The sequence below is a fragment of the Clostridium nigeriense genome (genome assembly GCF_050585245.1).
GTDB classification, from domain to species: Bacteria; Bacillota; Clostridia; order Clostridiales; family Clostridiaceae; genus Clostridium; species Clostridium nigeriense_A.
Window position 1 is genome coordinate 346,029 of record NZ_JBNOOF010000002.1, and the last position, 57,671, is coordinate 403,699.

Annotated in this window: 49 protein-coding genes (2 of these 49 cut by a window edge); 46 read left to right on the forward strand and 3 right to left on the reverse strand. The window is 28.9% G+C overall.

Going from position 1 to position 57,671, the window contains the following annotated elements:
* The 9 genes from ACQPUY_RS04970 to ACQPUY_RS05010 all read left to right on the forward strand — a co-directional run.
* Positions 1-961, forward strand: the end of a protein-coding gene (locus tag ACQPUY_RS04970) for an AAA family ATPase (RefSeq protein WP_430839866.1). Its footprint begins 2,171 nt before the window's first position; only the last 961 of its 3,132 coding nucleotides appear in the window; its start codon lies beyond the left edge, outside the window; the stop codon is at positions 959-961.
* Positions 962-1,069: 108 nt separating this feature from the next.
* Positions 1,070-2,707, forward strand: coding sequence for a hydroxylamine reductase (gene hcp / locus ACQPUY_RS04975; RefSeq protein ID WP_430839868.1), 1,638 nt, complete (start codon positions 1,070-1,072; stop codon positions 2,705-2,707).
* 158 nt (positions 2,708-2,865) lie between these two features.
* Entirely contained in the window at positions 2,866-3,534 is a 669-nt protein-coding gene (locus tag ACQPUY_RS04980; protein ID WP_430839870.1) for a Crp/Fnr family transcriptional regulator, read from the forward strand.
* A gap of 380 nt (positions 3,535-3,914) precedes the next feature.
* The gene (locus ACQPUY_RS04985) at positions 3,915-5,342 is read left to right on the forward strand and encodes an NAD(P)/FAD-dependent oxidoreductase (protein WP_430839872.1); all 1,428 of its coding nucleotides are present in this window, start codon (positions 3,915-3,917) and stop codon (positions 5,340-5,342) included.
* Positions 5,343-5,352: 10 nt separating this feature from the next.
* The gene (locus ACQPUY_RS04990; RefSeq protein WP_430839874.1) at positions 5,353-6,606 is read left to right on the forward strand and encodes an NAD(P)/FAD-dependent oxidoreductase; all 1,254 of its coding nucleotides are present in this window, start codon (positions 5,353-5,355) and stop codon (positions 6,604-6,606) included.
* A 12-nt stretch (positions 6,607-6,618) separates the two neighbouring features.
* Positions 6,619-6,990: a DUF1667 domain-containing protein gene (locus ACQPUY_RS04995; protein WP_430839876.1), complete on the forward strand. Its 372-nt coding sequence runs from the start codon at positions 6,619-6,621 to the stop codon at positions 6,988-6,990.
* A gap of 259 nt (positions 6,991-7,249) precedes the next feature.
* On the forward strand, positions 7,250-7,519 hold the full coding sequence (locus tag ACQPUY_RS05000; protein WP_430839878.1) for an ACT domain-containing protein: 270 nt from the start codon (positions 7,250-7,252) through the stop codon (positions 7,517-7,519).
* 23 nt (positions 7,520-7,542) lie between these two features.
* The gene (locus ACQPUY_RS05005) at positions 7,543-8,898 is read left to right on the forward strand and encodes a PFL family protein (protein WP_430839879.1); all 1,356 of its coding nucleotides are present in this window, start codon (positions 7,543-7,545) and stop codon (positions 8,896-8,898) included.
* A gap of 1 nt (position 8,899) precedes the next feature.
* Positions 8,900-9,745 (forward strand): protein phosphatase 2C domain-containing protein, encoded by an 846-nt coding sequence (locus ACQPUY_RS05010; RefSeq protein WP_430839881.1) that lies wholly within the window; start codon positions 8,900-8,902, stop codon positions 9,743-9,745.
* 114 nt (positions 9,746-9,859) lie between these two features.
* On the opposite strand, the gene ACQPUY_RS05015 is transcribed toward ACQPUY_RS05010, so the two are convergent.
* Entirely contained in the window at positions 9,860-10,495 is a 636-nt protein-coding gene (locus ACQPUY_RS05015) for a TrkA C-terminal domain-containing protein (protein WP_430839883.1), read from the reverse strand.
* Positions 10,496-10,754: 259 nt separating this feature from the next.
* Between ACQPUY_RS05015 and helD the strand changes: the two genes are divergently transcribed.
* The 11 genes from helD to holA all read left to right on the forward strand — a co-directional run bounded on the left by helD (position 10,755) and on the right by holA (position 23,689).
* A complete protein-coding gene (helD, locus tag ACQPUY_RS05020) occupies positions 10,755-13,040 on the forward strand; it encodes an RNA polymerase recycling motor HelD (protein WP_430839885.1) in 2,286 nt (761 codons plus the stop codon).
* 140 nt (positions 13,041-13,180) lie between these two features.
* On the forward strand, positions 13,181-14,353 hold the full coding sequence (locus ACQPUY_RS05025) for an FprA family A-type flavoprotein (protein WP_430839887.1): 1,173 nt from the start codon (positions 13,181-13,183) through the stop codon (positions 14,351-14,353).
* Positions 14,354-14,730: 377 nt separating this feature from the next.
* A complete protein-coding gene (locus tag ACQPUY_RS05030; RefSeq protein ID WP_430839889.1) occupies positions 14,731-17,034 on the forward strand; it encodes an AAA family ATPase in 2,304 nt (767 codons plus the stop codon).
* Positions 17,035-17,220: 186 nt separating this feature from the next.
* Positions 17,221-17,556: an anti-sigma F factor antagonist gene (gene spoIIAA, locus ACQPUY_RS05035; protein ID WP_430839891.1), complete on the forward strand. Its 336-nt coding sequence runs from the start codon at positions 17,221-17,223 to the stop codon at positions 17,554-17,556.
* Positions 17,557-17,569: 13 nt separating this feature from the next.
* Entirely contained in the window at positions 17,570-18,001 is a 432-nt protein-coding gene (spoIIAB, locus tag ACQPUY_RS05040; RefSeq protein ID WP_430839893.1) for an anti-sigma F factor, read from the forward strand.
* 9 nt (positions 18,002-18,010) lie between these two features.
* A complete protein-coding gene (gene sigF / locus ACQPUY_RS05045; protein WP_430839895.1) occupies positions 18,011-18,766 on the forward strand; it encodes an RNA polymerase sporulation sigma factor SigF in 756 nt (251 codons plus the stop codon).
* A gap of 116 nt (positions 18,767-18,882) precedes the next feature.
* The gene (spoVAC, locus tag ACQPUY_RS05050; RefSeq protein WP_430839897.1) at positions 18,883-19,353 is read left to right on the forward strand and encodes a stage V sporulation protein AC; all 471 of its coding nucleotides are present in this window, start codon (positions 18,883-18,885) and stop codon (positions 19,351-19,353) included.
* Positions 19,354-19,368: 15 nt separating this feature from the next.
* A complete protein-coding gene (gene spoVAD, locus ACQPUY_RS05055; protein WP_430839899.1) occupies positions 19,369-20,397 on the forward strand; it encodes a stage V sporulation protein AD in 1,029 nt (342 codons plus the stop codon).
* A gap of 16 nt (positions 20,398-20,413) precedes the next feature.
* On the forward strand, positions 20,414-20,770 hold the full coding sequence (gene spoVAE, locus ACQPUY_RS05060; RefSeq protein ID WP_430839901.1) for a stage V sporulation protein AE: 357 nt from the start codon (positions 20,414-20,416) through the stop codon (positions 20,768-20,770).
* A gap of 186 nt (positions 20,771-20,956) precedes the next feature.
* Positions 20,957-22,642 (forward strand): ComEC/Rec2 family competence protein, encoded by a 1,686-nt coding sequence (locus tag ACQPUY_RS05065; protein ID WP_430839902.1) that lies wholly within the window; start codon positions 20,957-20,959, stop codon positions 22,640-22,642.
* A 15-nt stretch (positions 22,643-22,657) separates the two neighbouring features.
* Positions 22,658-23,689: a DNA polymerase III subunit delta gene (holA, locus tag ACQPUY_RS05070; RefSeq protein ID WP_430839904.1), complete on the forward strand. Its 1,032-nt coding sequence runs from the start codon at positions 22,658-22,660 to the stop codon at positions 23,687-23,689.
* 129 nt (positions 23,690-23,818) lie between these two features.
* Here holA and rpsT read toward each other — a convergent pair whose 3' ends face one another.
* The gene (rpsT, locus tag ACQPUY_RS05075) at positions 23,819-24,082 is read right to left on the reverse strand and encodes a 30S ribosomal protein S20 (RefSeq protein WP_430839906.1); all 264 of its coding nucleotides are present in this window, start codon (positions 24,080-24,082) and stop codon (positions 23,819-23,821) included.
* A gap of 176 nt (positions 24,083-24,258) precedes the next feature.
* On the opposite strand from rpsT, the gene gpr reads away from it, so the two are divergent.
* The 4 genes from gpr (at position 24,259) to lepA (ending at position 28,848) form a co-directional block, all read left to right on the forward strand.
* Positions 24,259-25,233, forward strand: a complete 975-nt coding sequence (gpr, locus tag ACQPUY_RS05080) for a GPR endopeptidase (protein ID WP_430839907.1) — start codon at positions 24,259-24,261, stop codon at positions 25,231-25,233.
* A 71-nt stretch (positions 25,234-25,304) separates the two neighbouring features.
* Entirely contained in the window at positions 25,305-26,417 is a 1,113-nt protein-coding gene (locus tag ACQPUY_RS05085; RefSeq protein ID WP_430839909.1) for a stage II sporulation protein P, read from the forward strand.
* 64 nt (positions 26,418-26,481) lie between these two features.
* On the forward strand, positions 26,482-26,919 hold the full coding sequence (locus ACQPUY_RS05090) for a hypothetical protein (RefSeq protein ID WP_430839911.1): 438 nt from the start codon (positions 26,482-26,484) through the stop codon (positions 26,917-26,919).
* 120 nt (positions 26,920-27,039) lie between these two features.
* On the forward strand, positions 27,040-28,848 hold the full coding sequence (lepA, locus tag ACQPUY_RS05095) for a translation elongation factor 4 (protein WP_430839913.1): 1,809 nt from the start codon (positions 27,040-27,042) through the stop codon (positions 28,846-28,848).
* A gap of 151 nt (positions 28,849-28,999) precedes the next feature.
* Here the strand turns inward: lepA and ACQPUY_RS05100 are convergent, their stop codons facing one another.
* Positions 29,000-29,908, reverse strand: a complete 909-nt coding sequence (locus ACQPUY_RS05100; protein WP_430839914.1) for a patatin-like phospholipase family protein — start codon at positions 29,906-29,908, stop codon at positions 29,000-29,002.
* Positions 29,909-30,038: 130 nt separating this feature from the next.
* Here ACQPUY_RS05100 and hemW point away from each other — a divergent pair, with 130 nt between their 5' ends.
* The 22 genes from hemW to ACQPUY_RS05210 all read left to right on the forward strand — a co-directional run.
* Entirely contained in the window at positions 30,039-31,175 is a 1,137-nt protein-coding gene (gene hemW, locus ACQPUY_RS05105) for a radical SAM family heme chaperone HemW (RefSeq protein WP_430839916.1), read from the forward strand.
* 184 nt (positions 31,176-31,359) lie between these two features.
* The gene (gene hrcA, locus ACQPUY_RS05110) at positions 31,360-32,391 is read left to right on the forward strand and encodes a heat-inducible transcriptional repressor HrcA (protein WP_430839918.1); all 1,032 of its coding nucleotides are present in this window, start codon (positions 31,360-31,362) and stop codon (positions 32,389-32,391) included.
* A gap of 26 nt (positions 32,392-32,417) precedes the next feature.
* Complete coding sequence (gene grpE / locus ACQPUY_RS05115; RefSeq protein ID WP_430840254.1) at positions 32,418-33,056, forward strand: nucleotide exchange factor GrpE; 639 nt, start codon at positions 32,418-32,420, stop codon at positions 33,054-33,056.
* A gap of 61 nt (positions 33,057-33,117) precedes the next feature.
* The gene (gene dnaK / locus ACQPUY_RS05120) at positions 33,118-34,986 is read left to right on the forward strand and encodes a molecular chaperone DnaK (protein WP_430839920.1); all 1,869 of its coding nucleotides are present in this window, start codon (positions 33,118-33,120) and stop codon (positions 34,984-34,986) included.
* A 90-nt stretch (positions 34,987-35,076) separates the two neighbouring features.
* Complete coding sequence (gene dnaJ / locus ACQPUY_RS05125; protein WP_430839922.1) at positions 35,077-36,207, forward strand: molecular chaperone DnaJ; 1,131 nt, start codon at positions 35,077-35,079, stop codon at positions 36,205-36,207.
* 185 nt (positions 36,208-36,392) lie between these two features.
* Positions 36,393-37,943, forward strand: coding sequence for a nitrite/sulfite reductase (locus ACQPUY_RS05130; protein WP_430839924.1), 1,551 nt, complete (start codon positions 36,393-36,395; stop codon positions 37,941-37,943).
* Positions 37,944-38,094: 151 nt separating this feature from the next.
* The gene (tpx, locus tag ACQPUY_RS05135) at positions 38,095-38,592 is read left to right on the forward strand and encodes a thiol peroxidase (protein ID WP_430839926.1); all 498 of its coding nucleotides are present in this window, start codon (positions 38,095-38,097) and stop codon (positions 38,590-38,592) included.
* A 404-nt stretch (positions 38,593-38,996) separates the two neighbouring features.
* A complete protein-coding gene (locus ACQPUY_RS05140; RefSeq protein WP_430839928.1) occupies positions 38,997-45,572 on the forward strand; it encodes a glycoside hydrolase family 2 TIM barrel-domain containing protein in 6,576 nt (2,191 codons plus the stop codon).
* A gap of 151 nt (positions 45,573-45,723) precedes the next feature.
* Positions 45,724-46,665 (forward strand): 50S ribosomal protein L11 methyltransferase, encoded by a 942-nt coding sequence (gene prmA / locus ACQPUY_RS05145; RefSeq protein WP_430839930.1) that lies wholly within the window; start codon positions 45,724-45,726, stop codon positions 46,663-46,665.
* A gap of 18 nt (positions 46,666-46,683) precedes the next feature.
* On the forward strand, positions 46,684-47,439 hold the full coding sequence (locus tag ACQPUY_RS05150) for an RsmE family RNA methyltransferase (protein ID WP_430839932.1): 756 nt from the start codon (positions 46,684-46,686) through the stop codon (positions 47,437-47,439).
* Positions 47,439-48,743 (forward strand): tRNA (N(6)-L-threonylcarbamoyladenosine(37)-C(2))-methylthiotransferase MtaB, encoded by a 1,305-nt coding sequence (gene mtaB, locus ACQPUY_RS05155; protein ID WP_430839934.1) that lies wholly within the window; start codon positions 47,439-47,441, stop codon positions 48,741-48,743. The genes ACQPUY_RS05150 and mtaB overlap by 1 nt, the downstream gene beginning before the upstream one ends.
* A gap of 158 nt (positions 48,744-48,901) precedes the next feature.
* Positions 48,902-49,246, forward strand: coding sequence for a histidine triad nucleotide-binding protein (locus ACQPUY_RS05160; RefSeq protein WP_430840255.1), 345 nt, complete (start codon positions 48,902-48,904; stop codon positions 49,244-49,246).
* A gap of 119 nt (positions 49,247-49,365) precedes the next feature.
* Positions 49,366-49,542: a 30S ribosomal protein S21 gene (gene rpsU, locus ACQPUY_RS05165; protein ID WP_003441547.1), complete on the forward strand. Its 177-nt coding sequence runs from the start codon at positions 49,366-49,368 to the stop codon at positions 49,540-49,542.
* A gap of 445 nt (positions 49,543-49,987) precedes the next feature.
* Positions 49,988-50,266, forward strand: a complete 279-nt coding sequence (gene yqfC / locus ACQPUY_RS05170; protein ID WP_430839936.1) for a sporulation protein YqfC — start codon at positions 49,988-49,990, stop codon at positions 50,264-50,266.
* Position 50,267: 1 nt separating this feature from the next.
* The gene (gene yqfD, locus ACQPUY_RS05175; RefSeq protein WP_430839938.1) at positions 50,268-51,407 is read left to right on the forward strand and encodes a sporulation protein YqfD; all 1,140 of its coding nucleotides are present in this window, start codon (positions 50,268-50,270) and stop codon (positions 51,405-51,407) included.
* Positions 51,408-51,433: 26 nt separating this feature from the next.
* Entirely contained in the window at positions 51,434-53,491 is a 2,058-nt protein-coding gene (locus ACQPUY_RS05180) for an HD family phosphohydrolase (RefSeq protein WP_430839940.1), read from the forward strand.
* 78 nt (positions 53,492-53,569) lie between these two features.
* Entirely contained in the window at positions 53,570-54,070 is a 501-nt protein-coding gene (ybeY, locus tag ACQPUY_RS05185; RefSeq protein ID WP_430839942.1) for an rRNA maturation RNase YbeY, read from the forward strand.
* A gap of 21 nt (positions 54,071-54,091) precedes the next feature.
* Positions 54,092-54,793 (forward strand): diacylglycerol kinase, encoded by a 702-nt coding sequence (locus ACQPUY_RS05190; protein ID WP_430839944.1) that lies wholly within the window; start codon positions 54,092-54,094, stop codon positions 54,791-54,793.
* Between the two features lie 127 nt (positions 54,794-54,920).
* Positions 54,921-55,811, forward strand: coding sequence for a GTPase Era (gene era, locus ACQPUY_RS05195; RefSeq protein WP_430839946.1), 891 nt, complete (start codon positions 54,921-54,923; stop codon positions 55,809-55,811).
* Between the two features lie 8 nt (positions 55,812-55,819).
* Positions 55,820-56,569 (forward strand): DNA repair protein RecO, encoded by a 750-nt coding sequence (gene recO, locus ACQPUY_RS05200; RefSeq protein ID WP_430839948.1) that lies wholly within the window; start codon positions 55,820-55,822, stop codon positions 56,567-56,569.
* A gap of 6 nt (positions 56,570-56,575) precedes the next feature.
* The gene (locus tag ACQPUY_RS05205) at positions 56,576-57,184 is read left to right on the forward strand and encodes a DUF4342 domain-containing protein (RefSeq protein WP_430839950.1); all 609 of its coding nucleotides are present in this window, start codon (positions 56,576-56,578) and stop codon (positions 57,182-57,184) included.
* Between the two features lie 195 nt (positions 57,185-57,379).
* Positions 57,380-57,671, forward strand: the start of a protein-coding gene (locus ACQPUY_RS05210; protein ID WP_430839951.1) for a helix-turn-helix transcriptional regulator. Its footprint extends 347 nt past the window's final position; the window shows 292 of its 639 coding nt (coding positions 1-292); the start codon lies at positions 57,380-57,382; its stop codon lies off the right edge, out of view.

Below are 57,671 nucleotides of genomic sequence, written 5' to 3' on the forward strand. Positions count from 1 at the left end.
TGATAAAGAAAATGGTAATAAGGTTTCTTTAGAATCTATGTTAAAAACTTCAGAAGAAGAATTAAATATATCAGTAGAAGAATTTAAAAATAAGGTAATTGAATTAGGCTTCGATGGATATAAAGATTATTCGGAAAGTAAACTTACAGGAGAAGCACTTGAGATACTTGAGAATAATATAAATCAATATAACATTAAGTTATCTAATGCAGAAAAAATTTATAATATTTCAAGAGAAGGATGTAAAGATTTAAAAATTGTAGATATTAATTCTATTGAAGAATTATTAAGATTAAAAAATAATGAGAAGAATAAAGAGGAACTAATAGAAAAAGATATTTATTTAAGATTAAATCAAAATAGCAAAATCTTTGAAGATTGTAAAAAGTTCAATGAATCAATAGAAGCTGATGAAGAAAAATACATGACTGTTGGGAAATTAGCTAAGATAATTAATGGTGATAATCCAAGAAAAATTAGCTTTGAAAGATATGTCTTAGCTGCTTATTTTGAAGATATTATTGATGCAGCTAATATAAGATTTTCTCAAATGACTTGTAATAGATTTGAACTTTTAAGGAAAGAAGAACTAGGAGATAAAAGAAAAGGGCAAGGTTTAGATCTTGAAGTATTTGATAATTACACAGGAAAATCTAGAGATGTAAAAACTCTATCAGGGGGAGAATCCTTTAAGGCATCATTATCAATGGCATTAGGATTATCTGACGTTGTACAAAGATACTCTGGTGGAATACAGTTAGATACTATGTTTATAGATGAGGGCTTTGGTACCTTAGACCCAGAATCTTTAGATGCAGCCATTGAATGTTTAGTTGGACTTCAAGATGATGGAAGGGTAGTTGGCGTAATTTCTCACGTTCAAGAATTAAAAGATAGAATAGATGTTAAGTTAGAAGTAGTCTCAACAAATAAAGGAAGTAAAGCTATTTTTAAAGTTTAAATAAAAAAATATTTAGATTGTAACGAATGTTACCGAGTTAATTAATTAATATCACTATAATATAGCCATAAGATAAATAATTAGATAGAAACAAGGGGGATTTGTTTTATGGAAAATAAGATGTTTTGTTTCCAATGTCAAGAAACAGCAGGATGTACTGGATGTACACAATTTGGAGTTTGTGGTAAGTCACCAGATTTAGCAAGAATGCAAGATCTATTAGTATATACAACCAAGGGATTATCTGAGGTTACAACAAGACTTAGAAAAGAAGGAAAAGAGATTTCAACTGAAATAAATCACTTTATTACATTAAATCTATTTACAACTATAACTAATGCTAACTTTGATGATGAAATATTCTATGAAAGAGTTAAAAGAGTTTTAGAAATAAAGGAAGACTTATTAAATAAGTTATCAAATAAAGAAGGATTATCAGAAGCTGCATTATGGACAGCAACTACAAGAGAAGAATATGATACAAAATCAAGAGAAGTTGGTGTATTAGCAACTAAGGATGAAGATATAAGAAGCTTAAGAGAGCTTATAACTTATGGATTAAAAGGTTTATCAGCATACATGAAGCATGCTAATGAATTAAGTTATGATAATGAAGAAATAAATGCTTATATGCAAGAAACTTTAGCTAAATTATTAAATGATAATTTAACAGTAGATGAATTAGTTGCTTTAACTTTAGAAACAGGTAAAGTTGGGGTAGACGGTATGGCTTTACTTGATAGTGCTAACACTGGAACCTATGGACACCCAGAAATGACAAAGGTTAATATAGGTGTTAGAAATAACCCAGGAATATTAGTTTCAGGTCATGACTTAAAGGATTTAGAACAGTTATTAGAGCAAACAAAAGGAACAGGAGTAGATGTTTATACTCACTCAGAAATGTTACCAGCTCATTACTATCCAGCATTTAAGAAATATGATCACTTCGTAGGAAACTATGGAAATGCATGGTGGAAGCAAAAAGAAGAATTCGAAAGCTTCAATGGACCGATTTTAATGACTACTAACTGTATAGTACCACCAAAGGATAGCTATAAGGATAGAGTTTTCACAACTGGAGCAGCAGGATTCCCAGGATGTAAGCATATACCTGGTATAGATGGACAAGTTAAAGATTTCTCAGAAATAATTGAGCTGGCTAAAGAATGTAAGGCTCCAACAGAAATAGAAAGAGGAGAAATCCTTGGAGGATTTGCTCATAATCAAGTAATGCAACTTGCAGACAAAGTTGTAGATGCTGTAAAATCAGGAGCTATTAAGAAATTCTTTGTAATGGCAGGATGTGATGGAAGAGCTAAGTCAAGAAATTACTATACTGATTTTGCAAAGGCTTTACCAGCAGATACTGTAATATTAACAGCAGGTTGTGCAAAATATAAATATAATAAATTAGATTTAGGTGATATTGGTGGAATCCCAAGAGTATTAGATGCAGGACAATGTAATGATTCATATTCATTAGCATTAATAGCTTTAAAGCTTAAAGAAGTATTTGAATTACAAGATATAAATGATTTACCAATAGCATTTAATATAGCTTGGTATGAACAAAAAGCTGTTATAGTATTATTATCATTACTATATCTTGGCGTTAAGAACATACACTTAGGACCAACATTACCAGCTTTCCTTTCACCAAATGTTGCAAAAGTATTAGTTGAAAACTTTGGAATTGGTGGAATAACTAATGTTGAAGATGATTTAAAAATGTTTTTAGCATAAAATCTTAAAGCCATTGTAAAACTAAAGTGCTTAGTTTTACAATGGCTTTTTTTTATACAATTTGTTAAACTTAAAAATAGAAAGAAAATGGTGGGTAATATACAGTTTTAAGCTTAGAAAATTATTGATGCTAACTAAATATAAGAAAGGAATAAGTTATGATAGAAGTTTTAAAAAATACCTGTTTTTTTAAGGGAATTTCAGAAAGTGAGATAGAGGATATCTTAAAAAGTGAGCTTTATTTAACAAGAGAATATAAGAAAAATGATGTAATAGCTAACCAAGGTGAGAAGTGTAATAGTTTATCTGTAATCCTTGAAGGAAAGGCTGTTATACAAACTATATATGAAAATGGCAAGGTACTAACTCTATCTAATTTTAATGTTAGTGATGTATTTGCAGAGGCTCTTTTATTCTCTAAAGATAGGGAATATCCTGCAACCGTTATGGCAGTTGAAGACTGTAAGGTATTATCCTTTCCTAAGAAAAGTGTTTTAGGAATAATGCAGAAGAATACTAAATTTGCAGAAAATATGTTAGAACTATTATCTCAGAAGATAGTTATATTAAATAGAAAAATTAATTTAATAGAATTAGACTCTATTAGAAGAAAAATATGCAAAATATTACTGGATAATTATAAAAAGTATAATAGTTATATTTATAAACTAGGATCTAAGAAAGAATTAGCAGAAGAACTTGGAATCCCGAGGCCATCACTTTCAAGGGAACTTATTAAGATGAAAGAGATGGGACTAATTGATTTTAACTTGAAAGAAATTAAAATTGTAGACCTTGAAGGTTTAGAGGATGAGTTTTTCATATAAATTTTTGAATAATAAAAAATGATTAGTCAAGCTCTAATATTTAGAACTTACTAATAATTTTTGGTATATATAAATTGTAAAGGGATAACCAGTTTATTTAATTATAATTATAGTTAAAAATTTAAACAAATAAACAGAATAAAAGTATAAAATTAATACAAAAAATATTAAACAAAACGATATACTTTTTATTTAATTTATGGTAGAATTATACTATAATATATTTAATGTGCTGAGAGATATAGAGATAAGCATGAAAATAAGATTTGCTCTTATTTTTATGCTTTTTTTGTTTTTTAGGAAATTATATAGTTGCACTTTTTTGTTGTTTAAAAGCTGAATATAAGGGTAATATAAATATAATTTAGGGAGGTATTTGTATGTATGATGTAGTAATTATTGGAGCTGGGGTTATAGGTGCTTCAATATTTAGAGAACTAACTAAATTTAATTTAAAAGTTGCAATATTAGAAAAAGAAAATGATGTAGCAATGGGAACTACAAAAGCAAACTCAGCAATAATCCATGCTGGATATGATCCGGAAAATGGAACATTAATGGCTAAGTACAATGTCATAGGAAATGAGATGTTTGAGGATTTAAGCAAGGAACTGTGTGTACCTTTTAAGAGAAACGGATCATTAGTTATTGCTTTTAATGAGGATGACATGAAAGTAATTAAGCATTTATATGAAAATGGAATTAAGAATAATGTAAAAGGATTGAAGATAATAAGCAAAGAAGAGGTTTTAGAGCTTGAAGCTAGTATTAGTGATAATATTGTTGGAGCCTTATATGCACCAACTGGTGGTATAGTTGGACCTTTTGAATATACAATAGCCTTAGTCGAAAATGGTGTTGAAAACGGAGGAGAAGTTAAGTTAAATGCTGAAGTAGCATCAATAACTAAGGATGAAGTATTTACAATTAAATTAAAGGATGATGAAGAAATAAAATCTAAGTATATAATAAACGCAGCAGGTGTATTTGCAGATAAAATTCACAATATGATTTGTGAGGAAAGTTTTAAGATTACTCCAATTAGAGGAGAATATTATGTTTTAGATAAAGATGAAGGAAAGAGTTTTAAGCATACTATTTTCCAATGTCCATCAAAGGTTGGTAAGGGAGTTTTAGTTACTCCAACAGTACATGGAAACTTAATTGTTGGACCTAATGCACAAGAAATAGATGATAAAGATTCACTTAAAAATACAGCAGAAGCATTAGAGTTTATAAGAGAAACTGCAACTAGAACTACAGACAAAATTAATTTTAGAAGTTCTATAAGAAATTTTGCGGGATTAAGAGCAGATGCAGATATAGGTGATTTTATTATAGAAGAAAACAATAAAGTGAAGGGTTTTATAGATGCTTCTGGTATGAAATCTCCAGGATTATCAGCAGCACCAGCTATTGCAAATGAAGTAGTTGAAATATTAAAAAACTCAGGACTTAACTTAGTTAAAAATGAAAGCTTTAATCCATATAGAAAACAAATTAGATTTATGGAGTTATCTATAGAAGAAAAAAGAGAGCTTATCAAAAAGAATAAAAATTATGGAAGAATAATTTGTAGATGTGAAGAAATAACAGAAGGAGAAATTATTGATGCCATAAAACGTTCCTTTGGTACTATTTCCTTAGATGGGGTAAAGAGAAGATGTAGACCAGGTATGGGAAGATGTCAAGGAGGTTTTTGTGGACCTCGTGTACAAGAAATAATTGCTAGAGAATTAAATATTCCGCTTGAGAGTATAGTTTTAGAAAAAGATGAATCTTATATTTTATCTGAAAAATCAAGATAGGAGGGGTATTATGATATATGATTTAATTGTAGTTGGGGGAGGCCCAGCGGGGTTAGCAGCTGCTTATGAGGCTTACCTTAATGGAGTTAATAATATTTTAATTATAGAAAGAGATAAGGAACTTGGAGGTATATTAAATCAATGTATTCATAATGGGTTTGGCCTTCATACATTTAAGGAAGAACTAACTGGCCCTGAATATGCAGATAGATTTATAAAACTTGTGAAATGTACAAATATAGAAGTTAAGCTAGATACTATGGTTTTAGAAATAGAAGAGGATAAAAAAATTCATGCTATAAATACTGAAGATGGATATATGATTTTAGAATCAAAATCAATTATATTAGCTATGGGATGTAGAGAAAGAACTAGAGGAGCCATTGGTATTCCAGGAGATAGGACATCAGGAATATTTACAGCTGGTGCGGCTCAAAGGTATATAAATATTGAAGGCTATATGCCAGGAAAAGAAGTTGTTATTTTAGGCTCTGGTGATATTGGATTAATTATGGCTAGAAGAATGACTTTAGAAGGAGCAAAAGTTAAGGCAGTAGTTGAACTCATGCCTTATTCGAATGGATTAAATAGAAATATTGTCCAATGTTTAAATGATTATGATATACCTCTTTATTTATCTCATACAGTTACAGAAATAATTGGAGATAAAAGATTAGAAAAGGTTATTATTTCAAAAGTAGATGAAAATAAGAAGCCTATTAAAGGTAGTGAGATAGAATTTACCTGTGATACATTACTTTTATCAGTAGGATTAATACCGGAAAATGAGTTATCTAAAAATGTGGGAGTTAGTTTAGATTATAGAACTAGCGGATTAGTAGTAACAGAAAGTATGGAAACTAATATTGATGGAATTTTTGCTTGTGGAAATGTAGTTCATGTTCATGATTTAGTTGACTTTGTAACCGAAGAAGCTAAGCATGCAGGAAAGGCAGTAGCTAAATATTTAAATAATAACTTAGAAAAGAAAAATTATATTAATATTAAAAATGGAAATGGGATTAATTATACTGTTCCTCAAAAAATATCTATTGATGATATAGAGGATAAATTAACTATTTTTATGAGAGTTAATAATGTTTATAAAGATAAGGTTTTAAAGATTACATCAGGAGAAAAGATAGTTCAAATATTAAAGAAAAAACACCTCGCTCCAGCAGAAATGGAAAGAGTTATATTAAAAAAGGATTTATTAAAGGATTTAAAAGATGATATAGTAATATCTTTAGAAGAAGGTAATTAGGGGGGGAGAAAAATGGAAAAAGAATTAATTTGTATATGTTGCCCCATGGGATGTCACTTAAAAGTAAATATAGAAGAAAATAAAGTTACAGGTAATGGCTGCAAAAGAGGAATAAATTATGGTTTAAGTGAATTAACAAATCCAGTTAGAGTTATAACGACAACAGTTAAAGTGAAAGATGGAGAGAATATTCTTCTGCCTGTTAAAACAAAGGGTGAGATTCAAAAGGGATTAATATTTAAGTGTATGGAAGAATTAAGGAATATAGAAGTAACTGCACCAATTAAAATAGGAGATATTATTGTATCAAATATTCTAAATACAGGAATAGATATTGTAAGCTGTAGAGATTGTTTAATTTTGCGAAGCAAAATTAAAAATTGATAATGCATAATTGCTAATGGATAATTAAGGATGTTTTGCACAGCAAAACTTAAATTCAATTGGTGCGAAGCACTTTTTATTAAAAATACTTTAGAATTTTTTCCTTAATTATGCATAATGCATCATCAATTATCCATTATAAAAATGCTCGCATTTTCATCTATATTGTAAAATTGACAAAAAACATTAGTAAGGATAAAATTATATTAACTTTTTTTGGATATAAAAAATAATTAGATGAAAGTAGGAGTTGAAGATTATGAAGGGTATTTTAACAGTAATTGGAAGAGATAAAGTTGGTATTATAGCTGGTGTTAGCAATGAATTATTAAGATTAAATATTAATATTTTAGATGTTAATCAAACCATAATGGACAAGTATTTTACAATGATAATGATGTTAGATTTAAAGGATTCAAATTCAAACTTTGATGAAATTAAGAGTTCATTAGTTTCTAAGGGAGAAGAATTAGGAGTTGAAGTTAAAATACAAAGAGAAGAAATATTTAATTCAATGCATACGCTATAATTGTAGGATGGGGAGGTTAAGATATGAATAGTAATAACATATTAGAAACAATAAAGATGATAGAAGAAGAAAAACTAGATATAAGAACTATAACTATGGGAATATCTTTATTAGATTGTATAGATTCAGATGGCGATAAGGCTAGAGAAAAAATATATAATAAAATCGTAAATAGTGCTAAAGATTTAGTTAAAGTTGGAAAAGAAATTGAAAATGAATTTGGAATACCAATAGTAAATAAGAGGGTTTCAGTTACACCAATTTCTATAATTGCTGGAGCCACTGATGAAAAAGATTATGTTAAGTTTGCAGAAACTCTAGATAAGGCTGCTGAAGCTTTAGGTGTAGATTTTATAGGTGGATTTTCTGCCTTAGTTCAAAAAGGATATACTAAGGGTGATAAGATACTTATTAACTCTATACCAGAGGCATTAGCAAAAACTAGTAAAGTATGTTCATCTGTAAATGTGGGTTCATCTAGATGTGGAATAAATATGGATGCAGTTAAAGAAATGGGTGAAATAATCAAAAAAACTGCTGAATATACAAAAGATACTAAAGGTTTTGGATGTGCTAAGCTTGTAGTATTTTGTAATGCGGTAGAAGATAATCCATTTATGGCTGGAGCTTTCCATGGTGTTGGTGAAGCTGATAAAGTAATTAGTGTAGGAGTAAGTGGACCTGGAGTTGTTCAAAGGGCTTTAGAAAAAGTTAAAGGTGAGTCTTTCGATGTAGTAGCGGAAACTATAAAGAAGACGGCATTTAAAATAACAAGAATGGGCCAATTAGTAGCAAAGGAAGCATCTGAAAGATTAGGAGTACCATTTGGAATAGTAGATTTATCATTAGCACCAACTCCAGCAGTAGGAGATTCTGTTGCTCATATATTAGAAGAAATGGGACTTGAAGTAGTAGGAACCCATGGAACTACAGCAGCATTAGCTTTATTAAATGATGCTGTTAAAAAAGGTGGAGTTATGGCATGTAGTCATGTTGGAGGATTAAGTGGAGCATTTATTCCAGTATCAGAAGATTCAGGAATGATAGATGCTGTATTGAATGGATCTTTAAATTTAGAAAAATTAGAAGCTATGACTGCAATTTGTTCAGTAGGATTAGATATGATAGCTGTACCGGGAGATACCCCAGCAGAAACTATAGCAGCTATGATTGCAGACGAGTCAGCAATAGGTATGATTAATAATAAGACAACTGCAGTAAGAGTTATTCCAGCTCCAGGATGTAAAGTAGGAGACTTAGTTGAATTTGGAGGATTGTTAGGAACTGCTCCAGTAATGCCTGTTAATAAATATTCATCATCTTTATTTATTGCTAGAGGTGGTAGAATACCTGCTCCGATTCATTCATTTAAAAATTAATATGAGAAATTTAAAATACGTATCAAAGCAAGGCTCAAATATTAAACCTAATGAAGATAAGATAACTATATTAGATGGAGCAGCTTGGGTATTAGATGGAGCTACAGGTATTACAGGAAAAAGAGTTACAGATAAGGAAACAGATGCACTCTGGTATGTAGAATTTATAAATAATTATTTAAAAGAAAATATAAAATCTTCTAAAAGTCTTAAAGAGATAATGAAATGTGCAATTAAAGAAGTAAAGAAAAGTTATAGTAAGTTTAATGGATATAAGAACTTAGAAAAAGTAGATTATCCATGTGCTGCTATAGCTCTAGTAAGATTTACTGAGAGAGAGCTTGAATACTTTGTTCTTGGAGATTGTACACTTATATTAAAGGAAAAAGGAAAAAATCCAGTAGAAATAGTTAATAAAAAGTTAATAGAGTTAGAAGAGTATATTTTAAATAGAATGGTAAAAGTAGCAAAGGAAAATAAAATCTCAATTTTAGAAGCTAGGAAGCATTGTGATGATGAGGTACTTAAGGTTAGAAAAAAGAAAAATACATCAGATGGATATTGGATATTAGAACTAAATGAAGAAGCTATAGATAAAGCTTTATATGGTAAAATTTTAATATCTGAAGAATTAGATATTTGTTTAACATCCGATGGATTTTCTCAGTACTATGATACTTTTAATCTAGCTAAAGGATATGATGAATTTATAAACATAGTAAAAAGTATAAATATAAATGATGTATATAATAACTTATATGATAGTCAAGAAAAAGATAATGAATGCAATTTATTTCCAAGACTTAAGAAGAGGGATGATTCTAGTATAATATTCTTTACCATTTAGAGAATAATCTTAAATAGAGATGAAATAAAAATAGTAATATAGAAATTTGAAGTATGTATAATTTATTAAATAATAAAAAGCCTAGATAAGGAATTTCCTTAAACTAGGCTTTTTTTACTTATTAGCTAGTGGTAGAGAAATATAATTTTTTACTGTTTCTAAAACAGAGTCATCTCCAACATATACAATTATATCTCTTTCATTTATTATAAAATATGGTCCTGGTGATAAGAACATATCTCCATTTCTTTTAACGGCAATAATAGTAGCTTTTGTATTGTGCCAAAAGTCTAACGCACCTATGCTTTTCCCTACAGCAATACTATCTTTTTCAACTATGCTTTCAAAAGGAATAATAGAACCAACGTTTCTAAGCTGAGTTGCAAATTCAATTATTGAATTAATATTTTTTTCTAATTTATCATCTATTTCTTTTCTCTTTTTTATTAGCTCAAAAGTTTCATTATTTAAATATGTAAAATCTGATTTAGTCTTGAATTTATTTAAAAACTCTTTTGCTGAGATTTTGTCATTAATTATAATTCCACTTTTTTCGTTAATAGTAACAACATTCATATCTTTAAGTAGAGCTAATGACCTTCTAATAGTCTCAGGAGATACATTATATATACTAACTAAAGTTGTTCTACCTGTTATTTTTTCACCTTCAATAAATTCATTATTTATAATTCTATAAGCTATATCTATAGCTATTTTTATGTAGTTAGGTGTTTTGGTTTGTTTAGACAAGATTATCCACTCCTTTACATACAAATTCTAGCACATAAAGGTATAAAGTAAAACATTAATTAGTTTATATATGTAAAATAAAGAAAATATAATAAATAAAGAGAATAATTATTATTTTTAAGTAGATAATTTTAATATATAAACAGTTATTTAATGTAAATTTATATATTTAACTTATTACTTTAAATGGCTATTTCATTGAATTTGAATTTTACTTAGCCTATAATTGAAAGAGAAAATTAAGATAGAGGTAATTTGTATGGAGAAAGAAGGTTTAAGATTAGAAAGAGAGATTCTTAAGGATAAAAGAAAAAAGATAAATGAAGAACTTATAGAAAAGAAAAGAAGTTATGAATTTATCGATGAAAAACTTAAAACTTTAAGAAAAGAAGCAAAAGGAAGCTATAGCGAAGAAAAAGAAACTACAGAAAAAATATATTCTGTATTAAGAAAAGATATTCAAAATTATGAAGAAGCAATTAAGGTCCCTTACTTTGGAAGAGTAGATTTTAGGGAAGTAAAGGGAGAAAATGAAAATATCTATATTGGTAAACAGTCAGTAAGTTCAAGTCTAGATGGAGAAGAAATAGTAGTAGATTGGAGAACTCCAGTAGCAGATCTTTATTATAGTGGTACTGGTGGATATGCATATTATAAATCACCAAATGGAATAATAGAAGGTAACTTGTCTTTAAAAAGAAAATTTTTATTTAAAGAAGACTCACTACAAGAAATATTTGATGAAGGAATTAACGAAATAATAGTAAAAAGTGGATTAGAAGAAAATGATTTAGTAGATGAATTTTTAAAGATTAATCTAGAAGAAAGTAGAGGGAAAAAGTTAAAGGAAGTAGTAGCAACTATTCAAAAAGAACAAAATGATATTATAAGATGGCCTAAGAATTTACCTATTATAGTACAAGGATCAGCAGGTTCAGGTAAGACAACAGTTGCTTTACATAGACTAGCTTATTTAATTTATAGATACTCAGAAACTATAAGAGGGAAAGATATATTAGTTTTAGCACCTAATAAATTATTTTTAGATTATATTTCAGATATACTTCCAAACTTAGGAGTAGATGAAGTAAATCAAACTACATTTCAAGATTTATCTCTAAAACATTTGAAATCTAGATATAAAATTAAGGGTAAGGATGATAAAATAAGAGAAATAATTGAATGTAATGATTTTGAGAAATGTAGGTTTATTGTAAATTCATCTAAGATTAAAGGAACATTAGCCTTTAAGTCTATAATAGATAGATATATTTCTTTATTAGAAAGTGCTTCTGTAGAGATAGATGATATTACTATAGATAATTATGTTTTATTTGGTAAGAGAGAGATAATGAGGCTTTATTTAAAGGATCTAAAGTCATATCCAATTAATAAAAGAAAAGATGAAATAAAGAGGTATTTAAATTTAAAGCTTAAAGAAAAAATTGAGATTCTTTGTCTTCAAGTAGATTTAGATTGGGATATAAAAATTAAGGAAGTTAAAAGAGAAATTGAAGATGGTGACAAAAGAAGAGAAAAGCTTATTAAAGTTTATTCAGAAAGAGACAGTATCAAGGATAATATAAAAAATAACTCTAAAAAAATTATGAATGAGTATTTTAAGAACTGGAGAGGAATAACCTCAAAAGATATATATTTTGATCTATTTAGAAATGAAGAATTTTTTGAAATTGCTTCATTAGGTAATATCCCTGAAGAACTTTCTGAATTTATGAGGGAAGAAATAGAAATTAACAATAGTAAAGGAATAATAGACGAAGATGATTTAGCCCCATTGTTATATATAAATATGCTTTTAGAGGGAGTTGAAGAAAAAGAAAAATATTCACATATTGTAGTAGATGAAGCTCAAGATTATAATCCATTTCAAGTATATCTAATAAATAAATTAACTAAGGGAAATTCTTTAACATTAGTTGGTGATATTGCTCAAGGAATTTATTACTATAAAGGTTTAAAGAATTGGGAAGATATAGTGGATAAAGTATTTGAAGGGAAAGCTACATATATTCAACTAACACAAAGTTATAGATCTACTGTAGAAATAATAGATTTTGCAAATGGTGCTTTAGAAGCACAAAAGTTGAATTTAAAAAATGCAAAACCTGTTTTAAGACATGGAGAAAAGCCTGAAATTATTAAATGTAATGAGTCAAAGGAAGCTGCTAAAAAAATAGAAGAAATAGTTTATGAAGTTAATAATAAAGGTAAAAAAAGTATAGCTATTATTACTAAGACTTTAGAAGAAGGGAAAGGCTTGGAAAAACTTATTAAAAAGGTAACCAATCTAAAAATTTCCTTAGTAAAAGGCAATGAAAAAGAAAATAATGAAGATATAATAATAATTCCATCTTATTTAACTAAGGGATTAGAATTTGATGCAACTATAATATATAATCCAAGTGAATTTCTTTATAAAGACAATATACTAGATCAAAGGCTTCTATATGTTTCACTAACAAGAGCTTTACATTATGAATATTTAATTGAAATTGATAATTTAACTAAATTGATAAAACCTTAGATTTTAAAAACTAACTTAAAGTGCATTATAAAGTAGGAATATACAATAAATAGTCGAATTTTATATTTGTTTGACTAGTAATTTCATGGTAAAATATTACTGAGGAAATGAACTACTAGATTAAAATTGGAGGCAGGGAAATGTTACAGGAAAAATTAAAGGAAAATATCTATTGGGTTGGAGTTAAAGACCCTAAATTAAAAGTGTTTGATATAATAATGGAAACAAAAAAAGGAACAACCTATAACTCCTATGTAATTAATGATGAGAAGGTTGCAGTAGTTGATACTGTAAAAACTGGATTTTATGATGAATTTAAAAAAAATTTAGAATCTGTTATTGGAGATAAAAAAGTCGATTATATTATAGTTCAGCATACTGAATTAGATCATAGTGGCTCTCTAATTAAATTAATTTCAGATTATCCAGAAGCAAAGATAGTTGGAACAAAAGCAGCTATAACTTATTTAAAAAACATTTTAAATAGAGAGTTTGAATATGTTGAAGCTAGAGAAGAAATAAATCTTGGAGAAACTACTCTTAAATTCATTACAGCACCAAATTTACATTGGCCTGATACAATGTTCACTTATGTAAAAGAAAGAAAATTATTATTTACATGTGATTTTACTGGATCACACTATTGTCCTGAAGGTGGTATTACCTCAAGTTTAAACGAAGATTACTTTGTTGAAATGAAGTATTATTTTGATTGTATTATGGGACCATTTAAGAGATTTGTATTAATGGGACTAGATAAAATCAAAGACTTAGACATTGAATGTATTGCCACAAGTCATGGCCCTGTACACGTTGAAAATATTGATAAGATACTAAATCTTTATAGAGAATGGGCAACAGAAGAAAAAATAGATGATAAAAAGGTAGAAATCTTCTATATTTCAGCTTATGGAAATACAGAAGATATGGCTAAATTCCTTAAAGAAAAAGTTGAAGCTAAAGGATATAAGGCTGATATTACAGAAATAACTTCAATTCCATTAGAGGAGAGTATAGCAAAAATAGAAAAAGCTAAGGGATTTATGATTGGATCTCCTACAATAAATCAAGATGCAGTTAAGCCATCTTGGGATTTATTATCTCTAGTTAGCCCTATCGTTAATAGAGGAAAAGCAGCGTTAGCTTTTGGTTCATTTGGCTGGAGCGGAGAAGGTGTAAAGATGCTTACAGCTAGACTTAAGGATTTAAAACTTAAAACTGTAGAGCCAGGTTTATCTTTCTGTTTTGTCCCTTCAGAAGAAGATTATAAAAATGCAGAGGAAGCAGTAAATAAATTTATAGAATTAATGTAATAAAAAAGTGTAACTATTAATTTTGCTTATTCCGTCGCTATTCTCCAAGTCATCACAAAATTAATAGTTACACTTCAAAGCTGAAGGAAGGAAATTATAAAATGTTATTCATAGGGTAACATATTTATAATTTCCTAAAGAATAAGAAGGTTGTTAAGAAGCTATTTTTATATGGTTTCTCAACAACCTTTTACTTTTTTTAGACTGTCATTAGTTAATTATAATACTCATATAATAAAATGTATTTATATAAAATAATTTATTTTCAAATTTTATTCCCTAAACAGCTATTAAAAGAATATCTATATAATAAATAACTATCAAAGGGGGGGAACTGCTTCTAAAATTTGCAAAAGCAATTTGAGGGTAGGAAGATTATGAAAAAAGAGTTGACTTCACAAGAAGTAAAATTTAATTTTAACTTTAAAGAAAGTAGACTAGAAGGTAGTGTAACAATGATACCTGAAATAGATGGAGAGTATGAAAAAATAGGAAGAGCTCTTGATATTAAAAAAGAGGGCTATAATATTTATTTAATAGATTCATTTTCTAAAGAAAAACTAATGAAACTTCAAGCTTATATAAGGGAGCAGTACAAGTATTTAGAACCTCCAAAAGATATTTGCTATATAGTATTAGAAGATTATAAAAAACCAGAAGTTTTATTTGTGTCTAATGGTAATGGCAAAAAGTTAAAAGATGCAGTTCAAGAAGTAAGAAATAATTATATAGACTTAGTAGAAGAATTTTATAATTCTTCTACAGAAGATGAAAAAGATGAATTAATTGAAGAAATACAAAATAAGAGGAACTCTTATGTAAGCGAATTGATGGAAATGGCTAAAAAAGAAAATTTTGAAGTAAAAGTTACTAATAAAGGCTTTGCATTTATACCTCTAATAAATGGAAAAGTAATTAGTGAAAGAGAATATGACAATTTAGAAAGAGAGAAGAAAGAAGTAATAGTAGCAAAGGCTACGGTATTAAAGAAAAAGGCAGAAGTAATATTAGGAAAGATTAAAGAAATTGAAGTAAAATCCATAACAAAGTTAAAAGAAATATATAGTGATTTTTTAACAAAGGAAATGGAAGATTTAAAAGATGAAATATTATTTCAGTTTATAGATGATGATAATTCCTATGAATATTTAGAAAGGTTATTTATTTTGCTGGAAAAAGAGATTATAGAATGTTATAGCATGGATATAGATGAGGATGAAGAAAAATTATATGAGGTTATTAATAAGTTTGAGATACATTTATTAGTGGATAATAGTATGCTTCATAATCCACCAATAATATATGAAGAAGATCCAAGTGTTAATAATTTACTTGGCTTTTTAGAATATGAGAATCATAATGGTGTTTATACTACAGATATAGATTTAATCAATTCAGGTTCTTTATTAAAGGCTAATGGAGGTTGCTTAATAATACGGATGAATGCATTAATAAGTAATGGATACTCTTATTATCATTTGAAAAAGGCTTTAATGACAAATAAGATAACTTACGATGCTTCAAAGTCATATTTAGATATAATATCTATTAACCCCCTTAAGCCACAACCAATACCTATAAATGTTAAGGTAATATTAATAGGTGATATGGAAACTTATGATACATTATATAATTTTGATGAAGATTTTGGAAGACTATTTTCATTAAGAGCTGAATTCTATCCTATAGTTGAGGCTAATGCAAATGTCACTAACTATGTTAATAAGTCTATTGATAGTAAGATAAAAGATAATAATTTAATGCCAATTACAAAAGAAGGAAGAAATGAAGTTATAAAATATCTATCAAGAAGCGCTAGTAGAAAGACAAAGATAAATGTAGATACAGTAGAGATAGATAAAATAATTATTTTAGCAAATGATAATGCTAAAAAAAGAAGAGCTTTGCTTATTGATGGTGAAGATATAAGAAAAATTGCTTATTCTAAGGAGAGAATTGAGGAAGAATATGATAAGCTGTATGAAGAGAATAAAATACTGATTTCTGTAAAAGGGAGTAGGGTTGGTGTAGTTAACGGTTTATCTGTTTTAGATACTGGATATCATTCCTTTGGTAAGCCAGTTAGGATAACTTGTGTTACTCAGAAAGGAAATGGAAAAATAGTTGATATCCATAAAGAAAGTAGATTAAGTGGGAAAATTCATGAAAAATCTATAAATATTTTAAGGGGGTTATTAGGTAATATATTAGGACCTTATGAAGATATTCCAGTAGATTTTTATTTAAGCTTTGAGCAATCTTATGGAATGATTGATGGGGATAGTGCGTCTGTTGCAGAAACAATATGTATGTTATCAGCTTTAACCAAGAGGCCTATAAATCAAAATATCTCTGTAACTGGATCTATAAATCAATTAGGGGAAGTTCAAGCGATTGGTGGAGTAAATGAAAAAATAGAGGGATTTTTTAGAGTTTGTGAATTTTTAGAAAGCTATAAGGATAAGGGAGTATTAATACCTTCTTCAAATAAAGATGAATTAATATTAATGCCGGAAGTAGAGAAAGCAATTGAAGATGGAGACTTTCATATATATGTTATGGATACTTTAGAAGATGCAATAGAAACTTTAATTTTAAAAGATAATGAAAGTATAGAGGATTTCTATATATCATTAAATGAAGAATTAAAAAAGTATAAAAATAAAAAAGAAAATAAATAGTTAATTATCAAAGAATTAGTATGATGTTCCATATTAATTCTTTTTTATTTATTATTTTAATTTAAAATTCATAAATATGTTTGACTATGAATAAACTAATATGTTAAAATTATGGAAAAAGAAGGAAATTATTAAGGCTGTGGAGGAGGTGGCGACTCTAAGGCAAATAGCGTTAGAGTAGATTGTATGTATCTAAAGTTTGATAAAAAAGGTGATAAGCTAATTATAAATTTAATGGGAGAGCTTGATCATCATAGTGCCGAAGAGGTTAGAGTTAAGATCGATGATAGGATTGATAGAGATAACATAAAAAAAGTTATATTAAATTTTAGTGGTGTAACTTTTATGGACAGTTCAGGAATTGGAGTTGTAATTGGAAGATATAAAAAAATGCAAAATAGAAGTGGAAAGTTATGTGTGGCTGAAATAAATAGAACAGTAAATAAAGTTTTTGAAATCTCTGGTATGTATAAGATAATAGATGTTTATAGAGATATAGATGAAGCCATAGTGAATATTTAGTGGAGGGTTTAAAATGGTAGATAATAAAATTAGTATTGAATTAATGAGTAAATCCCAAAATGAGGGTTTTGCAAGAGTTGCAGTAGCTGCTTTTGTATCTCAATTAGACCCAACGGTTGAAGAGTTAACAGATGTAAAAACTGCTGTATCAGAAGCTGTAACAAATTCTATAATTCATGGTTATGAAAATAAAAAAGAGGGCATAATCAAAATAGAGGCAAGTATCAGTGGAGATGAAATAACTATAATTATTGAAGATAATGGTAAAGGAATTAAAGATATTAAACAAGCGATGGAACCATTATATACTTCTAAGCCTGAACTTGAGAGGTCTGGAATGGGATTTACTGTTATGGAAACCTTTATGGATAGTTTAGAAGTTAGTAGTGAATGTGGAAAAGGTACAAAAGTTGTTATGAAGAAGAAATTTAATACAGTAAGTTAGGTGAAGTAGATGGAAAATGGAAGTGTAAGAAAAGAGGTGTACAATTACGAAGAAAATTCACAATTAATACCTCTAGCCAAAGCAGGTAATCAAGATGCCATGAACAAAGTTATTGAAATGAATTTACCTCTTGTATCATCCATTAGTAAAAAATTTCTAAATAGAGGGTATGATTATGAAGATATATTTCAAATAGGATCTATTGGCTTAGTCAAGGCTATAAATAACTTTGATGAAAAATTTAATGTAAAGTTCTCTACTTATGCAGTTCCTATGATAATAGGAGAAATAAAAAGATTCATTAGAGATGATGGGATGATAAAGGTTAGTAGAAATGTTAAAAGTTTAGCGAGAAAGCTTCATTTTGATAGAGAAGAACTAACTAAAAAATTAAATAGAGATCCAACAATTGAAGAATTATCTGAATATTCAGGTATAGAGAAAGAAGAAATTTTATTTGCTATAGAATCTTCAGTAAATATGCAATATCTCTATGATACTATTCACCAAGATGATGGGGCTCCAGTTTTGCTAATTGATAAATTAAGTGAAAAGGGAGAAGATGACAGTGATATGATAAACAAAATTGCACTTAAGGAAGCATTACGCAGCTTAGATAGTAAATCAAGGCAAATAATAATGCTTAGATATTTTAAAGATCAGACTCAGGTGCAAGTTGCAAAGATGCTTGGAATTAGCCAAGTTCAGGTTTCTAGAATAGAGAAAAAGGTATTAGGATTAATGAGAGAAAAGCTGCAGGAATAAATGTTTATTTAAAAAGCCTTTAAATTTGAGGCTTTTTTTTCGTATAAAAAATTCCAGTGTTATATTTAAAGTAAGTGGAATAATAAAACTATACAATTATAGAAAGGAGTAATATTATGCCTAATAAGAAATTACCTAGTGAGCAACAATTATTTCAAAAGTTTAAAACCATCACAGATCAGACAAATCCAAAGCCGAAAATTGTTAGAAACTGTTCAAGGGCTTTTTTGGTTGGAGGAGCCATTTGCACTATAGGGCAAATATTTCAAGAGCTATTATTGAAATATGGATTTCCTGAGGAAGATGTTAAGATGTTACTTCCTATAATTATGGTGTTTTTAGGAGCGTTATTAACTGGAGTTGGAATATATGATAAAATTGCATCTTATGCTGGGGCAGGTACAGTGGTTCCAATAACAGGATTCTCTAATGCTATAGTTGCTCCAGCTATAGAGTTTAAAAAAGAAGGTTTTATATTTGGAGTAGCAGCCAAAATGTTTACTATAGCAGGACCGGTATTAGTATATGGAATAGGAAGTTCAGTAATTGTAGGAATTATTTATTATATAATACAACTATTAACTTAAGAAAGGTGAGTAGTTATGAGTAACAATACAAAAATAAAAAAGATAGGAAAACAAACTGTAAAGCTTGTTCATCCTCCTAAAATTGTAGCAACTTATTCAATTGTTGGACCAAAAGAAGGCGAAGGACCATTAGGAAATTATTTTGATGAAATTTTAAATGATGATTTATTTGGAAAAGAAAGTTTTGAAAAAGCTGAAAGTGAAATGTTATATACAGCAATTACATCAGCAATAAATCGTGCTAATTTAACAGAAGATGATATAGATTATTTATTTGCAGGAGATCTTTTAAATCAATTAGGATCATCTTCTTTTGCAGCAAGAAAATTAAACATACCTTTCTTTGGATTATATGGCGCTTGTTCTACTATGTCTGAATCATTGAGTGTTGCATCTATGATGTTAGATGGAGGATTTGCAAATTATGTAGTTGCAGCAACTTCATCACACTTTAGTTCTGCAGAAAGACAGTTTAGATTTCCATTAGAATATGGAGCTCAAAGAAGTCCTTTAGCCCAATGGACAGTTACTGGAGCGGGTGCTATGGTACTTGCAAAAGAAGGGGATTTTCCAGAAGTTACTCATATAACAACTGGTGTAGTTAAAGATTATGGAATAAAAGATCCAAATAATATGGGAGCTGCTATGGCTCCAGCAGCTGTAGATACAATATCAATACATTTTAAAGATACAGGAAGAGATCCAAGTTATTATGATGCTATAGTAACTGGAGATTTGGGAAAAGTGGGAAAAGAAATAATAAGTAAATTACTTTTAGAATATGGTTATGACATTAGAGAAAATTATTTTGACTGTGGAGACATGATATACGATGATACAATTCAAAAAACAGATTCAGGTGGAAGTGGATGTGGATGTTCTGCAGTTGTATCATCAGGATATTTCTATAAAAAGATGATCAGAAAAGAAGTTAAAAATATGTTGCTAGTTTCAACAGGAGCACTAATGAGTACTACGTCATCTTTACAAGGAGAAAGTATTCCAGGAATTGCACATGCAGTTGCAATTGAATTTAAGCAATAGGAAGGAGAAGGTCGTTATGCAATATGTTAACGCTTTTATAGTAGGTGGTTTTATATGTGTTATAGGTCAAGTGCTTATGGATACAACTAAGTTAACTCCTGCTAGAATATTGGTGATTTTTGTGACTGCGGGAGTTGCATTAGGTGCTTTTGGAATATATGATAAATTAGTAGCTATAGGAGGTGCAGGAGCAAGTGTTCCTTTACCTGGTTTCGGAAATTCATTAGCTAAAGGAGCTATAAAAGCAGTGGAAGAAAAGGGATTAATAGGAGCTTTTACAGGTGGAATAACAGGAACAGCTGCAGGAATAACAGCAGCAATATTCTTTGGATATATTATGGCATTAATATTTAATCCAAAGACAAAATCCTAAGTTAAGTGAAGCTCTAAATCTTTGATTTAGTTAGCTGAACTTACTCCTACGAACGAAGTGAGTAGTGAGTTTCCTTTATAATAAAGTGGATATTAAGTATATATTAGGTCCTATGATATCTTTTTTATTTCATAAGACTTAATTATATAAAAATGGTAATACTTTAAGGTGAGGTGTTACCATTTTATGATTAAAGAAAAAACAAACATATTACTTTATATATTTATAGTTTTTATATTATCGAGTTGTATATTTTTACTTTATTATAAAGATAAATGGCTATCAATAATCCTTGTTATCTGTTTTTTTATTTTCTTTATTTTATATAAGAAAATAGATTTATTTATTATATTATCAATTTTCTTTTTAATACCTATAATAAATAATATTTACTATTATAATATAGGCCTAAAAAATGTTGAAGAAATAAGGATAATATCACTTAATAGTTACGGGGGAGTCGGAGAGATAAAAGGTAGGAAGGCTTACTTATCTGGAAATTTAAATGATTTAAGTTTAGGTGATAGAATAATAGCTAGTGTTGAATTAAATAAAGATATAAATATAGAAAAAGGCATTATTGGAGAGATAGAAATAAATGATTTTGACAAATTAAATTTAGATATTAAAGGGAAAATTTATAGGATTAGAGAAAATATTTTTAATGCAGTTAGTGAAAAGCTAGGAAGTAGAAGAGCTGCACTAATTACATCTATGTCCTTTGGCTATACTGAATTTTTAGATAGAGAAGATGAGACCACCATGAAAAATTTAGGGGTATTGCATGCTGTTTCTGTATCTGGACTTCATATGGTTTTAGTCTACACCATATTAAAAAAGATTTTTGGACGAAACATAGCTCCAATAGTAGCAGTTATATATGTAATTTTTACAGGTGCTGCAATATCAACAATTAGATCTTATATTATGCTTTTAAGTTTAAGCTTAGCAGTGCCATTAAGAAGAAATTATAATCCTTTGGCTGGGTTATCTTTAGCAGGAATAATACTTATTTTATATAAACCCTATAGTATCTTCGAAGTAGGATTTCAATTAAGTTTTTTATCTACTCTTGGAATTATTTTATTTAATAAGAAATTTAATAAAGTTTTCTATAAGCTTCCTAAAGCAATTAGGGAAGGAGTAGCAATAAGCTTAGCATCTCAAGTATTTACATTTCCATTTTTAGTTTTATATTTTAGAGAATTTTCATTAGGTTTTCTTGCAGGTAATCTAATTTTAATGCCTTTAATGAATGGAGTTGTAATCTTAGGTAATCTTTTAGCATTAACATTTAAAATAAAATTTATATTTAATTATTTATCATTTATTGCTTACTATGCTACCTTATCTTTAGATATACTTTCAGAAAAATTACTGAGTGTTTTGCCGAGTATTTTATATTTAAATGAGATAATTGCAATAAGTTATATTGTTGTTATATTTACAATTTATTTTTATAAAAAAGGGTATAAAAATATTGTGTATTTTCCTATTGTAATTTTAATGTATATTTATATTAATATTTATAGTCCTCTACCAAAATTAGAATATTATAAAGATGGAATAATATCAGTTAGTTATAAAGGTGATAGAAATATATTTGCATTAAAAGAAGGAGTAGATCTAGAAAAATATAAGGTTATTACATTATCAAATAATGAATATAAAGATTTTAATAAAATAAAGATAAAATATGGCGTAGAAATAGAAAAAAGCAACAAGGATATATTAATAAAAAATAAGGATAAGAATCATTTAATAAAGCTTTCTAGAGGGAAAATAGATTATAATTATGATATAATAGACTGCAAATATAGTAATTATATAAAAATTATTTTATATAAAGATCAGGTTTTAGTATTTAATTAAGAAAGGTAGATTGCTTTGATAGATTTTGATGTACTAGAAGGTGAAGTGAAAAAAGGTAAGATTGATAATTCTTATATTTTTTGCGGATTAGATGAAGAACTAATTAAAGAAGGTATAAGTTTAGTAGTTAATAGCACTGTTGATAAATCTTTATTAGACTTAAATTATATAAGATTAGATGGATTAACTACAACTTTTGATGATATTATGAATGCTTGTGAAACAATGCCTTTTATGGGAGATAAAAAAGTAGTAGTAGTTTATAGAGCAAGCTTTTTAAAGGATAAAACAGATTCAGCTGGAACTAAAACATATAATGAAATTTTAAAATATCTAAAAGATTTGCCTCCATATACTGTCCTTATTATGTATTATTTATTTAATGATAAAAGAGATACTCCAAAGAAAAGCAATAAAGTAAGAGCTTTAGATAAGGTTTCTAAAGTTGTACATTTTGATAAATTAAAAAAAGATAGATATTATAAAAAAGTAGAAGAAGTATTTAAAGAAAAGGGAAAAGAAATAGGAAAAATTGAATTAAGATATTTTGCTGAAAAAGTACAAAATAATTTTGATATTATTAGAAGAGAAGCTGATAAGCTTATTTCTTACACGGGTAATAGGGGAGTAACTAAGAATGATATAGATAAATTAATAGCAAATTCTAGTGAAGATGATATTTTTGATTTGGTTGATTTTATATCACAAAAAAAAGCTGAAAAAGCATTAGATTTGCTTTATGAATTATTATCAAAAAGCGATCAACATATGCTTATTATTTCTAATATAGAAAATAATTTTAAGAGACTTTATGAAATTAAAATTTCTGTTCAAAATGGAGCAAGGGTAAATGATATTTCTAATAAGTTTAAGCTTCCAACCTTTGTTTGTGAAAAGCTTATTAATCAGTGTAGCAAATTTTCTGTTAAACAACTTCAAAGACTAATGGAAATTTGTTTAGAAACCGAAAATAAGATAAAAACCACTGGTGTAGACAAAAATATGGAGATGGAACTTATGATATTTAACATATTTATGGTTAAGTAAAAGAGATATCATAACAAAAAATTGAGAATTTAAAAGGAAAAATTAATGAAAAAAAAACTCCTTTAGGAGTTTTCATAGTGACTAAATAGCAAAATAATAGCCGATCCAATGGATCGGCTTCTTATTTGATTACGCCATAGCGTTTAACTTTGCAGCTAATCTTGATTTCTTTCTAGCTACCATGTTCTTGTGACATACTCCTTTTTGAGCAGCCATGTCTAAAGCTTTAACAGCCTTAGGAAAAAGAACTTTAGCTTCTTCTACGTTGTTTGCAGCAACAGCTACTTCAAACTTCTTTACAACAGTTTTTAAAGCTGATTTGATCATTCTGTTTTGAGCAGTTTTAGTTTCAGTAACCTTTATTCTCTTTTTTGCTGATTTAATATTTGCCATTCTAAATTCACCCCCTTAATAATTTTATTAGGGTCTCTTTGCAGTTTTGGGGAAATCTGCGTTCGAGTTCGTTTTTAACATACTAGATTATATCATTGAAAGTTTATAAGTTCAAGTATTAAATTACGACATTAAGGAAAAATAGAATAGATAATAGTTTTTTTGGAGGTATTTTTATGATTAATGTAAGAACGGATTTGGCAATTGAAGCAAGAGATATGTATACAAAAGAAAATAAAAGAGAGCTTGATGGAGTTATTGTAGATGAAGAGAAAGAGGGAGATATAAAGATAACTACAGTAACTATTGAAAGCGATGAGGCTGGTAGGGAACTTGGAAAACCAAAAGGAAATTATATCACTATAGATTTCCCAGAATTTACTCATTACGATGGAGAATCTATGGATAAAGTTTCAAAGGTTGTTGATAATGTTTTAAGTAGATTGGTAAATATGCCAGAAGAAAAAACTGCATTAGTTGTAGGACTTGGAAACTGGAATGTTACCCCTGATTCTCTTGGACCAAAGGTAACAGAAAAAATTATGGTAACAAGACATTTAAAACAAGTTATGCCCGATGCAATTGATGATTCTGTAAGACCTGTTTGCTGTATATCCCCTGGAGTTTTAGGAATAACAGGAATAGAAACTGGGGAAATTATAAAATCTCTTGTAGATAGAATTAAGCCAGATTTAGTTATTTGTATTGATGCCCTAGGCTCTAGAAAGTTAGAAAGGGTGAATAGCACTATACAAATAAGTGATACTGGTATTTCACCAGGAGCAGGTGTTGGTAATCATAGAATGAAAATAAATGAAGAATCTCTAGGAGTTAAGGTAGTTGCAATTGGAGTTCCAACAGTAGTTCATGCTGCCACTATAGCAAATGATACTATAGATTTAGTTCTAGATGGACTTATAAGCAAAGCTGAAAAGGGAAAAGAATTTTATAATATGCTAAAATCAGTAGATAGAGCTGAAAAAAATCAGCTAATTAAAGAAGTATTAGATCCCTTTGTAGGAGATTTAATGGTTACTCCAAAAGATGTAGATGCTGTAATTGAGTCATTAGCTAAAATTATAGCAAACGGAATTAATATGGCAATACAACCTAACCTTGATATGGAAGATATAAATAAATTTATGAATTAAAAAATATTTTTTAAATTTATTAATAATTATGTAACTCTCTCAATATATTTATTAGAGGAAGGGGGAGTTTCATGTATTCATTGAGACAAGGTTTACCTAGTAAGCAAAGAATAAATAAAAGTGGAAAGGTAGGGCCTAGTAATACTAATTTTAGTGTTGGCTATTTAATTATTATAGTAGCTTTTATCTTATTTATAATAAGATCAATAAATGTAATAAATAGTTACAATGAAAGAGGAGGTTATGCATATGTTCAAATGCTTAACTTTTCTATGCCGGTAGTTAAAACACAAGTATATGATGAAGGAGCCTATGCAGATAATAATCTTTCTTTAAAAAATGTAGTTTTTGAGGCATTGGGAGTTAATGGAATAAATGCTTATAACATAGTAGGTAAAGAGATAGGATTATTTAGTAATATTCTTGGAAACTCATCAATAACTTCATCTATAAAGAAATTAACACCTTTTTCACTAAAAAATGAAAGTATAGCTAAAATGACTGATGAAGAAATTGCAGAATTGAATAAAGTTAGTGAAGCATACGATCCAAGTTTAAAAAAGACAATAGATAATACAAAGCCTGAAGTACTTATATTCCATACACACACTACAGAAAACTATGCTGAAGCAGGTCAAGATACTATGGAAAGTGATTTTAATGTAGTTGGAGTTGGGGATGTATTATCTAAAGAACTTGAAGAAGGATATGGAATATCTGTTATTCATGATAAAACAAATCATAGTGTATCTTATAATGATAGCTATGCAAGATCAAATGAGACTTTAAAAAAATATTTAAATGAGTATGGTGATTTTAAGATAATAATAGATCTACATAGAGATGGTGTAGATAGTGCTAGAGCTGATCAGTTAAAGAGTATTTATACTGTTAATATAAATGATCAAAACTTAGCCAAAATGATGTTCGTTACTGGACAAAATAGTACGAGATATGCTGCAAATAAGGCTTTAGTAGATGAGTTATATAATACTGCTAATACATTATTCCCTGGAATAATAAGAGATACTTATGAATATGAGATAGCAGCAACATCTATTAATTATAGCTTAAGTGATAACTTTATACTAATTGAAGTAGGCGCAAATGTTAATACAGCTCAAGAGGCTAAATTAACAGCAAAGTATATTGCAAGAATACTAGCTGAACACTTAAATAGATAAAATATGAATAAAAATTAGTTTTTGTGAGCATCCTTTAGATAGTAAAATACTAGGGGGTGCTTTTTTGATAAATAAAAGAGTAGTAGTTGGAACAATAATATTTTTAATAATAATAGTTTTAGGATTTATTCAAATAAATGTAATAAATACTAAGGCTTTATCACCAATTGGTAATGGTGAAGACAATTATGAGTTAGTTAGGGAAGAATTCGGAAAAGACTTTGAAGAGTTTATAAGGGATGATGCCGAAGTGAAAATTTATACTCCTAATGATAATAATGAAAATATGATGGTTAAAGTTTTTGATAGAGAGCTTATAATTAATTTTAACAATAAAATTACTGAAAAGTTTTATAATCTTGGAGGATTTATATATAATGGTTTTAATAGTATAATAAATAATTTTAATGGAAAAACAAATAATACTGAGGATAATAATAATAGTGAAGATTTAGACAAAATTATAAATGATTTTTTAGAAGAAAATAATAATGATGAGTAACACTTATTAACAACTTCACATTTATATTGACATCTAACCTAGACTTTGTGATATAATTTACCTTGAAATTTAAAATGGGGGTGAAGTGACTATTAGCCTAGTTGCATAATAGTTTTATATATGAGTAGTAATAGACAAGAACGTATTAGAAATTTTTCTATAGTAGCCCATATAGATCATGGGAAGTCAACCCTAGCTGATAGATTATTAGAAGCCACAGGAACTCTTACTCAAAGGGAAATGGAAGAGCAAATCCTTGATAATATGGAAATCGAAAGAGAAAGAGGAATAACTATAAAATCACAAGCAGCAAGACTTGTTTATAGAAGACCTGATGGAGAAGAATATATATTAAATTTAATAGATACTCCAGGACACGTAGATTTTACATATGAGGTTTCAAGAAGCCTAGCTGCATGTGAAGGAGCAATATTAGTAGTAGATGCCACTCAAGGTGTTCAAGCACAAACTTTAGCAAACTGCTACTTAGCATTAAATAATGATTTGGAAATTGCGCCTGTTATCAATAAGGTTGATTTACAATCTGCAAGACCTGATGAAGTTAAACAAGAAATTGAAGATATTATAGGAATAGAAGCAGAAGATGCACCTATGATTTCTGCTAAAACTGGTTTAAATATTGCGGATGTTTTAGAAACTGTAGTTGAAAAGATTCCAGCACCTACAGGAGATGAAGATGCACCTCTTAAGGCATTAATCTTTGACTCTTATTATGATAGTTATAAGGGTGTTGTATCTTATGTAAGAATTTTAGATGGAGTAGTAAAGCCAGGAACAAAAATTAAATTAATGGCAACAAATAAAGTTTGTGAAGTAACTGAAGTTGGAGTATTTATCCCTAAGGCATTACCAATTAACGAATTAAGAGCGGGAGATGTTGGATATATTGCAGCTTCAATAAAAAATGTTAGAGATGCAAGAGTGGGTGATACCATTACTGAAGCTGAAAGGCCAACAGCTGAGGCTTTACCGGGATATAAACCTGCTGTTCCAATGGTTTATTCAGGTATTTATCCAGTAGATGGAGCAAAATATCAAGAACTTAAAGATGCATTAGAAAAGCTTCAAATTAATGACGCTGCATTAAGCTTTGAACCAGAAACATCAATAGCTTTAGGTTTTGGATTTAGATGTGGATTCTTAGGATTATTACATATGGAAATAATTCAAGAAAGAATAGAAAGAGAATTCAATTTAGATATTATTACAACTGCACCATCAGTTATTTATAAGGTAATAAAAACTAATGGGGATGTTATAGAACTTACAAATCCAACTAATCTTCCAGAAGCAACTGAAATAGAGTATATGGAGGAACCAATAGTTAAAGCAAGTATAATAGCTCCTTCTGATTATGTAGGTGCTGTAATGGAATTATGTCAAGAGAGAAGAGGAACTTTCATTGATATGCAATATTTAGAAGAAACAAGAGTTTCAATAAATTATGATATTCCATTAAATGAAATAGTATATGACTTCTTTGATACATTAAAGTCTAGAACTAGAGGATATGCATCATTAGATTATGAGTTTAAAGGATATACACAAACTGAGTTAGTTAAGCTTGATATTATGTTAAATGGAGATGTTGTAGATGCTTTATCTATGATAGTTCCTAGAGAAAAAGCTTATGAAAAAGGAAGAGGAATAGCCGAAAAACTTAAAGAAATAATTCCAAGACAAATGTTTGAAGTTCCAATTCAAGCGGCTGTAGGATCAAAGATAATAGCAAGAGAAACAGTTAAAGCAATGAGAAAAGATGTTCTTGCAAAATGTTATGGTGGAGATATATCCAGAAAGAAAAAGCTGTTAGAAAAGCAAAAAGAAGGAAAGAAGAGAATGAGACAGGTAGGATCAGTTGAAATTCCTCAAGAAGCATTTATGGCAGTATTAAAAGTAGATAAATAAATTAATCTAACAAAAAGGCTAAATCAATTTGGATTTAGCCTTTTTGTTAGATAACTATAAGAGTAAGGTGGTAATATTATTAGTTTATATTAACTTGAGATGTTAATATAGTTTATTATATACTTATAATGGAAAATTTGTTACATATTCATTATTTTAAATATATAGTTTCTATAAACCTATAAAGTTCTGATAAATCACAAGTATTTCCTATAGCTCTTAAGTAAGGAATAAATTTATAATTATCTAATTCTATAAATTTAGGTACCCTAGGATTTATTCTAAAATAATTATTCTTTAAAAATTCTTTGCAATACATATCTTCTAAATCAGACATTCCATCCATTAATAGCGCTAATAATGGAGATTTCATTTTAGAAAAAGGATGAAAAGACCATTGTAATATTCCCCAATTTTCAGTTTTCCCTATTATTTTTTCGGGACTATTTCCAGTTCCTATAGATAAAAGTACAATATCATCTATATTGTATTTAGGAAATGAAGATAATGATGATAAAATTGAAATTGCAGTAGGAGAGTTAGCTATTACCCCTCCATCTATATAATTTTTATGAGATGGAAAGTATGTAGGGGCAGCAGAGCTAGCTAAAATAGCATCACCAGCAATAAAATTACTAGTTGAATTTATAGATAAATTATTAAAAAATACAGGTTCCCAAGACTTCTTTTCTTTATCACCTAAATAAAATGAAGGAATAAAGATAAACTTTTTAAAATTTGAAATTTTAAAGTCATCTTCAAAATAATTATTAATTAATTCTTTTAAAGCTTTATTATTAAATTTAGGTCTTATTAAATTAAATCTAGAAGGAGAGAAGATTTCTTTTGCAATTTTAGTAGTATATAAGTAATTTAACTCTTTTAATGGAATTCCTTTAGCAAGAAAAGATGCAATTATAGCTCCTGTTGATGTTCCTGCAAAAAGATCAACTTCATTTAAAAGGTTTGGGAAATTATCAAGAACTCTAATTAATATCTCAATACTTAAGGAACCTTTTATCCCACCTCCATCAAAGGAAAGAATTCTAAATTTTTTCAAATTAAATACTCCTAACAAATTTAATCATTGCTCTTATTAATATATTCAAAAGATTGGATTATGCTTTTTATTTTATTTTCTTTTTGTATAATAAGGATAAGAATAAATTATTATAGAAAGAGTTGATAAAATGGAAAAGAAAAAAGAGCTATCTCTTTATATACATATACCTTTTTGTAAGCAAAAGTGTTTTTATTGTGATTTTCCCTCATATGCATCTATTGACTATTTAAGAGAAAATTATGTAGATGCTTTATGTAAAGAAATAGAGATAAAGGCTAGTAAATATAAAATAAAAAGTATATTTATTGGCGGTGGTACACCATCTTATTTAGAAACTAAAGAAATTGTTAAAATGTTAAAGTCTATAAATAAGCTTAACTTAAGTGAAGATATGGAGTTTACTATGGAATGCAATCCTGGAGCTTTAGAAGAAGAAAAACTTAAAGCAATGCTAGATGGAGGAGTAAATAGAATTAGTATGGGACTTCAAGCTGTTCAAAATTCATTGCTTAAAGATATAGGAAGAATTCATAGTTTTAAACAATTTGAAGAAAATTTTAACTTAGCAAGAGAAGTGGGGTTTAAAAACATCAATATAGATTTAATGTTTGGACTTCCTAATCAAAGATTAGATGAATGGAAAGAATCACTCGAGGTTGTTGCAAGGTTAAATCCAGAACATATTTCTGCTTATAGCTTAATAATTGAAGAAGGAACAGCATTTTATAAGCTTTGGGAAAGAAATAAATTAATATTACCTTCAGAGGAAGAAGAGAGAGAGATGTATTCAATAACTAAAAATGTATTAAAGAGTCATGGTTATCATCAATATGAAATATCTAATTATGCAAAGGTAGGATTTGAATGTTATCATAATAAAGTTTATTGGAAGAATGATGATTACTTAGGAATTGGCTCTGCTTCCACATCATTTATAGATGGTAAAAGGATAAAAAACATAGAAAATGTAAAAGCTTATATAGATAAAATAAATTCAGGCGAAGACATAATAGAAGATATTACTATAAATACATTAGAAGATAGTATGGAAGAATTTGTTTTTATGGGATTAAGAATGATAGAAGGTATTAATATTAATGAGTTTAATAAAAGGTTTGGAGTAAATATTGAAAGTATATATAAAGGGGTAATTGATAAAAATATTAATAATAAACTACTTCTTTTAGATAATTATAATTTGAGGTTAACTGAAAAGGGCATAGAGTTATCAAATTCTGTTATGAGTGATTTCATACTAACTTAACCATGATAGAAAAAAAGAGAAAATATTAGAAAAACAAAGAAATTAAAGGATAATTTTATAAATTTAAATGAGATTATTTATTTTATGCTCTAATCAAATTGACAAAAAAGTCAATAAGGAATATATTGATATTGTAGTCATTAGCACTCGATGATATTGAGTGCTAACAGGTAGAGGTGATATAATGGCTATTGATGAAAGAAAAATAAAAATACTTCAGGCTATCATTAATGACTATATCATGACAGGAGAGCCAGTAGGCTCAAGGACAATAGCTAAAAGATATGACTTAGGGGTTGGATCAGCTACAATTAGAAATGAAATGGCTGATTTAGAAGAAATGGGTTATTTAGAACAACCTCATACTTCTGCCGGAAGAGTACCTTCCAATAAGGGATATAGATTATATGTAGATAAACTAATGGAAACAGGAAGGCTCAGTAAGGACGAGGAATTAAAAATAAAGGAATATATAATTAATTCAGCAATGTATGAAGTTGATAAAATAGTAAAGCAGGCTTGTTCATTATTGTCAGAGCTTACAAATTTAACAACTATAGTACAAACACCCTCTGTAAGAAGTAGTTATATAAAATCCATTCAATTACTTCCGATAGATAGTCATAATTTGGTTTCTGTAATAGTAGCAGACAGTGGAGTTATTAAGAATCATAGAATAAGAGTAAATAATATGCCAAAGCCTGAAACTATCCAAATGATAAACAAGGTCTTAAATTTAAGACTAAGAAATTTAACTATTGAAGAAATTAACTTGGAAGTAATAAACAACCTAAAGCATGAATTAGCTGGGTTTGATGAAGTTTTCAATGGATTACTTCCTGCTTTATATGAAACCTTAAAGGAATCTAATAATACAGAAGTATTTATTGAAGGGGCAACTAATATTTTTAATTATCCTGAATATAACAACATTGAAAAAGCAAAAGAAATTTTATCTTTAATTAATGATAAAGATAATTTGCTAGAGTTAATTGAACCAGGAAATGATATAACTATTAGAATAGGAGAAGAGAATTTCTTCCCTGAAGCAAAGGACTGTTCTATTATATCAGCAGAGTATTCTGTAGATGGCAGGCCAATAGGAAAAATTGGATTAATTGGACCAAAGAGAATTAATTATTCTAAGGTTGTTGCAATTATGAATCAAGTTATGAAAGAGCTTAATAAAAGCTTAAGAAATCAAATTATAGAATAAAGAGATGAGGTGTTTTTGTGGAAGATATGAAGGAGAGAATAGACGATCAAGAAAACTTAGAGAATACTAATGAGGCTGATAATAAAGTTGATAACAATGAAGAAGTAAACTCTAATGTTGAATCAGAAACAGATAGCTCTTCAAATAATATGGCAGAGGACTCTTCAGAAGATATAGCTTTTGAAAATAATGATAAGGAAAATGAATTAGATATTATGCGTAAGTTAAAGGATGAAAATAAGAAGCTAAACAACGAATTAGAGGCTTTAAAAGAAAGACTACTTAGATTAACAGCAGAATATGATAATTATAGAAAAAGAACAGCTAAAGAAAAAGAAGGAATATACACAGATGCATGTACAGATGTGTTAAAGGAAATGATTCCTGTGCTAGATAATTTAGAAAGAGCAATTTCTGTTGAGGGAAGTGTTGAAGATATTAAAAAAGGAATAGAAATGACTATTAAAGGATTCAAAGCTTCTTTCGAAAAATTAGGAGTTGAAGAAATAGACGCAACTGGAGAATTTGATCCAAATTATCATCAAGCAGTAATGCATATTGAAGATGAGAATCTTGGAGCTAATTCAGTAGCGGAAGTATTCCAAAAGGGATATAAAAGAGGAGATAAGGTAATTAGATATAGCGTAGTAAAGGTAGCTAATTAATATTAAGACATATTAACTAAACTTTAATATATAAGATATAGTTTTTAGGAGGAAATATATTATGGGAAAAATAATAGGAATTGATTTAGGAACAACTAACTCATGTGTAGCTGTTATGGAAGGTGGGGAACCAGTTGTTATTAGTAACTCAGAAGGTGCTAGAACAACTCCATCAGTAGTTTCATTCCAAGCAAATGGTGAAAGATTAGTAGGACAAATAGCTAAAAGACAAGCAATTACTAATCCAGATAAAACAGTAATCTCTATTAAGAGACATATGGGAACAAATTATAAAGTTAATATAGATGGTAAAGATCATTCACCACAAGAAATATCAGCAATGATACTTCAAAAAATTAAAGCAGATGCTGAAAGCTATTTAGGAGAAAGTGTAACTCAAGCAGTTATAACAGTTCCTGCATACTTTAATGACTCTGAAAGACAAGCAACTAAAGATGCTGGTAGAATTGCAGGGTTAGAAGTTTTAAGAATCATAAACGAACCAACAGCAGCTGCATTAGCATATGGATTAGATAAAATGGATACTAACCAAAAAATATTCGTTTATGACTTAGGTGGTGGTACATTTGATGTATCTATCCTAGAACTTGGTGATGGTGTATTCGAAGTTTTATCAACAAATGGAGATACTAAGCTTGGTGGAGATGACTTTGACCAAAGAATTATGGACTTTATTGCAGAGTCATTTAAAGCTGAAAATGGAATAGATTTAAGAAATGATAAGATGGCACTTCAAAGATTAAAAGAAGCTGCTGAAAAAGCAAAGATTGAATTATCTTCATCAATGCAAACTAACATAAACTTACCATTTATAACAGCTGATGCAACAGGTCCAAAGCATATAGATATGAACTTAACTAGAGCTAAATTCAATGAAATTACTCATGACTTAGTTCAAAGATCAATAGAACCAATGAAAAAAGCATTATCAGATGCAGGACTTTCATTAAGTGATATAGATAAAGTAATATTAGTTGGTGGATCTACAAGAATTCCAGCAGTAGTAGATGCGGTTAAGAACTTTACTGGAAAAGAACCTTCAAAGGGAGTTAACCCAGATGAATGTGTTGCAGTTGGAGCAGCAATTCAAGCAGGTGTATTAACTGGAGATGTTAAAGACGTATTATTATTAGACGTTACACCATTAACTTTAGGAATTGAAACATTAGGTGGAGTTGCTACACCACTTATTGAAAGAAATACTACAATTCCTACTAAGAAGAGTCAAACATTCTCAACTGCAGCAGATGGTCAAACATCAGTTGAAATTCATGTAGTTCAAGGTGAAAGACAAATGGCTGCCGATAATAAGACATTAGGAAGATTTACTCTATCTGGAATAGCTCCAGCACCAAGAGGAATTCCGCAAATCGAAGTTACATTTGATATAGATGCTAACGGATTAGTTAAAGTATCAGCTTTAGATAAGGCAACTAATAAAGAAGCAAATATTACTATTACAGCATCAACTAACTTAAGTGATGAAGAAGTTGAAAAGGCAGTAAAAGAAGCAGAAAAATTTGCTGAAGAAGATAAGAAGAGAAAAGAAAAAATAGAAGTTAAGAATAATGCAGACCAAGCTTCTTATCAAACAGCTAAGGCTTTAGAAGAATTAGGAGATAAGGTATCTGCTGATGAAAAGGCTACAGTTCAAGCTAAATTAGATGAATTAAATAAAGTTAAAGATGGCGAAGATGTAGAAGCTATTAAAAATGCAATGGAAGAATTAAATAAGGAATTCTATGCATTATCTTCAAAAATGTATCAAGCAGCTGGTGGAGCTGAAGGTTTTGATCCAAATAACATGGGCGGAGCAGGCTTTGATCCAAACAATATGGGCGGAGCAGGAAACGCTTCACATGATGATAATGTAGTAGATGCAGATTTCGAAGTTAAAGACGACAAATAGTTGTAACTTATTAATGAGATATATATAATATAGGAGGGAAGGCAAAAGTCGTCTTCCCTTTTATGAAGTTGAAAATGGTGGTGAAAATAGATGGCAAATAAGGACTATTATGCAGCCCTTGGGCTTGAAAAAGGAGCTTCAGATGAAGAAATCAAAAAAGCCTTTAGAAAGCTTGCTATAAAATATCATCCTGACAAGAATCAAGGAGATAAGGAAGCTGAAAATAAATTTAAAGAAATAAATGAAGCTTATCAAGTGCTTTCAGATCCAGAGAAAAAAGAAAGATATGATAGGTATGGAACAGCTGATTTCGATGGTAGTGGATTTGGTGCAGGTGGATTTGGTGGCTTTGATTTTTCAGATATGGGCGGCTTTGGAGATATATTTGAAAGCTTCTTTGGAGGCGGCGGTGGCAGCGGAAGAAGAAGAAATGGCCCTCAAAGAGGTTCTGATTTAGAATATACAATTAATTTAACATTTGAAGAAGCAGTTTTTGGAGTTGAAAAGGAACTATCAATAGATAGAAGCGAATCTTGTGAATCTTGTAAAGGAACAGGTGCTAAAGCTGGTACTTCAAAAAAGACATGTCCAACATGTAATGGTCAAGGTCAAGTAAGAGTTCAAAGACAAACTCCGCTTGGAAGTTTTGTAAGCACTTCAACTTGTGATACTTGTCATGGTACTGGTACAATTATTGAAGAACCATGTACTACATGTCATGGAAGAGGTCATGTTAGAAAGACAAGAAAAATTACAGTTAATATTCCAGCTGGGGTAGATACAGGAAATGTTATGCCTTTAAGGGGCCAAGGAAATCATGGCACTAATGATGGCCCACCAGGAGATTTATACGTAAAAATTAATGTGGCTCCTTCAAAGAAGTTTGTAAGAAAAGGAAATGATATATACATCGACACTCATATATCTATGGGTAATGCTGCTTTAGGAACAGAAATAACTGTTGCTACAGTAGATGGAGATGTAAAGTACACAATTCCTGCAGGAACTCAATCAGGTACACTATTTAGATTAAAGGGAAAAGGAGTACCTAGAGTAAACTCATCTGGTAGAGGAGATCAATATGTTAAAGTAATAGTAGATATTCCTAAGAACTTAAATGAAAAGCAAAAGGATGCATTAAAAGCATTTATGGAAGCGTGTGGAGAAAAAGTTGGAGAAGGAACATCTCATAAAAAAGGTTTAAAAGATTTATTTAAATAGAAAGGATTAGCTTAGCTAATTCTTTTTTTTATAAAAAATATAAATATGCATAGACTAAGATATATGCTGAAACAAGCTTAATAATAAGAAAATCTTATTATTATCATAAGAATATTCAATAAGAAAAAAACTTTCTTTAGTGTTATAATTTACAGTAACATTAAAGTTATGAAGAGGTGGAAATAATGGATAAATTAAAGGAAGTTCTATATGGAGAAATTGAGGATTTTAGAGAAGTAGGGCATAAATTTGCTAATGGTGAGTTAAATTTAATGCAATTTAAACATGCATCAGGTGGATTTGGAGTATATGCGCATAGAGGTGGCAAGGAATTCATGATAAGGCTTAGAATTCCATCAGGTATAACTAAAGTAGATGAAATGTTAAAAGTATATGGTTTTGCTGAAAAATATGGATTAGATAAGATTCATTTCACAACTCGCCAAGCCATTCAGTTACATGGATTAAATATAGATGAAATTTGTGATCTAATGAAAGAAGCTTTAGATAATGATATATATACTAGAGGTGCTGGCGGAAACTATCCAAGAAATGTGGCTATGTCTCCATTATCAGGAGTAGATCCTAATGAAGAATTTGATGTTACTCCATATGCAAAAGCTATAGGTAATTACTTTTTAGAAAGAATTTACACATATAAGTTACCAAGAAAGCTTAAAGTATCTGTCTCTAATGGAAAAGAAGATGCAGCACATTGTACAGTTCAAGACTTAGGATTTGTAGCAGTAAATAAAGATGGAAAAGAATATTTTGAAGTTTATTTAGGTGGTGGATTAGGACAAAATCCTAAGATGGCTGTTAAATATCAAGATTTAATTGAGCCAAAAGAAATTTTATACTATGTTGAAGGCATGGTTAGAATGTTTATGGCTGAAGGTGATTATGAAAATAAAAATAAAGCACGTGTAAGATATATATTAGATAGAATGGGAGAAAAAGACTTCTTAGATTGTTATAGAAAACATGTAAATGAAGTAAAGGAAAAAGAAAACTTAGAAATAACTGTAGAGCCTAAGGTTTATAATAAAGAAGGAATAGAAATTGAAATAGAGAATCCAAGATTATTTAAACAAAAACAAAAGGGATTATACAGTGTTTACTTACATCCGATTGGAGGACAATTATTAACTAAGGATTTAAAATCGATTTTAGATTTAATAAGTAAATTTGAAGATGTGGAAATTAGATTAGCTATGTCTGAAGGAATCTATTTTAGAAACTTAAATGGAATTGAAGCTAAAAAATTACTAGATTTAACTGAAGAAATGAGTGCTAAGACTAAATTTGAACAAAGTGTATCTTGCATAGGAATTCCAATTTGTCAAATAGGTTTATGTAATAGCCAAGGAACTTTAAATGCGGTTATGGATTATTTTAAGGAAAATAATTATAGATTAGATGTTTTACCTACAATGCATTTTTCAGGTTGCCAAAACTCTTGTGGAGTTCATCAAATAGGTTCTATAGGGTTTACAGGAAAGAAAAAGAGAGTTTTAGATAAAGTAGATGAATGCTTTACTTTATTTGTTGGAGGAGCTTATGGTGTAGGAGATACTAAGCTTGGTGTAGCTTGTGGAGACCTTCCAGCAGCAATTATACCTGAATTTTTACTTGAACTAGCAAAGAAAGTAGAGGCTAGTAATTTAGAGTTTAATAATTATTTAACTACAAAAGAAGATGAATTTAGAGAATTAGTTAAGAAATACGAAGTATAAACCATTACATATATTATCCTAAGTTAAAACAATTATATTTGAGAATAAATAATATTTACGAATAATAGTTATTAGGTATATAATAAAAGTAAATAAAATATGGTTATTTTGGAAAATATAAAATGAAAAACTAATTTAGGAGGAAAATAAAATGAAAATGGTAAAATTTCAAGGTTCACCAATTACTTTAGAAGGAAATACATTATCAGTGGGAGATAAACTACCAAGTTTTAAAGTTTCAACTAATGACTTAGGAGAGTTTACAGAAAAGGATACAAAAGGAGTTAGAGTATTCTTAACAGTACCATCAATAGATACACCTGTTTGTGATATGGAAGTAAAGACATTTAATGAAAAAATTGATGCATTAGATGGAGTAACTTGTTATACAATTTCAATGGATTTACCTTTTGCTCAAAGTAGATGGTGTGCATTAGAAGGTGTTGAAAAAGTTAAAACACTTTCAGATTATAAGGATAGAAGCTTTTCACAAGCTACAGGAACATATGCAAAGGAACTTGGATTATTAACAAGAGCATCATTTGTAGTTGATTCAAATGATAATGTAACTTTTGTTGAGTACTTAGATGAAATAACAAATCAACCAAGTTATGACAAGATTTTAGAAGCTGCAAAGTCAGCTAAATAATTTTAATAAAAAAGCATTTGGTTCACCAAATGCTTTTTTTAACTCTTTAGGAAATTATAGAGATGTTATCCTATGAATAACTTTTTATAATTTCCTTCCTTTAGTTCTGAAGTGTTTCTATTAATTTTGCGATGACTTGGAGCAAGCAAAATTATATAGAAGGACTTTTTTATTTTTATATAAATATATTAAATCTAAATAATTTTAATAAAATTAAATGTTTGGTTAATAAAATTGAAGATTCACTTAACAAAATCATATGTAAAAAACTACCAAAAAGAATTATAATTATTTTAGAGTTATTTTAATAAGTTAATTTAGTGAATAAGACATGATGAAGCTTTATTAAACGTTTACTTAAGTATTTTATTAAGGTAGCTACTAAATATTAGGGGAGGTAAAATATGAGAGGAAAAAAGAAAATAATATCTCTGAGTATTTTAGTAACTTTAATTGCATCAATTGTAGGTGAATCATTACCAGTTTATGCAGTTAGTGAAACAATAAATAAGGAGATAGGGGCATGGAAGGGAGAAAAATGGCCGGAATTAGAACAAGCAGAGCAAAAACTTACTCCAGATGAAAAAAAATTTACCCATAAAGAGTATATGGGAATAGATTATATAGATGTAAATGGAAATTCTGTTAGAGCTGTAGATGTTTTTGGAATAAATAGAGAAGAGGCAACTACTTCTACTGTTGCATATCAAGATATTGAATCAGCTAGGCTAGGAGCTTTAAATTATGAAAAAGAAAGATCAAATTATTATCAATTATTAACGGGAGATAATAATAATTGGGATCTAACAGTTGTACAAAATGCACAAGAAGCACAGAAGTTTTTAGATGATGGCTTTATGAATGAGGATTATATTCTTAATAATGATGATGGATGGAAAAATGTGCAATTACCTGCAAGTTGGACAAGCTATGGCTTTGATTTTTCAATATATACCAATGTTCAGATGCCTTGGCAAAGCAAATATGATTCGAATGTACAAGTACCTCAAGCACCTGTAAATTATAATCCGGTTGGGCTTTATCGTAAAAATTTTGTTGTAGATGAGAATATGATACAAGAAGATGGAAAGGTATATATATCATTTCAAGGAGTTGAGTCTGCTTATTACGTATATGTGAATGGTAAAGAAGTAGGATATAGTGAGGATAGTTATAGACCTCATGAATTTGATATTACTGAGTATTTAAATCCAAAGGGAGAAAATAACACTTTAGCTGTAAAGGTTCACAAATTTTGTGATGGAACATGGATGGAAGATCAAGATATGATTTATGACGGTGGGATATTTAGAGATGTATATCTTAGATCTACTCCTAATACTCATATAGTTGATTATTCAGTGGTAACAGACCTAGATGAAAGTTTTATAAATTCAGATCTAGACATATCATTAAAGGTTAATAATTTTTCTTTGAAAGACATATCAAATTATACAGTTGATGTAAAATTATTTGATGAAAGCGGAACAAATATTTTCGATAATAATGAAATGGTTATACCAGTAGAAAATATTAAGTCAAATAACAGTATAGAAATAAAAGGAGAAAAAATTGTTGAGGCACCAAAGCTATGGTCTGCTGAAACTCCTAATCTTTATACATTAGTAATGACATTAAATGATGCTGAAGGAAATCATTTAGAAAGTATATCTCAACAAATAGGGTTTAGAGAGATTACATTCACAAGTAGTACTGTTGATAACAGAACTAATTATAACCAAACTACTGAGACTTACCAAACTATAACAATTAATGGGCAACCGTTATTAATGAAGGGAACAAATCGGCATGATACTGATCCTGTATATGGTAAGCATGTACCTAGGGATGTTTTAGAAAAAGATGTAGAATTAATGAAGCAATACAATATTAATGCAATTCGTACATCACATTATGGAAATGATGAATACTTATATTATTTATGTGACAAATATGGATTATATATGATGGGTGAGACTAATGCTGAAAGTCATAGCCTTATGAATAATCAAGATGCTATAGGAAAGTATTTAAAGCCACTTACTATGGATAGAACTAACACATCATTTCAAACTTTAAAAAATCAAACATCAATAGTTATGTGGTCAATTGGAAATGAAATGTCATACAGTAAAAATGGAGCAAATAATTTGTATCCCGAAATGGTGTGGTATTTTAAGGATCGTGATAATACAAGACCTGTTCATAGTGAAGGATTAGGGTGGAATGGCGGAGTAGATACAGATAGTAATATGTATCCATCAGTAGATACTACATGGTCTAAGGCTTCTAGTTCAAGTAATAAATCTAACATGCCATATGTTCTTTGTGAATATTCACATGCTATGGGAAATGCAGTTGGAAATTTAAAAGAATATTGGGATGCTATAAGAAGTTCTGAGAATATGATAGGAGCTTTTGTATGGGATTGGGTAGACCAATCACGTTTAGCTACCTTGCCACAACAATATAAAATAATGGATAAAAGCAGCAATAAGGTCGTAGGTACAGTTTATGGGGATGGTACTGTATCAGAAGCTGATGAGGCATCAATTACAGGAAAAGCATATGATGGATATACTATAATGAATCCTACTGATTCTAATTTATATAATAGTGAACTATCAGGAGATAATGCTTCATTTACATTTGAAGCAATAGTAAAACCTGCATCTGAAAGTATGAATAGTGTTTTGCTTTCTAAAGGAGACAATCAAGTTGCTTTAAAAACACAAAGTTCAGGAAATGGATTAGAGTTTTTTGTTGTTAGCAATGGAAGTTGGAAGGTTTGTACTGCTGAATTCCCAGAGAATTGGGTTGGAAATTGGCATCAAGTTGTGGGAACATATGATGGAACTACATTAAAGATATATATTGATGGGGTAGAGGTAGCATCTCAAATACAAGATGTATCAATAGACTCCACTAATGATCCTGTATCAGTTGGTTATGATACTGTACGTAGTAGAAGTTTTGATGGAGAGATTTCTATGGCTCGTATATATAGTGAAGCATTAACAGCAGAAGAGATAAAATCTCAATATAATTTTGAACCAGCAATAAAATCTGATTCTTCAAAAGTATTATTATGGATAGATTATTCAGATAATATAGAAGAAAATTCGGAAGGAATTTGGGATTACTATGCATCATCAGAGGCTAAACAAACTTTCTATAATGAAGAGGCTGATGGCAAATTCTATGGATATGGTGGGGACTGGGGAGATTCTCCTAATGATGGAGATTTTTCTAATAATGGATTAATATCTGCTGATAGAACTATTCAACCAGAACTTTATGAAGTGAAATATCAATATCAAAGTTTTTGGTTTAGTGCAAGTGAAAATGAAATAGCTACGAAAAAGATTAAAGTTTATAATGAGAATAATTTTAATAACTTAAATGAATATGACCTTGTATGGCAATTGATTCAAGATGGAGTTGTAGTTGATGATGGTACACTTTCGAATATAGATGTTGAACCTAAAGCAACAAAAACAATTGAGATACCTTATAACATGCCATCAGAAATTAAGGCAGGAGCAGAATATTATTTGAATATATCAGTAAGACTAAAAAATGATACTTTATGGGCTGATGCTGGTCATGAAATATCATATGAGCAGTTTAAAGTACCTTCTAATATTCAAAATGTAGCTTCAGCTATTTCAAGTGAAAACATTAATATTAATAATGATGAAACTGAAATTTTAGTATCTGGCGAAAACTTTTCTTTTAAAATAGATAAGACAACTGGATTAATGAGTAATTATATTTATAATGGAGAAGTTTTAATTGAAGAAGGACCTACTCCTAATTTTTGGAGGGCACCTATAAGTAATGATAACGGAAATTATGATTCAAATTGGAGAAGTGCTAATAAAAATATTACTGCAAATGATATTAGTGTAGAAAAGGGAGAAGATGGACGAACAATAATTACTAGCGACTTAGTTTTAAACAATGCAAAGGGCGCTACAGAAAAAATTATATATACTATAAATGGAACAGGAGAAATAACTGTTAATCTAACTGTAGACGCTACTAATACAAGCATGGGAAGATATTTAAAGGTTGGTTCTACAATGGTTTTACCAGAAAATTATGAGAATGTAACATGGTATGGGGATGGACCTGTAGAATCCTACCAAGATAGAAATACATTTGCAACTGTTGGCTTATATGAAAATACAGTTTCAGATTTCTTCTATCCATTCTTAAAGACTCAAGATACAGGAAATCTAACAGGAGTTAAATGGATTAGTGTAGAAAATGATAATAGTAGTAATGCAGTATTAGTTGCAAGTAAAGATTTACTAGAAGCAAGTGCATTACATTTTACAGCAGATGATTTAACAAATGCAACACATCCTTATGAATTGGGTTCTCCTAGAAAAGAAACTATTCTATCAATAGATTATAAATCTCAAGGTAATGGAAATAAAAGTTGTGGACCTGATACATTACCTGAATATAGGGTGAATAATGATAAAGTGTATAATTATGAATATACAGTAATACCATATACAACTGATGAATCACCTATGGAATTAAGTAAACCTTGGAGAAATATTGATGGATTTAATGAAATTGATGTAATAGAAGCAATTAAGAAATTAGTTGTATATTCATATAGTCAATATGATGAAGTAATGGCAATTAAATTTAAATATGATAGTTTAACAGATGAGCAAAAAGAAAAAGTTGGTGAGGATCTTTATAATAAGCTAATAAAAGCTTTAGAAGATATAGAAAAAATTAAGGGTTCAGATACTGCATATATAGAGGATAAGAGTGTAAATGAAATAAATCCACTTATTATGAATAGTGCTAAATTATATACAGATAGTATTACAGGAAATAAAATGACTGGAAAGTTAGAAATTACTAACAATAAAGGTACTGATGGAGAGGATATATTTAATCAAGTATTTAAAGGAAAGCAACCGTTTACTACAGAAGTTTGGATAAATCCAACTAGTATTAGTAAGGATTATAACATGATAATGGGTAAAGGGGATAGTAGCTTTGGATTAAGGACTAGATATGTAAGTTCAAGTAAAATATCCTTTGATATATTTATTAAAGCTACAGATAATAAATGGTATACGAAGGAAGCGGTAGTAGATATTCCTGAAAATTGGATAGAAAATTGGCACCAAATAGTAGGAAGTTATGATGAAAATTTATTATCATTATATGTTGATGGAAAATTACTTGGAAGAGCTACTGTTACAGCAAGTGGTGGAGTTTATCAAAATAACCAATCATTATGGTTAGGATATTGTCCAGAAACAAATAGAACTAGTGATTATGAGTTTGGAAGTGCAAGGGTTTACTCTAAGGCATTATCAGAAGCAGAAGTAATTGCTCAAAGAGATGCATTTATAAATGATGAAAATAAATATGCAGTTAACCCAGAAGATAGCTCTGTTGTTATGTGGCTAGACATGAAAGATCTAGTTGTTCCAGGAATGGATGAAGATGAGGCTAATAAGTCACTATTAACTAATTTGTATAATAGTTTAAAAGATAAGAAAAATGATAATTACACTGAAGAAAGTTGGAATAACTTTACTGAAGCTCTTGAAAAGGCGAAATCTGTAATTGAAAATAAGTATGCAAAACAAAGTGAAGTAGATGAAGCTTTTAATGAATTAGTGCTAGCATCAGCTAAATTAGAATATGCTGTTGATAAAGAAGCATTAAAAGAAACTATTGAAATCGCAAAAAATAAAGCAGAATCTGAAGAGAACTTTACTCCTTCATCGTTAGAAAAATTAAATGAAGCAATTAAAAAGGCAGAGGATATTGTAAATAATTCAGAGGCTAATCAAGAGGAAGTTAATAATATGGTTAAAGAACTACTTGAAGCTATTATTAACTTAGTAGATAGGGCTGATAATTCAGCATTATTAAAACTTATAGAGACAGCTGAAGCTTTGATACAATATGAGGATAAATATACAAAATCATCATGGGAAATCTTTATAGTATCATTAAACAACTCTAAGTTGGTTGCAGACAATGGTGATGCTACAGAAGATGATATAAAAAATGCTTATGATAATCTTGGCGCATCTATTATAAATTTAGTATTTAAAGCAAATAAGACATCATTAGAAGCTGTTTTAGATACTGTAAATAAAGTGCTTAATAATGTTGAAAACTATAAACCTATTACTATTGAGGGGTTAGAAGCTTTAGTTAATGAAGCACAATTAATAATGGATAAAGATGATGCTAAACAAGAAGAGGTTGATAGAATAACTAAGGTTCTTATAGAAGCAGTTTCCAAGGTATCTATAAAAGCTAATAAAGAAAAACTTATGGATATATTAGATAAGGTAAAGCAATTAGATTTAAATATTTATACTAAGGAAAGTTCTGAAGCATTAATAAATTTAATAGATAAAGCAGAAGAGATAATAGTTGATCAAAATATAGAACAATCAATAGTAGATGAATTACAATCTAATATAAACCTCGGCATAAGCAAATTAGTTCTTAAGGGAGATAAGAGTGATTTAAATAAAAAAATAGAAGAAGCTGAAGCATTAAAGGAAGAAAATTATACTAATAATACTTGGAAAAAAATGATGGAAGCTTTAGTTAATGCTAAAAATATTGTTGCTAATGAAGAGGCTGAACAAAAGGAAATAGATAAAGCTTTAGAAAATCTTGAAACAGCCATAAAAGAATTAGTAATAAAGAGTGATGAAGAAAATAATAATGAAAATGGTGATAATAATAGCGGAGGTAATAATGGCGATAATGATGGAAGTAATAATGGTAATGAAAGCAATAACAATGTGAGTAATGATGAAAATAATGATAATAATAATGGAACTGTAAATGGAAGTGATCTTCCTAATACTGGAGGTACGAATTCTGTGTACGTGGTATTGATAGGTGTAATAGCTATTATAGTTGGAAGTATTTTTGTTTACAAGAAAAAGAAAGTAAAATCTGATAATTAAAAATAAAAAGAAGAAGCTTTTGGGCTTCTTCTTTTTATATAAGCTGTAAAATCACAATAACTTAAATCTTTTTGTCTTTAAATATAGACAGAAACTTAACATAAGTGTAAAATAATAAATTAGTCAAATATCTTTGAAAGGACTGATTTTAATGGAAGGAACATGGATAGAAGTTAGAGTTATAACTAAAAGTGAAGCTCTAGAGCCAGTTTCAGGAATTTTTTATGGATTAGATTGTAAAGGAGTTGCAATAGAAGATCCAAATGACATATTAGAAAGAGAGCAAGGTCCACTAACTTGGGATTTTGCAGATATAAATGTATTAGAACATAAAGGAGAAGTAGCTGTAGTAAAGGCTTATTTTTCAGAAGAAGATAATATAGAAGAAGTATTAAAATATGTTAATGATAAGATGAAAGAACTTAAAGACATAGGTATAGATACAGGAGCTTACAAGGTTGAAAGCGAAAAAATGTACGAAGAAGATTGGGCAAATAATTGGAAAAAGTATTATAAGCCTACTAAAATTGGTGATAGAATAGTAGTAAAGCCTATATGGGAAGAATATGAACCAAAGGGAAATGAATTAGTACTAGAATTAGATCCAGGAATGGCTTTTGGTACAGGAACTCATGAAACAACAAGAATGTGTATTCAAGCTTTAGATAAGTATGTTAAAGAAGATAGTACTGTTTTTGATGTTGGATGTGGTTCGGGTATACTTGCAATCGCAGCAGCAAAATTAGGAGCAAAGATGGCTGTTGGAGTAGATTTAGATCCAGTTGCTGTTGAATCTGCAAAAGAAAATGTAGGATTTAATAATTTAGACAATATACAAATACTATATGGTAACTTAGTAGAAGTAATAGATGGAAAAGCAGATATTGTAGTTGCAAATATTATTGCAGAAGTAATTTGTATATTAACAGAAGATGTGAAAAGAGTATTAAAGGAAGATGGATACTTTATAACTTCTGGGATTATTCATGATAGGGTAGATATGGTTACTAATAAGCTTCAAGAAGTAGGGTTTGAAGTAGTTGAAATAAATAAAGACGGGGAATGGAACTGCATAGTTGCCAAATTAAAATAGTTTTAAGGAGATTGTTAGATGCATAAATTTTTTACTCCTAAAGAAAATTTTGTAGATAAGCAAGCAAAGATTTTAGGTGATGATGTAAAACACTTATATAAAGTATTAAGGCTAAATGAAGGGGATAAAATAGTCTTAAATAATTGTTGTGGAGAAGAGTTTTTAGCAAATATAAGAACTATTACAAAGCAAGAAGTAATTGTTGATATAGAAGAAAAGCTTGAGATAAATAATGAAAGTGAAGTTAAAATATATTTATTCCAAGGGTTGCCAAAGTCTCAAAAAATGGATCTAATAGTTCAAAAAGGAACAGAGCTAGGTATAACTGAATTTATACCTACTTTAACTGAAAGAGTAGATATAAAGTTAAAGGGTGAATTTAAAAAGCTAGATAGATTAAATAGAATAGCTTTAGAAGCTGCAAAGCAAAGTAAAAGAACTATTATACCTACGGTATCTGAGCCTATTTCTTTTGAAGATGCATTAACCAATATGAAAGCTTTAGATCTAGTTATAGTTCCTTATGAAAATGCAGAAAATTTTGGTATAAAAACATTATTTAATGATGAAAATATTGATACATCAAAAATTAAAACTGTTGGGATATTAGTTGGTCCTGAAGGTGGATTTGAATTAAGTGAAATAAATAAACTAAAAGAAAATGGTGCTTATATAGTGACTTTAGGAAGTAGAATCCTTAGAACAGAAACAGCAGGTTTTGTTGCTACTTCATTAGTTCAATATGAGCTTGGAGATTTAGGAGGAAATAAATAATGAAGGTTGCATTTTCTACTCTTGGATGTAGAGTTAACGTATATGAATCAGAAGCCATGGCTGAAAAATTTATAAGAGAAGGCTATGAAGTTGTAGAGGCTAATGAAGAAGCTGATGTATATGTAATCAATACATGTACTGTAACCAATATGGGAGACAAGAAGTCAAGACAAATCATAAGTAGAGCAAGAAGATTAAATGAAAATGCTGTAATTGCAGTTGTTGGATGTTATTCACAAATTGCTCCAAAAGAAGTTTCTGAGATTCCAGGTGTTGATGTAGTTTTAGGGACAAGAAACAAGGGCGATGTAGTTTACTATGTGAATAAGGCAAGGGAAGAAGGAAAATCACAAGTTCATGTTGAAGGTGTACTTAAGAATAAAAAATTTGAAGAGTTAAATATAGAAGAGTATCAAGATAAAACTAGAGCTTTTTTAAAGATTCAAGATGGATGTAATAGATTTTGCACTTACTGTATAATACCTTATTCAAGAGGGTCAGTATGTTCAAAAGATCCTAAAAAGGTGATAGAAGAAGTTAATAAATTAGCTGAACACGGATTTAAGGAAATCATTTTATCTGGTATTCATACTGCTTCATATGGATTAGACTTAGAAGGTAATATAACATTAATTGATATTATAGAAGAAATAGAGAAAGTAGATGGAATAGAAAGAATTAGAATAGGATCTATAGAGCCTGCTTTCTTTACACCAGAAGTAATAGAAAAGATTAAAGGATTTAAGAAACTTTGTCCTCATTTCCACTTATCATTACAAAGTGGATGTGATACAACTCTTAAAAGAATGAATAGAAGATATACTGCGGAAGAATATGCAGCTTCTGTGGAGCTTTTAAGAAAGACTTTACCAGATGTATCTATTACTACAGATGTAATAGTAGGGTTCCCTGGAGAAACTGAAGAAGAGTTTAATGAAACTTATAAATTCTTAGAAAAAATTAAGCTTACTAAAACTCATGTATTTAAATACAGTCCTAGAAAAGGTACTAGAGCTGCTGAAATGGGAGACCAAATAGATGGTAGTATTAAAGAAAAAAGAAGTAAACTTTTAATTGAATTAAGCAATAGAAATGAAAAAGAGTTTATAGAAAAGTTTATAGGCAAAGAAATGGATGTACTTATAGAAACCGAAGTAAAGAGCCAAGAAGGTATATATGAAGGCTATACAAGAAATTATATTAAAGTACAGGTGCCTTGCGCATGTTCTGATGTAACTGGTAAAATAGTAGATATAGAAATTACTAAAGCAGAAAATGAAGTTGGTATAGCAAAACTACTTTAAAAATGAATAATTGATAATGCATAATTGATAATTAAGGAGATAATTCAGCGTAGCTGAATTATAAGAAAAAATATAATTTAGAAACTCAGTAAACTGAGTTTCTTCAATAATTATTCATTATCAATTACCAACTATCAATTATAATGAAGGGTGGTGAAATTATGAGTTGTATATTTTGTAAAATAGTAAATGGTGAGATTCCAAGTAAGAAGTTATATGAAGATGATAGAGTATTAGCTTTTTATGATATTAGCCCAGAGGCTCCTGTTCACTTTTTAGTAATACCTAAGGAGCATATTCAAAGTGTAAATGAATTAAATGAAAAAAATGCAGATATTATTTCACATATATTCTTAGTTATTAATAAACTAGTAAGAGAGCTAAATATTAGTGAATCAGGCTACAGAATAGTAAATAACTGCGGAAAAGATGGGGGCCAAACAGTAGACCATATGCATTTCCACGTATTAGGGCAAAGAGATTTAAAATGGCCACCAGGCTAAATAAGTTTGTATCTAATGGTTGACTTTAAGGGATGCCTATTGTATAATATAGCGTGTGTTATTAAGCCCGTAGCTGAGTTAAATTAATTAATTTGAGCTAGCGGAGGGAGGGATAATAGATGTCAGAAATAAAAGTTGGAGAAAACGAAACACTTGAAAGTGCATTAAGAAGATTCAAAAGAAAATGTGCTAGAGCAGGAGTTCTTTCAGAAGTTAGGAAGAGAGAACACTATGAAAAGCCAAGCGTGAAGAGAAAGAAAAAATCAGAAGCTGCTAGAAAGAGAAAATTCAAGTAGGATAATTTTGATTTAAATTTCAATGTAACTTAATTAATTAAGTAAGCTATTATTGGAGGCTATATTTATCCAATAAGTCTAAATGTATTTTATTATACATCAAGGTTGAGGACTATAGTTTATATATTTATCAAAAGTGTAAAAGTAATTATACTTGAATTAAGGGAATAAATAAGGTTTAATTAAGTAAATCTTGTTATAGTACCTTCCTCAGCAGTTAATATAAGAAAGATAAAATTATTAAAGCAACGGCTACATCATTGGTGTTAATAACATCTATAACTTTTTAGTTATGCAAATTAAGGTCAATTTTATAAGATTAATATTAACTGATAAATAAAAGCAAAAGGAATTTTTATTCCTTTTGCTTTTTGCTTTCTATCTGTAATTTTCTATATATTTTTATCATAAAGTACTATTAGAAAGAGTATAAGGAGAGAAAGATATGCAAGGAAAAATGGAAAAAAGCAGAGAAATATTAGTTGAGAAGCTTGATTTGCCTAAAGATGTGATGCTAAACCTTCCTAAGATAACAATTATAGGCAATGATGAAATTACTATAGAAAATCATAAGGGAATTATATTATTTGATCGAAATATCATTAAGATAAACACCAAGGTTAAAATTATTGATATTGAAGGAGAAAATTTTGAAATTTTGTATATTGGAGATTCTACTATAACTATAAGTGGAAAATTTAAATCCATTTCTTATGAGGTGTAGCATGGCGTCAGGAGTTTTTGAAAGTGGAAAAGTTGTAGTTGAGATTAACATATTGAAACCAGAGAGATTTTTGAACATATTATGGAATGAAAATATTCATGTTATAAACGTAAAGAGAATAGACGTAGCAACTATTCAGATAACTATTGACTATAATTATTATGAAGATGTAATACAAATAGTAAAAAGATTAAATGGTAAAATTAAAATAGTAGGAAGTAAAGGAATACTTTTTCTTGTTGGAAAATTAAAAAGTAAGTTTTTTTTAACTATTGGAGGAGGAATTTTTGTTATCCTATTACTATATTTTTCTACATTTGTTTGGAGTATAGAAATTACCACTAAGCAGAATGTTTCACCTTATGAGATAAGACAGCAACTTTATTCATTAGGGATCAAACCTGGCATAAGTAAAAAAAGTATAAATTTTAAAGATATAGAGAAAAAATTAGAAAATATGAATTCAGACATCCTATGGCTTAGGGCAAGAGTAGAAGGTTCAACTTTAAAGATAACTATTGAGGAAAAAGTAAATCCTCCTGAGGTTAAAGAAGAGAAGTATGGAAATCTGGTTGCTAAAATGGATGGGGAAGTAAGTCGGGTTTATGCTTTTTCGGGAAGATCAACGGTTCATATCGGAGAATATGTACATGCTGGAGATATAATAATTGAAGGTATCAATGGAAAAGAAGAAGAGCCATATGAAGTTGTACCAGATGGAGTAGTTATGGCTAATACATTTTATGAAAAGAGTATGGTGGCAAAGGTAAATGGAACTGAATTAAAAAGAACTGGTGAAAAAGATAGTGATATTTATTTAACTTTATTCGGAAAGAAAATTTATATTAAAAAAGCTATAAAAGACTTTAAAGATTATGATAAAATAGAGGAAAGTAGGAAATTAATTACTAAGATAAACTATTATGAAAAAAATAAGTTTCCAATTGAATTAACAAAAGAGGAAATAATTAATAACTCTGTAAAAGTGTTAGAAGAATCTCTTTATAATAATTTAACTAGGGAAGCAACAATTGTAGATAGAATAATTACAACAAAGGAAGATTCAGCAGAGGATATATTAATTAATGTAGTCTTTATTGTTGAACAAAATATTGTAAATAATGAACCTATAGATTATTAAAACTATGTGGTTAAAGGGGGATGAAATTGTTTTTAAAGAAAGATAAGAAAAAAGATAGTAAAGGATACAAAAGAATTTTTATATATTTGATAGTACTTATAATTACGTATGTACTTTTATTAACTAATATTTCACCGAAGAAATATAATTTGTCAGTAGGAGATATTGCGTCAGTAGATATAAAAGCACCTATAGATACTATCGATGAAGTTGCAACTCAACAAAAAATTGATGAAGCAGTTGCAAAAGCAAAAGAAGATAAAAAATATTATGTTAAAAGTGAAGTAAAAACAGAAGCTTTAAATAATACAAATGAATTGTTTAATAAAGTTGCGACAGAAATTGCATCTGATAAAGATGATAAAGATAAGCTAACAGAGATTAAAAAAGTGGATGCTTTTAAATTGACTGATGATGAGTATAATATATTATTAGCATTGGACACAACGAAAGTAACTGAAACTAAAAATATTATAATAAGTGCTCTAGAAGCAGCTTATAAAAATGATATTAGTGAAAATGATTATGAAGCAATACAAAAAGCAAAAACTTTTGCTGATGAGATAATTGAAAGTTATAATCTTGATAGAAATTTAGAAGATACATTGAAAAATATAGTATACTCACAAATAAACCCAAACCTTTTTATTGATTCTGAAAAGATGGAAGAAAATATAAAGGAAGCTGAAAAAAGCGTTCAAAAAGAAATAATAAAGAAAAATCAAATTATAGTTAAAGAAGGAGAACCTGTAACAGAAAGGCAAATAGAAATATTAAATGAGCTTGGATTGTTAAGTAGTGCTTTGACAAAAAGTTATGTTATGTCATTTATATCATTAGCAATAATAGTAACTTTGATTTTATTTATCCAATATGGATATATAGCTAAAGAAAGACCAGATATATTTAAAAATACTAATCTTATTATATTAATTAGCAGTATAAATATTATTAGTCTTATGCTTTCTATGGGACTTAATATAGTATCTCCTTATTTAATTCCTATAGCATGTGGAGCAATGTTAATGACTATATTAATAGATTATCGAATATCATTGGTTGTAAACTTATTGAATTTAGTATTTGTTGCTATAGTAGTTAGCTTTAATGCTGAGGTTATAGTACTATCGATTTTAAGTGTTGTATTAGGTTCTACAGCTCTTAAAAAGGTTCAACAAAGAAATGATATTATATATTCCACAATATATATAACTGTTATTTTGGCAATACTAACATTGACTATAGGCATGGTTTCATCTAATAATTTAAAGGAAAATCTTATTCAAACTGGATATACTATACTTGCTGTATTACTTTCAGGTATACTTGCAGTTGGTTTACTTCCATTTTTTGAATCGATATTTGATGTAGTTACTAATATAAAGTTATTAGAGTTATCTAATCCTAATCAGCCTCTTATGAAGAAGCTTTTAATGGAGGCGCCTGGAACTTATCATCACAGTATGATGGTAGCTAACTTGGCAGAAGCAGCTACTGAAGCTGTAGGAGGAAATCCGGTTATAGCTAGGGTTGGAGCTTATTACCATGATATAGGAAAAACAAAAAGACCATACTTCTTTGGTGAAAATCAAATAGGAAGAGAAAATCCTCATGATAAAATTACACCAAATTTAAGCGCTTTAATTATTTTATCTCATACTAAGGATGGGATAGAAATGGCAAAGGAGCATAATATACCGAAGGTTATTCAAGATATAATAGTACAACATCATGGAACTACGCTTGTTAAGTATTTCTATTATAAGCTTAAAAATTCTTCAGAAAATCCAGATGAGATTAAGGAAGAAGATTTTAGATATACAGGGCCAATTCCTAATACAAAGGAATCTGGAGTATTAATGCTTGCTGATAGTGTTGAAGCATCTGTTAGATCAATACCTGAGCCTACTAAGGCTAAAATTGAACAAATGGTTAATAATATAATAAATGACAAAATAAGTAGTAACCAATTAATAGATTGTGATTTGACATTAAAAGATATAGAGGTTATAAGACAGAGTTTCTTAAAAACTTTAGATGGAATTTATCATCATAGAATTGAATATCCAACTGAAAAAAAGTAAAAAATTAAATTTTATAAGGCATTGATAGGGGAGGGTATCATACCTTTCCCTTTAATTTTAAACATAAAGGAGTAAAATATGTTATACACAGAAAATAGGCAAGATAAAATAGAAGTCACAGATGAATTTATAGAAAAAATTACAGAGGTTTGTGATTTTGCATTAAAAGAAGAAGGGGTTAATGTAGAATATCAAATATCTTTGTTATTTGTTGATAATGAAGAAATAAGAGAAATAAACAATGAAACAAGAAGTATAGATAGAGAAACAGATGTATTGTCTTTTCCTATGCTTGATTTTGAAGAAGATAAAGTTTATAAAGATATGTATTTAGATTTTGATTTTGATGAGACCTTTAAGGATGGAGATGAATTAATACTTGGAGATATGGTTTTATCATTAGAAAAAGCTTTAGAACAAAGTAAAGAGTATGGTCATTCTTATGAAAGAGAAGTTAGTTATTTAGTTGTTCATTCAATTTTACATTTACTTGGTTATGATCACATGGTTGAAGAAGATAAATTTAAAATGAGAAAGAGAGAAGAGGAAATATTAAATAAATTGGATATTAGAAGATAATACTATATTTGGGGGAAGTTTATGAAGATTAAAAAGCTAGTAGAAAGCTTTAATTATGCAATTACAGGAATTATACAAACTGTTAGAACTCAAAGAAATATGAAAATTCATTTATTTACATCACTATGTGTTCTTTTAGCTTGTTTCGTAATAGATATATCAAAAGTAGAATTTCTTATATTAGCAATTACTATTACTATGGTATTAGCTGCTGAAGTAGTAAATACGGCTATAGAAGCTACAATAGATATGTCTACAAATCACTATCATCCATTAGCTAAAATAGCAAAAAATGCAGCGGCAGGTGCTGTTCTAATTACTGCTATAAATGCTTTAGTAGTAGGTTATATTATTTTCTGGGATAAAATTTCATTAATTTCTTATGATGTAATTCATAAGATGAAGGAATCAGAACCATATATGGTATTAATAGCATTAGTAGTTGTAACTATTGCAACTTTAATAGTAAAGTCTATTTATGGAGAAGGAACACCGTTAAGAGGTGGTATGCCTAGTGGACATAGCGCTTTGTCTTTTTCAATAGCAACTGCAATTTCATTAATTACAGAAGAACCAATATGTATAATGCTAAGCTATTTAATGGCACTAATAACTGCACAAAGTAGAGTAGATTCTAATGTACATTCTATTTTCGAAGTTATTGTTGGAGCATTATTTGGAACTTTATTGACATTGTTTATATTTACTATTTTTAAGATTTAATTTTCTTAAAAAGATGATAAAACTTTATAACAATGCTATAATTTAAAAAAGTAAATATTATAAATAAAAATATTTTTAATATCCCAAGGGCTAATAAGCCTATATTGGGGTTAAACTAGGAGGAAAAATGTTTAAATCAGGATTTGTAACAATAGTTGGTAGACCAAATGTTGGTAAGTCAACTTTATTAAATGAGATAATGGGAGAAAAGCTTTCTATAGTATCAAATAAACCTCAAACAACAAGAAATAATATTCAAACTATATTAACAGGTAAAGATCATCAAATTGTCTTTGTTGATACTCCTGGAATTCATAAGCCTAAACATAAGTTGGGTGAATATATGGTAAATTCAGCAAAGGATTCAATAAAGGAAGTTGACCTTGTATTATTCTTAATAAACCCTGAAGAAGAAATAGGTAGGGGAGATAAGTTTATAATTGAAACCTTAAAAAATCAAAAAGCTCCTGTATTTTTAGTAGTAAATAAAATAGATGAATTTACTCAAGATAGAGTTGCTAAAACTCTTCAAATGTATTCTCAAGAATTAAACTTTAAAGAGATAATTCCGATTTCAGCTTTAAAGGGAAAGAATGTAGATAAATTAGTTAAATTAATGGTAGAAGCTATGCCAGAAGGTCCAAAGTACTATCCAGATGATATGATAACAGATGTTCAAGAAAGGTTTGTAGTATCAGAAATAATAAGAGAAAAGGCATTAAGAACATTAAGAGAAGAAATACCTCATGGTATAGCAGTAGATATTATTCAAATGAAGCAAAGTCCTAATGGTACTTGGCATATAGAAGTAGATATGCTTTGTGAAAAAGATTCACATAAAGGTATTATAATAGGTAAGAATGGTCAGTGCTTAAAGAAAATTGGTGAAACAGCAAGATATGAAATTGAAAGATTTTTACATGAAAAAGTAAATCTAAAAATATGGGTAAAGGTTAGAAAAGAGTGGAGAGATAATCAAAACCTACTAAAGGAGTTAGGATATAAAAAGGTTAAATAAATAAGGGGATGATTTTTCTGTCACTACATAAGGTGAATGCTGTAGTTATTAAGACTATGGAGTTTAAAGAAAATGATAAATTAGTATGGTTATATACAGATAAATTAGGAAAAGTAACTGCCATTGCAAAAGGTGCTAGAAAAAGTAAGAGTAAATTTTTATCTCTTACTTTACCACTTTGTTATGGAGAGTATATATTATTTAAAGGGAAAAATTTATATAATCTGCAAGAAGGAAAAATAATAAATTCTTTTCAAGGGTTACTAGATAATTTGGATAAACTAACATACTCATCTTATATATGTGAGCTTATAGATATATGCGTTGAAGAAGGTGAAGTTAATGAAAACTTATTTAAAAGCTTTTTGACATGTATGTATTTATTGAATACAGATGTATTAGATTATGAAATGTTAATAAGATCCTTTGAACTAAAATTGTTAAAGGAAACAGGATATGGGTTAAGTTTAGATAATTGTGTTAGTTGTAGAAAAAAAATATCTGTATCAAATTATATATCACTTTCTCACTATGGAGGCGTATGTGAGGAATGTGCAAGAGAACATGGTATTTATATATCAAAGCCAGCATATAATTCAATAAAGTTTTTAATGAAGACACCTATGGATAAGATATATAAATTAAATATAAACGATGATGTAAAAAGAGATATAAGGAAAATTACAACATTTATCATATCTTCAAATTATTCTAAAAAACCAAAGAGTTTAGAAATGTTAAATTATATAAAGGAGTGATTATAAATGGAAATAACTTTAGAAAAGGTAGATCAAGTAAAAGAAAGGACAGGTGCTACATATGCTGAGGCTAAGAATGCACTTGAAGCAACTAATGGAGATGTATTAGAAGCTATTATTTATATTGAAAGTATAAAGGAAGCTAGTACAGAATCTGATAGCAAAGTAAAATCAGAAACTATAGATGAATTTAAAAAGTGGTTAAAAGATTTAATAAATAAAGGAAATGTTACAAGAATTAAGATAAGTAAAGATGGAAAAGAAATAGTTGATGTCCCTGTCAATGCTGGTATTGCCGCAGGAGTTATTGCTGTTATTATTCCACCTGTATTAGCTTTTGTACTTATTGCTGCAGTAGTAACGCAAATAACAGTAGAAATAACTATGGCTGATGGTAGTGTAGAAGTTGTAAATAAGTATATAAGCAAAGCTGTTGGTGATATAAAAGACGTTGCAACTGATGTAGCAAGTAAGGTTAAGAACAAAGTAGATGAAGTAAAAAATGATAAATTTTCTCCGGATAATTACAATGTATATAAAAAAGAATCTAAAAAAAGTGAAGAGATAGATAAAAATTCTTTTACATATACTGTAAAATTTGATGATGAAGAGTAAATAAGAGTAAAAGTAAGATAAATAGTAGATAGAGCAGAATAAAATAAAGGAAATGGGAATATTCGGCTAATATGATTGATTTTTCAGAAAATTAAGTATAGTCAAACTATTAGAAAATGTTATAATTAGTATGTAAATATCAAACTAATCAAAATTATCTGAATATTCCATGTAAACCTAGAAAGAGGGATAAATTTGAAGTTATCAGAAAGGCAAGAGGAAATAGTAAGGTTAGTTAAAAAAGGACAGCCTGTGACAAGTGAAGCTTTGGCAGAAAAACTTGGAGTAACTAGAGCTGCATTAAGAGCAGATTTAGCTATTTTAACTATGATAGGGATATTAGATGCTAGACCTAAGGTTGGTTATGTATATTTAGGAGAAGCAAATAACACTGTAGTTTTAGAAAATATATCTAAGGTATTAGCTGGTGAAATTATGTCTAAACCAGTAACTGTTAATGAGGAAACCACAGTATACGATGCAATCG

Coding starts and splice junctions, on each gene's coding strand:
- ACQPUY_RS05140 (WP_430839928.1), top strand. CDS start 38,997: ATGAGAGGAAAAAAGAAAATAATATCTCTGAGTATTTTAGTAACTTTA.
- ACQPUY_RS05005 (WP_430839879.1), top strand. CDS start 7,543: ATGAATAGTAATAACATATTAGAAACAATAAAGATGATAGAAGAAGAA.
- spoVAD (WP_430839899.1), top strand. CDS start 19,369: ATGAGTAACAATACAAAAATAAAAAAGATAGGAAAACAAACTGTAAAG.
- helD (WP_430839885.1), top strand. CDS start 10,755: ATGGAGAAAGAAGGTTTAAGATTAGAAAGAGAGATTCTTAAGGATAAA.
- spoIIAB (WP_430839893.1), top strand. CDS start 17,570: ATGGTAGATAATAAAATTAGTATTGAATTAATGAGTAAATCCCAAAAT.
- ACQPUY_RS05190 (WP_430839944.1), top strand. CDS start 54,092: ATGAAGATTAAAAAGCTAGTAGAAAGCTTTAATTATGCAATTACAGGA.
- ACQPUY_RS05010 (WP_430839881.1), top strand. CDS start 8,900: ATGAGAAATTTAAAATACGTATCAAAGCAAGGCTCAAATATTAAACCT.
- prmA (WP_430839930.1), top strand. CDS start 45,724: ATGGAAGGAACATGGATAGAAGTTAGAGTTATAACTAAAAGTGAAGCT.
- ybeY (WP_430839942.1), top strand. CDS start 53,570: ATGTTATACACAGAAAATAGGCAAGATAAAATAGAAGTCACAGATGAA.
- sigF (WP_430839895.1), top strand. CDS start 18,011: ATGGAAAATGGAAGTGTAAGAAAAGAGGTGTACAATTACGAAGAAAAT.
- dnaJ (WP_430839922.1), top strand. CDS start 35,077: ATGGCAAATAAGGACTATTATGCAGCCCTTGGGCTTGAAAAAGGAGCT.
- spoVAC (WP_430839897.1), top strand. CDS start 18,883: ATGCCTAATAAGAAATTACCTAGTGAGCAACAATTATTTCAAAAGTTT.
- hcp (WP_430839868.1), top strand. CDS start 1,070: ATGGAAAATAAGATGTTTTGTTTCCAATGTCAAGAAACAGCAGGATGT.
- ACQPUY_RS05085 (WP_430839909.1), top strand. CDS start 25,305: ATGTATTCATTGAGACAAGGTTTACCTAGTAAGCAAAGAATAAATAAA.
- rpsU (WP_003441547.1), top strand. CDS start 49,366: ATGTCAGAAATAAAAGTTGGAGAAAACGAAACACTTGAAAGTGCATTA.
- spoIIAA (WP_430839891.1), top strand. CDS start 17,221: ATGTATCTAAAGTTTGATAAAAAAGGTGATAAGCTAATTATAAATTTA.
- grpE (WP_430840254.1), top strand. CDS start 32,418: ATGAAGGAGAGAATAGACGATCAAGAAAACTTAGAGAATACTAATGAG.
- era (WP_430839946.1), top strand. CDS start 54,921: ATGTTTAAATCAGGATTTGTAACAATAGTTGGTAGACCAAATGTTGGT.
- ACQPUY_RS05130 (WP_430839924.1), top strand. CDS start 36,393: ATGGATAAATTAAAGGAAGTTCTATATGGAGAAATTGAGGATTTTAGA.
- ACQPUY_RS05000 (WP_430839878.1), top strand. CDS start 7,250: ATGAAGGGTATTTTAACAGTAATTGGAAGAGATAAAGTTGGTATTATA.
- lepA (WP_430839913.1), top strand. CDS start 27,040: ATGAGTAGTAATAGACAAGAACGTATTAGAAATTTTTCTATAGTAGCC.
- ACQPUY_RS04995 (WP_430839876.1), top strand. CDS start 6,619: ATGGAAAAAGAATTAATTTGTATATGTTGCCCCATGGGATGTCACTTA.
- dnaK (WP_430839920.1), top strand. CDS start 33,118: ATGGGAAAAATAATAGGAATTGATTTAGGAACAACTAACTCATGTGTA.
- mtaB (WP_430839934.1), top strand. CDS start 47,439: ATGAAGGTTGCATTTTCTACTCTTGGATGTAGAGTTAACGTATATGAA.
- rpsT (WP_430839906.1), bottom strand. CDS start 24,082: ATGGCAAATATTAAATCAGCAAAAAAGAGAATAAAGGTTACTGAAACT.
- tpx (WP_430839926.1), top strand. CDS start 38,095: ATGAAAATGGTAAAATTTCAAGGTTCACCAATTACTTTAGAAGGAAAT.
- gpr (WP_430839907.1), top strand. CDS start 24,259: ATGATTAATGTAAGAACGGATTTGGCAATTGAAGCAAGAGATATGTAT.
- spoVAE (WP_430839901.1), top strand. CDS start 20,414: ATGCAATATGTTAACGCTTTTATAGTAGGTGGTTTTATATGTGTTATA.
- ACQPUY_RS05025 (WP_430839887.1), top strand. CDS start 13,181: ATGTTACAGGAAAAATTAAAGGAAAATATCTATTGGGTTGGAGTTAAA.
- hemW (WP_430839916.1), top strand. CDS start 30,039: ATGGAAAAGAAAAAAGAGCTATCTCTTTATATACATATACCTTTTTGT.
- ACQPUY_RS04985 (WP_430839872.1), top strand. CDS start 3,915: ATGTATGATGTAGTAATTATTGGAGCTGGGGTTATAGGTGCTTCAATA.
- hrcA (WP_430839918.1), top strand. CDS start 31,360: ATGGCTATTGATGAAAGAAAAATAAAAATACTTCAGGCTATCATTAAT.
- yqfD (WP_430839938.1), top strand. CDS start 50,268: ATGGCGTCAGGAGTTTTTGAAAGTGGAAAAGTTGTAGTTGAGATTAAC.
- ACQPUY_RS05205 (WP_430839950.1), top strand. CDS start 56,576: ATGGAAATAACTTTAGAAAAGGTAGATCAAGTAAAAGAAAGGACAGGT.
- ACQPUY_RS04990 (WP_430839874.1), top strand. CDS start 5,353: ATGATATATGATTTAATTGTAGTTGGGGGAGGCCCAGCGGGGTTAGCA.
- yqfC (WP_430839936.1), top strand. CDS start 49,988: ATGCAAGGAAAAATGGAAAAAAGCAGAGAAATATTAGTTGAGAAGCTT.
- ACQPUY_RS05065 (WP_430839902.1), top strand. CDS start 20,957: ATGATTAAAGAAAAAACAAACATATTACTTTATATATTTATAGTTTTT.
- ACQPUY_RS04980 (WP_430839870.1), top strand. CDS start 2,866: ATGATAGAAGTTTTAAAAAATACCTGTTTTTTTAAGGGAATTTCAGAA.
- recO (WP_430839948.1), top strand. CDS start 55,820: ATGATTTTTCTGTCACTACATAAGGTGAATGCTGTAGTTATTAAGACT.
- ACQPUY_RS05150 (WP_430839932.1), top strand. CDS start 46,684: ATGCATAAATTTTTTACTCCTAAAGAAAATTTTGTAGATAAGCAAGCA.
- ACQPUY_RS05030 (WP_430839889.1), top strand. CDS start 14,731: ATGAAAAAAGAGTTGACTTCACAAGAAGTAAAATTTAATTTTAACTTT.